At 54.3% G+C, this 55,662-nt stretch carries 60 protein-coding genes (1 of these 60 only partly in view); 39 read left to right on the top strand and 21 right to left on the bottom strand.

Annotated features, from left to right (window positions below; translation table 11 throughout):
- Positions 1-333 precede the first annotated feature (333 nt).
- From KU854_RS12330 to KU854_RS12340, 3 genes are all read left to right on the top strand, one after another.
- Entirely contained in the window at positions 334-957 is a 624-nt protein-coding gene (locus KU854_RS12330) for a lysoplasmalogenase (RefSeq protein WP_218358835.1), read from the top strand.
- A gap of 9 nt (positions 958-966) precedes the next feature.
- Positions 967-1,281: a putative signal transducing protein gene (locus KU854_RS12335; RefSeq protein ID WP_218358836.1), complete on the top strand. Its 315-nt coding sequence runs from the start codon at positions 967-969 to the stop codon at positions 1,279-1,281.
- Between the two features lie 108 nt (positions 1,282-1,389).
- Positions 1,390-1,626 carry a YecH family metal-binding protein gene (locus KU854_RS12340; protein ID WP_218358837.1) on the top strand — a complete coding sequence of 79 codons (237 nt, stop codon included), beginning with the start codon at positions 1,390-1,392 and terminating at the stop codon, positions 1,624-1,626.
- Between the two features lie 61 nt (positions 1,627-1,687).
- Here the strand turns inward: KU854_RS12340 and KU854_RS12345 are convergent, their stop codons facing one another.
- Both KU854_RS12345 and rsmD read right to left on the bottom strand, forming a co-directional pair.
- A complete protein-coding gene (locus tag KU854_RS12345; RefSeq protein WP_054780496.1) occupies positions 1,688-1,960 on the bottom strand; it encodes a DUF1145 domain-containing protein in 273 nt (90 codons plus the stop codon).
- The gene (rsmD, locus tag KU854_RS12350; protein WP_218358838.1) at positions 1,957-2,592 is read right to left on the bottom strand and encodes a 16S rRNA (guanine(966)-N(2))-methyltransferase RsmD; all 636 of its coding nucleotides are present in this window, start codon (positions 2,590-2,592) and stop codon (positions 1,957-1,959) included. Before rsmD ends, KU854_RS12345 begins: the two co-directional genes overlap by 4 nt.
- Before the next feature lie 821 nt (positions 2,593-3,413).
- On the opposite strand from rsmD, the gene ftsY reads away from it, so the two are divergent.
- The 8 genes from ftsY (at position 3,414) to glpD (ending at position 11,248) form a co-directional block, all read left to right on the top strand.
- A complete protein-coding gene (ftsY, locus tag KU854_RS12355; protein WP_255555550.1) occupies positions 3,414-4,628 on the top strand; it encodes a signal recognition particle-docking protein FtsY in 1,215 nt (404 codons plus the stop codon).
- Positions 4,629-4,633: 5 nt separating this feature from the next.
- Positions 4,634-5,299 carry a cell division ATP-binding protein FtsE gene (ftsE, locus tag KU854_RS12360; RefSeq protein ID WP_218358840.1) on the top strand — a complete coding sequence of 222 codons (666 nt, stop codon included), beginning with the start codon at positions 4,634-4,636 and terminating at the stop codon, positions 5,297-5,299.
- Complete coding sequence (gene ftsX, locus KU854_RS12365; protein ID WP_054779445.1) at positions 5,292-6,197, top strand: permease-like cell division protein FtsX; 906 nt, start codon at positions 5,292-5,294, stop codon at positions 6,195-6,197. The genes ftsE and ftsX overlap by 8 nt, the downstream gene beginning before the upstream one ends.
- 122 nt (positions 6,198-6,319) lie before the next feature.
- Positions 6,320-7,183: an RNA polymerase sigma factor RpoH gene (rpoH, locus tag KU854_RS12370; protein ID WP_218358841.1), complete on the top strand. Its 864-nt coding sequence runs from the start codon at positions 6,320-6,322 to the stop codon at positions 7,181-7,183.
- 319 nt (positions 7,184-7,502) lie between these two features.
- Positions 7,503-7,835, top strand: a complete 333-nt coding sequence (glpE, locus tag KU854_RS12375) for a thiosulfate sulfurtransferase GlpE (RefSeq protein WP_218358842.1) — start codon at positions 7,503-7,505, stop codon at positions 7,833-7,835.
- Positions 7,836-7,853: 18 nt separating this feature from the next.
- Complete coding sequence (glpG, locus tag KU854_RS12380; RefSeq protein WP_218358843.1) at positions 7,854-8,690, top strand: rhomboid family intramembrane serine protease GlpG; 837 nt, start codon at positions 7,854-7,856, stop codon at positions 8,688-8,690.
- 79 nt (positions 8,691-8,769) lie between these two features.
- A complete protein-coding gene (locus tag KU854_RS12385; protein ID WP_218358844.1) occupies positions 8,770-9,531 on the top strand; it encodes a DeoR/GlpR family transcriptional regulator in 762 nt (253 codons plus the stop codon).
- A 175-nt stretch (positions 9,532-9,706) separates the two neighbouring features.
- A complete protein-coding gene (gene glpD, locus KU854_RS12390; RefSeq protein ID WP_218358845.1) occupies positions 9,707-11,248 on the top strand; it encodes a glycerol-3-phosphate dehydrogenase in 1,542 nt (513 codons plus the stop codon).
- Positions 11,249-11,322: 74 nt separating this feature from the next.
- On the opposite strand, the gene KU854_RS12395 is transcribed toward glpD, so the two are convergent.
- On the bottom strand, positions 11,323-11,733 hold the full coding sequence (locus KU854_RS12395) for a flagellar basal body-associated protein FliL (RefSeq protein WP_218358846.1): 411 nt from the start codon (positions 11,731-11,733) through the stop codon (positions 11,323-11,325).
- 157 nt (positions 11,734-11,890) lie between these two features.
- On the opposite strand from KU854_RS12395, the gene KU854_RS12400 reads away from it, so the two are divergent.
- Positions 11,891-12,427 (top strand): chorismate--pyruvate lyase family protein, encoded by a 537-nt coding sequence (locus tag KU854_RS12400; RefSeq protein WP_218358847.1) that lies wholly within the window; start codon positions 11,891-11,893, stop codon positions 12,425-12,427.
- Positions 12,428-13,288 carry a 4-hydroxybenzoate octaprenyltransferase gene (gene ubiA / locus KU854_RS12405; RefSeq protein WP_218358848.1) on the top strand — a complete coding sequence of 287 codons (861 nt, stop codon included), beginning with the start codon at positions 12,428-12,430 and terminating at the stop codon, positions 13,286-13,288. It abuts the gene before it with no gap.
- Positions 13,289-13,346: 58 nt separating this feature from the next.
- Here the strand turns inward: ubiA and plsB are convergent, their stop codons facing one another.
- Complete coding sequence (gene plsB / locus KU854_RS12410) at positions 13,347-15,776, bottom strand: glycerol-3-phosphate 1-O-acyltransferase PlsB (RefSeq protein WP_218358849.1); 2,430 nt, start codon at positions 15,774-15,776, stop codon at positions 13,347-13,349.
- 244 nt (positions 15,777-16,020) lie between these two features.
- Between plsB and lexA the strand changes: the two genes are divergently transcribed.
- The 5 genes from lexA (at position 16,021) to KU854_RS12435 (ending at position 21,277) form a co-directional block, all read left to right on the top strand.
- Complete coding sequence (lexA, locus tag KU854_RS12415) at positions 16,021-16,644, top strand: transcriptional repressor LexA (protein WP_218358850.1); 624 nt, start codon at positions 16,021-16,023, stop codon at positions 16,642-16,644.
- Positions 16,645-17,091: 447 nt separating this feature from the next.
- Positions 17,092-18,213, top strand: coding sequence for a cytochrome c oxidase subunit II (coxB, locus tag KU854_RS12420; RefSeq protein WP_418885855.1), 1,122 nt, complete (start codon positions 17,092-17,094; stop codon positions 18,211-18,213).
- A 12-nt stretch (positions 18,214-18,225) separates the two neighbouring features.
- On the top strand, positions 18,226-19,812 hold the full coding sequence (ctaD, locus tag KU854_RS12425; protein WP_218358852.1) for a cytochrome c oxidase subunit I: 1,587 nt from the start codon (positions 18,226-18,228) through the stop codon (positions 19,810-19,812).
- 9 nt (positions 19,813-19,821) lie between these two features.
- Positions 19,822-20,367, top strand: a complete 546-nt coding sequence (locus tag KU854_RS12430; protein WP_218358853.1) for a cytochrome c oxidase assembly protein — start codon at positions 19,822-19,824, stop codon at positions 20,365-20,367.
- A gap of 16 nt (positions 20,368-20,383) precedes the next feature.
- A complete protein-coding gene (locus KU854_RS12435) occupies positions 20,384-21,277 on the top strand; it encodes a cytochrome c oxidase subunit 3 (protein WP_218358854.1) in 894 nt (297 codons plus the stop codon).
- Positions 21,278-21,280: 3 nt separating this feature from the next.
- Here KU854_RS12435 and KU854_RS12440 read toward each other — a convergent pair whose 3' ends face one another.
- The gene (locus KU854_RS12440) at positions 21,281-21,487 is read right to left on the bottom strand and encodes a DUF2909 domain-containing protein (RefSeq protein WP_218358855.1); all 207 of its coding nucleotides are present in this window, start codon (positions 21,485-21,487) and stop codon (positions 21,281-21,283) included.
- Positions 21,488-21,563: 76 nt separating this feature from the next.
- Between KU854_RS12440 and KU854_RS12445 the strand changes: the two genes are divergently transcribed.
- From KU854_RS12445 to dinF, 6 genes are read left to right on the top strand one after another with little or no spacing between them, the layout of a single operon-like run.
- Positions 21,564-22,244 carry an SURF1 family protein gene (locus tag KU854_RS12445; protein ID WP_218358856.1) on the top strand — a complete coding sequence of 227 codons (681 nt, stop codon included), beginning with the start codon at positions 21,564-21,566 and terminating at the stop codon, positions 22,242-22,244.
- Positions 22,241-22,768: a hypothetical protein gene (locus KU854_RS12450; protein ID WP_218358857.1), complete on the top strand. Its 528-nt coding sequence runs from the start codon at positions 22,241-22,243 to the stop codon at positions 22,766-22,768. The genes KU854_RS12445 and KU854_RS12450 overlap by 4 nt, the downstream gene beginning before the upstream one ends.
- 14 nt (positions 22,769-22,782) lie before the next feature.
- A complete protein-coding gene (locus KU854_RS12455; RefSeq protein ID WP_218358858.1) occupies positions 22,783-23,844 on the top strand; it encodes a COX15/CtaA family protein in 1,062 nt (353 codons plus the stop codon).
- Positions 23,837-24,754 (top strand): heme o synthase, encoded by a 918-nt coding sequence (gene cyoE / locus KU854_RS12460; protein ID WP_218358859.1) that lies wholly within the window; start codon positions 23,837-23,839, stop codon positions 24,752-24,754. Before KU854_RS12455 ends, cyoE begins: the two co-directional genes overlap by 8 nt.
- A 30-nt stretch (positions 24,755-24,784) precedes the next feature.
- A complete protein-coding gene (locus tag KU854_RS12465) occupies positions 24,785-25,300 on the top strand; it encodes a GNAT family N-acetyltransferase (RefSeq protein WP_218358860.1) in 516 nt (171 codons plus the stop codon).
- A gap of 40 nt (positions 25,301-25,340) precedes the next feature.
- Positions 25,341-26,681, top strand: a complete 1,341-nt coding sequence (gene dinF, locus KU854_RS12470) for an MATE family efflux transporter DinF (RefSeq protein WP_218358861.1) — start codon at positions 25,341-25,343, stop codon at positions 26,679-26,681.
- Positions 26,682-26,725: 44 nt separating this feature from the next.
- Here the strand turns inward: dinF and nfuA are convergent, their stop codons facing one another.
- Both nfuA and KU854_RS12480 read right to left on the bottom strand, forming a co-directional pair.
- Positions 26,726-27,310 (bottom strand): Fe-S biogenesis protein NfuA, encoded by a 585-nt coding sequence (gene nfuA / locus KU854_RS12475; RefSeq protein ID WP_218358862.1) that lies wholly within the window; start codon positions 27,308-27,310, stop codon positions 26,726-26,728.
- A gap of 97 nt (positions 27,311-27,407) precedes the next feature.
- Complete coding sequence (locus KU854_RS12480) at positions 27,408-28,097, bottom strand: ComF family protein (protein ID WP_336245245.1); 690 nt, start codon at positions 28,095-28,097, stop codon at positions 27,408-27,410.
- 31 nt (positions 28,098-28,128) lie between these two features.
- On the opposite strand from KU854_RS12480, the gene bioH reads away from it, so the two are divergent.
- The 3 genes from bioH to KU854_RS12495 all read left to right on the top strand — a co-directional run bounded on the left by bioH (position 28,129) and on the right by KU854_RS12495 (position 29,913).
- Positions 28,129-28,911, top strand: a complete 783-nt coding sequence (bioH, locus tag KU854_RS12485; protein WP_218358864.1) for a pimeloyl-ACP methyl ester esterase BioH — start codon at positions 28,129-28,131, stop codon at positions 28,909-28,911.
- A 98-nt stretch (positions 28,912-29,009) separates the two neighbouring features.
- Positions 29,010-29,342: a hypothetical protein gene (locus tag KU854_RS12490; protein ID WP_218358865.1), complete on the top strand. Its 333-nt coding sequence runs from the start codon at positions 29,010-29,012 to the stop codon at positions 29,340-29,342.
- Between the two features lie 97 nt (positions 29,343-29,439).
- Entirely contained in the window at positions 29,440-29,913 is a 474-nt protein-coding gene (locus KU854_RS12495) for a hypothetical protein (protein WP_054779455.1), read from the top strand.
- 65 nt (positions 29,914-29,978) lie between these two features.
- Here the strand turns inward: KU854_RS12495 and KU854_RS12500 are convergent, their stop codons facing one another.
- Together KU854_RS12500 and greB are read right to left on the bottom strand one after the other, a co-directional pair.
- Positions 29,979-32,312 (bottom strand): Tex family protein, encoded by a 2,334-nt coding sequence (locus tag KU854_RS12500; protein WP_218358866.1) that lies wholly within the window; start codon positions 32,310-32,312, stop codon positions 29,979-29,981.
- Positions 32,313-32,350: 38 nt separating this feature from the next.
- Positions 32,351-32,836, bottom strand: a complete 486-nt coding sequence (greB, locus tag KU854_RS12505; RefSeq protein ID WP_054779456.1) for a transcription elongation factor GreB — start codon at positions 32,834-32,836, stop codon at positions 32,351-32,353.
- Between the two features lie 240 nt (positions 32,837-33,076).
- Here greB and ompR point away from each other — a divergent pair, with 240 nt between their 5' ends.
- From ompR to KU854_RS12520, 3 genes are all read left to right on the top strand, one after another.
- The gene (gene ompR / locus KU854_RS12510) at positions 33,077-33,793 is read left to right on the top strand and encodes an osmolarity response regulator transcription factor OmpR (RefSeq protein WP_054779457.1); all 717 of its coding nucleotides are present in this window, start codon (positions 33,077-33,079) and stop codon (positions 33,791-33,793) included.
- A gap of 3 nt (positions 33,794-33,796) precedes the next feature.
- The gene (gene envZ / locus KU854_RS12515) at positions 33,797-35,140 is read left to right on the top strand and encodes a two-component system sensor histidine kinase EnvZ (RefSeq protein ID WP_218358867.1); all 1,344 of its coding nucleotides are present in this window, start codon (positions 33,797-33,799) and stop codon (positions 35,138-35,140) included.
- Positions 35,141-35,296: 156 nt separating this feature from the next.
- Positions 35,297-35,674, top strand: coding sequence for a GntR family transcriptional regulator (locus tag KU854_RS12520; RefSeq protein WP_054779458.1), 378 nt, complete (start codon positions 35,297-35,299; stop codon positions 35,672-35,674).
- A gap of 21 nt (positions 35,675-35,695) precedes the next feature.
- Here KU854_RS12520 and recG read toward each other — a convergent pair whose 3' ends face one another.
- From recG to KU854_RS12555, 7 genes are all read right to left on the bottom strand, one after another.
- Positions 35,696-37,777 (bottom strand): ATP-dependent DNA helicase RecG, encoded by a 2,082-nt coding sequence (recG, locus tag KU854_RS12525; RefSeq protein ID WP_218358868.1) that lies wholly within the window; start codon positions 37,775-37,777, stop codon positions 35,696-35,698.
- Positions 37,778-37,804: 27 nt separating this feature from the next.
- Positions 37,805-38,497 (bottom strand): tRNA (guanosine(18)-2'-O)-methyltransferase TrmH, encoded by a 693-nt coding sequence (gene trmH / locus KU854_RS12530; RefSeq protein WP_218358869.1) that lies wholly within the window; start codon positions 38,495-38,497, stop codon positions 37,805-37,807.
- 70 nt (positions 38,498-38,567) lie between these two features.
- Positions 38,568-40,673, bottom strand: a complete 2,106-nt coding sequence (gene spoT / locus KU854_RS12535; RefSeq protein ID WP_218358870.1) for a bifunctional GTP diphosphokinase/guanosine-3',5'-bis pyrophosphate 3'-pyrophosphohydrolase — start codon at positions 40,671-40,673, stop codon at positions 38,568-38,570.
- A 24-nt stretch (positions 40,674-40,697) separates the two neighbouring features.
- On the bottom strand, positions 40,698-40,973 hold the full coding sequence (gene rpoZ / locus KU854_RS12540; protein WP_054779460.1) for a DNA-directed RNA polymerase subunit omega: 276 nt from the start codon (positions 40,971-40,973) through the stop codon (positions 40,698-40,700).
- Positions 40,974-41,067: 94 nt separating this feature from the next.
- Positions 41,068-41,691: a guanylate kinase gene (gmk, locus tag KU854_RS12545; protein ID WP_054779461.1), complete on the bottom strand. Its 624-nt coding sequence runs from the start codon at positions 41,689-41,691 to the stop codon at positions 41,068-41,070.
- A 178-nt stretch (positions 41,692-41,869) separates the two neighbouring features.
- Positions 41,870-42,490 carry a bifunctional 4-hydroxy-2-oxoglutarate aldolase/2-dehydro-3-deoxy-phosphogluconate aldolase gene (locus KU854_RS12550; protein WP_218358871.1) on the bottom strand — a complete coding sequence of 207 codons (621 nt, stop codon included), beginning with the start codon at positions 42,488-42,490 and terminating at the stop codon, positions 41,870-41,872.
- 10 nt (positions 42,491-42,500) lie between these two features.
- Positions 42,501-43,877: a GntP family permease gene (locus KU854_RS12555; protein WP_218358872.1), complete on the bottom strand. Its 1,377-nt coding sequence runs from the start codon at positions 43,875-43,877 to the stop codon at positions 42,501-42,503.
- A gap of 156 nt (positions 43,878-44,033) precedes the next feature.
- Here KU854_RS12555 and KU854_RS12560 point away from each other — a divergent pair, with 156 nt between their 5' ends.
- Together KU854_RS12560 and edd are read left to right on the top strand one after the other, a co-directional pair.
- Positions 44,034-44,555, top strand: coding sequence for a gluconokinase (locus KU854_RS12560; protein WP_054779462.1), 522 nt, complete (start codon positions 44,034-44,036; stop codon positions 44,553-44,555).
- Complete coding sequence (gene edd, locus KU854_RS12565; protein ID WP_218358873.1) at positions 44,552-46,348, top strand: phosphogluconate dehydratase; 1,797 nt, start codon at positions 44,552-44,554, stop codon at positions 46,346-46,348. The genes KU854_RS12560 and edd overlap by 4 nt, the downstream gene beginning before the upstream one ends.
- 65 nt (positions 46,349-46,413) lie before the next feature.
- Here edd and KU854_RS12570 read toward each other — a convergent pair whose 3' ends face one another.
- Positions 46,414-47,418: a substrate-binding domain-containing protein gene (locus KU854_RS12570; RefSeq protein WP_218358874.1), complete on the bottom strand. Its 1,005-nt coding sequence runs from the start codon at positions 47,416-47,418 to the stop codon at positions 46,414-46,416.
- Between the two features lie 166 nt (positions 47,419-47,584).
- Positions 47,585-48,448 carry a YicC/YloC family endoribonuclease gene (locus KU854_RS12575; protein ID WP_218358875.1) on the bottom strand — a complete coding sequence of 288 codons (864 nt, stop codon included), beginning with the start codon at positions 48,446-48,448 and terminating at the stop codon, positions 47,585-47,587.
- A gap of 188 nt (positions 48,449-48,636) precedes the next feature.
- Here KU854_RS12575 and rph point away from each other — a divergent pair, with 188 nt between their 5' ends.
- Both rph and pyrE read left to right on the top strand, forming a co-directional pair.
- Positions 48,637-49,353 (top strand): ribonuclease PH, encoded by a 717-nt coding sequence (gene rph, locus KU854_RS12580; RefSeq protein WP_218358876.1) that lies wholly within the window; start codon positions 48,637-48,639, stop codon positions 49,351-49,353.
- A gap of 92 nt (positions 49,354-49,445) precedes the next feature.
- Complete coding sequence (gene pyrE, locus KU854_RS12585) at positions 49,446-50,087, top strand: orotate phosphoribosyltransferase (RefSeq protein WP_218358877.1); 642 nt, start codon at positions 49,446-49,448, stop codon at positions 50,085-50,087.
- Positions 50,088-50,153: 66 nt separating this feature from the next.
- Here pyrE and slmA read toward each other — a convergent pair whose 3' ends face one another.
- The 3 genes from slmA to coaBC all read right to left on the bottom strand — a co-directional run bounded on the left by slmA (position 50,154) and on the right by coaBC (position 52,643).
- A complete protein-coding gene (gene slmA / locus KU854_RS12590) occupies positions 50,154-50,744 on the bottom strand; it encodes a nucleoid occlusion factor SlmA (protein ID WP_054779465.1) in 591 nt (196 codons plus the stop codon).
- A gap of 201 nt (positions 50,745-50,945) precedes the next feature.
- On the bottom strand, positions 50,946-51,401 hold the full coding sequence (dut, locus tag KU854_RS12595) for a dUTP diphosphatase (RefSeq protein ID WP_218358878.1): 456 nt from the start codon (positions 51,399-51,401) through the stop codon (positions 50,946-50,948).
- An 18-nt stretch (positions 51,402-51,419) separates the two neighbouring features.
- Positions 51,420-52,643, bottom strand: coding sequence for a bifunctional phosphopantothenoylcysteine decarboxylase/phosphopantothenate--cysteine ligase CoaBC (coaBC, locus tag KU854_RS12600; RefSeq protein ID WP_218358879.1), 1,224 nt, complete (start codon positions 52,641-52,643; stop codon positions 51,420-51,422).
- Positions 52,644-52,871: 228 nt separating this feature from the next.
- On the opposite strand from coaBC, the gene radC reads away from it, so the two are divergent.
- The 5 genes from radC to mutM all read left to right on the top strand — a co-directional run.
- Complete coding sequence (gene radC / locus KU854_RS12605) at positions 52,872-53,546, top strand: RadC family protein (protein ID WP_218358880.1); 675 nt, start codon at positions 52,872-52,874, stop codon at positions 53,544-53,546.
- Between the two features lie 300 nt (positions 53,547-53,846).
- On the top strand, positions 53,847-54,083 hold the full coding sequence (gene rpmB / locus KU854_RS12610) for a 50S ribosomal protein L28 (protein ID WP_046307935.1): 237 nt from the start codon (positions 53,847-53,849) through the stop codon (positions 54,081-54,083).
- 13 nt (positions 54,084-54,096) lie between these two features.
- The gene (rpmG, locus tag KU854_RS12615) at positions 54,097-54,264 is read left to right on the top strand and encodes a 50S ribosomal protein L33 (RefSeq protein WP_002535344.1); all 168 of its coding nucleotides are present in this window, start codon (positions 54,097-54,099) and stop codon (positions 54,262-54,264) included.
- A gap of 111 nt (positions 54,265-54,375) precedes the next feature.
- On the top strand, positions 54,376-54,876 hold the full coding sequence (locus KU854_RS12620; protein WP_218358881.1) for a hypothetical protein: 501 nt from the start codon (positions 54,376-54,378) through the stop codon (positions 54,874-54,876).
- Between the two features lie 10 nt (positions 54,877-54,886).
- Positions 54,887-55,662, top strand: partial view of a bifunctional DNA-formamidopyrimidine glycosylase/DNA-(apurinic or apyrimidinic site) lyase gene (gene mutM / locus KU854_RS12625; RefSeq protein ID WP_218358882.1) — the 5' portion only. 37 nt of this gene lie beyond the right edge of the window; only the first 776 of its 813 coding nucleotides appear in the window; its start codon is at positions 54,887-54,889; its stop codon lies off the right edge, out of view.

Raw genomic sequence — 55,662 nt, forward strand, 5'->3', positions numbered from 1 at the left:
CGCGAGGGTAAGGGCTGTGGTCAATTGCAAAATAAAAGGCTCTAAGTATGGGGACTTAGAGCCTTTATAAGCCATCTGTTGGATCGTTCAACCGATCATTTATCTCTTAACTGATCGGCATTACCCGAAAGGGTGCTTTTTTATTGCTTTCTCTTCAATGTATTCGTGAAATTGAGACGGACAGAGAGGCAAAAATACATATTCTTTGTGGGGAATTTGCGGACAAAAACAGCCACGCATTTTGATGCCTTGTTCGCTTTCTGAGAGGTCAGCAGTAGACATTCCATCTCGCATCTCTAGACTTGGTTGGCTCGATTTTTAAGGGAAAAGATCATGTTGAGTTGGTTTGCCGTTTGCTTTTCTGGCCTGCTCCATATCAGCGCGGCATACAAGGGCCCCCGCTGGCAATTTTACCTGTTCAAACCGCTGACCATCGCCCTGATGATGGCTATTGCCGCAATGGGTGCAGAGCCCAGTGCCTATACCCACCTGATCCTTGCCGGGCTGCTGTTTTCCCTGGTAGGCGACATTTTTCTCATGTTGCCCAAAGACCGGTTTATCCCCGGCCTGCTCAGTTTCCTCGTCGCCCATATCCTCTACAGTGTTGCGTTCTGGCAGCAGTTTGAAGGCCCGATGGTGTGGTGGCTGCCCTCTATGATTGGCGCAGCAGGGGTGATCATATTCCTGTTGTTGCTGCCGAATCTCGGTGCCTTGCTGTTGCCGGTTGGTCTTTATATCGCCGTGATTGCCCAGATGGCCTGGGGCGCGGGAGAGTTCTGGATGAATACCCACTCACAACCAGCAGCCTATGCATTTGGCGGTGCTTTGCTCTTTATGGTGTCTGATACTGTGCTGGCGTTTGAGCGATTTAAAGGCCCGTTCCGCACTTCCGTGCTGCTGATTATGGGCACTTACTTCTGCGCGCAGGGGCTGATCACCCTGTCAGCGCTCAGTTAAAGGCAGATGATGTCCTGGGTGCAGGTGTATAGCGCAGGCAATTCACTGGAGGCGCACAGTCTGAAAGGGATGCTGGAAGCCTTGGGTATCGATGTCGTGCTGAAAGGGGAGTCATTATCCAGCGCGACCGGTGAACTGCCGGCAGATGCCATTGCGGTCACCCTTTGGGTCGATGCAAACCGCGAATCCCAGGCGCTCGGCGCACTGAGGGATTATGAAGAGCAGGCCGACACTGTCTGGCACTGCGCCGGTTGCGGGGAAGAAAACAGTGGCAGCTTCGAGATTTGCTGGCAATGTGGAACGGCGCGCAGCGAGCGGGACTGACAGTCGCTGCTTTGCGCGGTTTGTGTACAACCTTTGCGCCATATCAACGTCCCAACCCTCTGAACATGGTTCCATTGCGCGGTTATTACTACCAACGCCGGAGTCCAGATGCCTGCATCTATTCATGTCCACGAAATCCTGAACCACCTCAAGCAACAGCCGCTGTCTGAAGCCGCACTGACCGAATGGGTGGTGGCGCAGTGGGGTGAAAACGCGAGATTCCACACCTGCAGCCAGCAGGGACTTTCCTTCAGCGAAGTGCTGGAATTTTTGCGCCGCCGCAAAAAAATCTTTGATGAGATGGGTGAACTGTCCGTCAATACTGCGCGGGTGTGTAATCACTGATTCTCGCTGTAGCAAAAACACAAAAGGCCTCAAGCGAGGCCTTTTGTCATTCCGGGAAGTGTTACTTCCCGACCATATATTTGCGGCGAATATCGAGCAGGGCAAAAATCCCGAACAGCAGGATTGACCACTTTTCCCAGCGCGTCATGGAAATCTTGTCACCAAATGCGCCGATAAAAATCAGCATCTGCAGGCCATGCATACAGAACAGGAATGCGGTCATGATGTAGAGCGCCATGGCTGCCACACCCGGAAACGGATGGACGATATTGGCGATCAGAACAAACCAGACAAAACCGATGGCGGCTTTCGCTAACAGGATAAGTGCTTTCATTTTTCCTCTCTTTGATACAACCGGAAACTTACCTGTCCGGCATGTTTTTCCTTAATCATGTCCCAGTGGGTTGGCACTTCAGGCAATCCCAGTTCGCGCTCTGCCTCAATGTAGATCAGGGCGTTGTGGCTTAGCCAGCCGTTCTGCTCCAGTTTGCTGAAAACATCACTCAGCAGATCTTTACGAAATGGCGGGTCGATAAATACCACATCGAAAGGCTGGCCGGGTTTGGACAGAAACGTCAGGGCATCAGTGTTATGCACCACGGCATTATCGGCCTTCAGCGTGGCCAGGTTCTGGCTGATTTGGGTCGCCGCACCTTTATCCAGTTCCAGCAAGGTGACCTGCTCCGCCTGGCGCGACAAAGCTTCCAACCCCAAACCGCCACTGCCGGCGAATACATCCAGACAACGGGCTTCGTACAAGTCCGCAGCCAGCCAGTTAAAGACCGTTTCTTTTACGCGATCTGTGGTCGGTCGCAGACCCTCAACATTTTTGACCGGCAATTTACGTCCGCGCCATTTGCCCGCAATGATGCGGACAAAACCTGAACCACCGCCATTGTTGGCGGGTGAAGCATTGCCACGACCAGTGTTTCGGCTGGCTGGGTTTTTCGGGTTACGTCGTACCATAGATTTTTTGACCGCTAAGAAGGTGTTAGACTATACGCGTTCGGTAACGGCTCTGCATTTCCCCATTCATACAAAGTTCGCGACGTAAGGGCTTATTGGCTACTTTCGCCAAGGCTGCTGCGTCGAAAAGGAATGCATTTACCCGCCGTTACCACACTGCATGAAAAGGCGCAGTGTTCACAGTTTTAGATCAGCTCGCTGTTATCGCGCCGATTGTACCAATCAAGCTTTAGGATTTGCCAATGGCAGAAAAAAAGAAACGCGGATTTATGTCCTGGCTGGGTTTCGGCCGAAAAAATGACGAAAAAGAAGAACAGCAAAAAGCCGCAGAAGAAGCGCGTTTAAAAGCGGAGGCAGAAGCCAAAGCGCACGCTGAAGAAGAAGCCCGTTTAGCGGCGGAAGCACAAGCCAAGGCAGAAGCGGAAGAAGCGGCACGCCTGGCGGCGGAAGCACAAACCAAGGCAGAGGCAGAAGAAGCCGCACGTCTGGCGGCGGAAGCACAAGCGAAGGCAGAAGCTGAAGAAGCAGCGCGTTTGGCGGCAGAAGCACAAGCCAAGGCAGAGGCAGAAGAAGCCGCACGTCTGGCGGCGGAAGCGCAAGCCAAGGCAGAGGCAGAAGAAGCAGCGCGTCTGGCCGCGGAAGCACAAGCGAAGGCAGAAGCCGAAGAAGCCGCACGTCTGGCGGCGGAAGCGCAAGCCAAGGCAGAAGCCGAAGAAGCCGCACGTCTGGCGGCGGAAGCACAAGCGAAGGCAGATGCTGAAGAAGCAGCGCGTCTGGCCGCGGAAGCACAAGCGAAGGCAGAAGCCGAAGAAGCCGCACGTCTGGCGGCGGAAGCACAAGCGAAGGCAGAAGCTGAAGAAGCAGCGCGTTTGGCGGCAGAAGCACAAGCCAAGGCAGAGGCAGAAGAAGCCGCACGTCTGGCGGCGGAAGCAGAAGCGAAGGCAGAAGCTGAAGAAGCAGCACGTCTGGCCGCGGAAGCACAAGCGAAGGCAGAAGCCGAAGAAGCCGCACGTCTGGCGGCGGAAGCCCAAGCGAAGGCACAAGCTGAAGAAGAAGCCCGTTTAGCAGCGGAAGCACAAGCTAAAGCACAGGCTGAGCAGGAAAAACCAAAGCGCGAAGGTTTCTTCGCCCGATTGAAGCGCGGTCTTCAAAAAACCAAAGCCAACCTGGGTGCCGGTTTCTTTGGTCTGTTCAGTGGCAAGAAAATCGACGATGAGCTGTTTGAAGAACTTGAAGAGCAGCTGTTGATTGCTGATGTCGGCATGGACACCACCACCAAGATCATCAACAGCCTGACCGACAAAGCGTCGCGTAAAGAGCTGAAAGACGGTGAAGCGCTGTACGGCCTGCTCAAACAAGAGATGGCTGAAATCCTGAGCAAGGTAGAAAAACCGCTTGAAGTGGAAAAGAAAGACGGCCCGTTCGTTATTCTGATGGTTGGCGTGAATGGTGTGGGTAAAACCACCACCATCGGTAAGCTGGCCAAACAATTCCAGCAGCAGGGTAAGTCCGTCATGCTGGCGGCAGGTGATACCTTCCGTGCCGCAGCGGTTGAACAGCTGCAGGTATGGGGTGAGCGCAATAACGTGCCTGTGATCGCCCAGCACACAGGTGCAGATAGTGCATCAGTGATCTATGACGCGATTGAGGCTGCAAAAGCACGTAACGTCGACGTGGTCATTGCTGACACGGCAGGCCGTCTGCAAAACAAAGCTAACCTGATGGAAGAGCTGAAGAAAATCGTCCGCGTGATGAAAAAGCTTGATGAGAATGCGCCGCATGAAATCATGCTGACCATTGACGCAGGTACCGGCCAGAACGCGATCAGCCAGGCGCGTCTGTTCAACGACATCGCGCCGCTGTCAGGCATTACCCTGACCAAGCTTGACGGTACAGCGAAAGGTGGCGTGATCTTCGCCGTTGCTGATCAGTTTAATATCCCAATCCGTTATATCGGTGTGGGTGAAGGCATCGACGATCTGCGCCCGTTTGTGGCGGAAGACTTTATCGAAGCACTGTTTAGTCAGGAGGACTGACCGGCGTGATCCAGTTTCAGCAGGTAAGTAAAGCCTACCGCGGTGGGCAACAGGCATTACAGAAAGTGAGTTTTCACTTACCCAAAGGCGACATGGCGTTTCTTACCGGTCACTCTGGCGCGGGAAAAAGCACCCTGCTGAAATTGCTGTGTGCGATTGAACGGCCAAGTGACGGGCAAATCCTGTTTAACGGCCATGATATCGGCCAGATCAGCCGAAAAGAGATCCCTTTCCTGCGTCGTCATATCGGTGTGATTTTTCAAGATCACAAGCTTTTGATGGACCGCAGCGTTTTCGACAACGTAGCTTTGCCGCTGCGTATTGAACAGGCGAGCGAAAACGACATCAAAAAGCGTGTCTCAGCGGCGCTGGATAAAGTGGGCTTGCTGGATAAAGCCGGATGTTTGCCCATCCAGCTTTCCGGTGGTGAGCAGCAGCGCGTCGGTATTGCCCGCGCTGTGGTCAACCGGCCTATGGTGCTGGTGGCGGATGAGCCAACCGGTAACCTGGATGCAGCACTGTCGGCGCAAATCATGGAGCTGTTCCGTCAGTTCAACCAGGTGGGCGTGACGGTGCTGATGGCAACCCACGATACGTCATTGCTCAGCCGCTATGACATGCGCCGTTTTGAGCTTAACCAGGGTCATTTGTCGGAGGTGGTGCGTGGCTAACTATTTCTCGCTGCATAAGCAGCAAGGTGGTCAGGCGCTGCGCGACCTGTTGGCAAAACCGCTGGGCAATGTACTGACTGTACTGGCGCTGGCATTTGCGCTGGCGCTGCCGGCAACCCTGTTTATGCTGGCCAAAAATGTGGTGGCAGTGACCTCTGAATGGCAGGCACCAAACCAGCTGACGGTTTACCTGGAGTCGATGCCACAATCCCGTGCGCAGGATTTTGGTGATACTCTCAAAGGCTGGCCGGAAGTGGCCACAGCGGAATTTATCTCGCCGGAAGACGGCTTGACCGAGCTTCGCCAGATTCAGGGCTTTGAAGAGGCCGTGAGTTTGTTGGATGACAACCCGTTGCCCGCAGTGGTCGTGCTGACGCCGGTCAGTGACCAGGCGGAAGATGTGACGGGGCTGGCATCCAAGCTACGTACCCAGTCTGAAGTGGAAGAAGTGCGCCTCGACAGCGACTGGCTCCAGCGCCTCGCAGCCATTGAATCGCTTATTTTGACATTAACCTGGGTGTTCTCCGGTCTGATGTTACTGGCAGTGTTTTTGATTATCGGCAATACCCTGCGTTTACAGGTGTTGAACCAAAAGCAGGAAATTCAGGTCATGAAGCTGGTGGGTGCCACTGACAGCTATATCCTTCGCCCGTATTTATATACAGGCGTGTGGTTGGCACTGGCAGGCGCCGTGGTTGCCTGGTTGGTCACTGCTGTGAATAGCCTGCTGATTGATGCAGCCGTGGCAAAATTGGCTACATTATATAGCAGTGGCTTCAGGCTGATGGGTCTTGGCATCGATGAAGGTTTTATTCTTCTGATGGTGACAGGGCTGATTGGCTGGTTGGCAGCGCGTCTGGCGACGGGAAAACATTTGCGGGATATTGAACCTGTTTAATATTGGCAGGTCTGAAAAGGAATGACATCGACTCAGGGTTGCAGTTTTTTTGAACTCAAGTAGAGTATGTCGGTCGCCTTGAATGGCGTAAAAATGTTCGAATGATTCGAAAAGAGGTGAAAATGACAGCAGAGATGTATGCACTGGCCCCCATCTCCCAAGATAGCCTTGATAGCTATCTACAGCAGGTAAACAGCTATCCAATGCTGACTGCGGAAGAGGAGCGCGAGCTGGCAGAACGTCTGCACTATGAAGAAGATCTGGATGCGGCAAAAAGCCTGATCCTTTCTCATCTTCGCTTTGTTGTTCATATTGCCCGTGGTTATTCCGGTTACGGATTGCCAGTGTCTGATCTGGTTCAGGAAGGCAACATCGGTCTGATGAAGGCCGTTAAGCGTTTTAACCCAGAAGTGGGTGTGCGTCTTGTGTCGTTCGCTGTTCACTGGATCAAAGCGGAAATCCACGAATACGTCCTGCGAAACTGGCGTATCGTGAAAGTCGCGACCACCAAAGCGCAACGCAAGCTGTTCTTCAACCTGCGTAAATCGAAAAAGCGTTTGGGTTGGTTCAACGCTGAAGAAGTGAATATGGTTGCGGAGCAACTGGGCGTTGATGCGGCGGAAGTCCGTGAGATGGAATCCCGTCTTGCTGCGCAAGATGCAGGGTTTGACGCCGGCGCTGATGACGACGAGCGTGACGGTGGTGCCGTAGCGCCTGTTTTCTATCTGGAAGACAAAAGTTCAGATGTCGCGACAAATCTGGAATCCCAGAACTGGGAAGACCATGCAAACCGTCGTTTAGCCCAGGCCATGTCAGGTTTGGATGAGCGCAGCCAACACATTATCCGTTCCCGTTGGCTGGACGACGACAACAAAGCAACATTGCAGGAACTGGCTGATCACTACCAGGTATCTGCAGAACGTATTCGCCAACTGGAAAAGAACGCGATGCGTAAACTGAAAGAGGCGGTGGGCGACGCTCTGTGATCGCCCCCAGCCCGATGGTGAAAACCGGCATTTTGCCGGTTTTTTTGTGCCTGTTGATCCGCTTTCTGCCTGTGTCCGGATAAGTTGTCCACAGTTTTATTACGATCAACACTATATGTTGTGGATCCTTTCTTCTGATCCCACTTTATCAACGCAATCCACAGTCTTTTCCACAGGTGGCGAAAAAGCATACAAAGCCCGTAACTTCTTCGTGGCAAGCTTAAGAAAAAAGTCATGTACAATGGAGCATTACAGGTTCCGGGCGCATTGAATGGCTCAAACCTTTGGATACTATGACGGAGTGGAAAGGGTATAACTCATGGAACAATTTGCGCATATCTCTGTGACCGATGCTTTGGCAATGCTGGAAAGTGATGATCATCACGCTGTTATGGCGGACATCCGGGATCCTCAGTCATTTCTGCAATCTCATCCACAGGGCGCATTTCACCTGACCAACGACACGCTGGTGCAGTTTACGCAAGAGGTGGACTACGGTCAGCCCGTGCTGGTGATCTGTTACCATGGCAACAGCAGTCAGGGCGCGGCACAATATCTTGTTAACCAAGGCTTTGAGCAGGTGTACAGTGTAGATGGTGGCTTTGCTGCCTGGCTTCGACAGGCTTTACCGGTAGCAGCAGGAACTGAATAACCTTTAAGAAGGGGCACTATGGTACGGTTGATTGCACTTTCCAACCCGCGTGCGGCACAGGCTTTCATTGATTACATGGCTTCACGCAATATCGACATCAAACTGATGCCCGAGGGCGAAGGGCAGTTTGCCCTCTGGCTGGCTGACAGCCAGCTTGAGGTGGAAGCGCATGCCGAACTGGAGGCGTTTTTGCAAAACCCGATGGCGGAAAAGTATCAGGCCGCCTCCTGGGACATGGCGGAAAGCCGTACTGCCCGTTTCTACTACCCGCGCCAGGGGATAATGGCGTCCCTGAAACAAAATTCAGGGCCCTTCACCTTGTTTATCATGGTGGTTTGTATTGTTGTCTATGCCGGGTTGACCCTTGGCTTTGGCAACGATGTTTTCTCCCTGCTGCATTTCCCTGCCGGTGAATCACAGCAATGGCAGCTTTGGCGGCTGTTTACCCATGCCTTACTGCATTTTTCTGCCACCCACATCATCTTCAACCTGCTGTGGTGGTGGGTGCTTGGCGGGCGGATTGAAAAACAGTCTGGCAGTGCCAAACTGATGCAACTGTTCCTGCTGACCGCACTGTTCTCCGGCCTTGGCCAATATGTGTTTGACGGCCCTGCTTTTGGCGGGATGTCCGGTGTGGTATATGCACTGTTGGGTTACCTGTGGCTAATGGGCACACTGGCACCTGAGCGCGGTCTTTCCATCGAGCCTGCTTACGTCGGCTTTATGCTGCTGTGGCTGGTGGTGGGCTTTTTCGAGCCGTTCGGCATGGCCATTGCCAACATGGCGCATCTGTTTGGTCTGGTTTCCGGCTGTGCAATCGGGTTGTTCGATGCCAAGCTTCGCAAAGCCACATAAAGCCTGTGTGCTTCACGTTGGCATTGGCAACCTTGCAGCGTAAACTGGTGGCGATGCACATTTTTACGCAGGGGATGCAGTGAAACAGATACAACGCCATCAGGAAATTCTCGACCTTGTCCGCAGCAAGGGGTATGTCAGCACCGATGATTTGGTGGCGCATTTTGATGTCAGCCCGCAGACAATCCGCCGCGATCTCAATGAACTCGCGACAGAAAACAAAATCCGTCGCCAGCACGGCGGGGCCACCATTCCATCCAGCTCCGTCAACACGGCTTACAATGCGCGTAAAGAGATGCAGTTGCAGGCCAAAAACAGGCTGGCTCAGGCGCTGGTCGCCCATATTCCTGACGGTGCGACCCTGTTTATCGATATCGGTACCACGCCGGAAGCGGTTGCACGTGCTTTGCTGAACCATCAGGATCTGCGCATTGTGACCAACAATCTCAATGCTGCCAGCATCCTGATGGCGAAAGAGGACTTTCGCATCATCATGGCGGGCGGCGAAGTGCGCAACCGTGACGGTGGCATTATGGGGGAAGCGACGCTGGACTTCGTCTCCCAGTTTCGTCTGGATTTCGGCATTCTCGGGATCAGCGGCATTGACCTTGACGGCAGCCTGCTGGACTTTGACTACCATGAGGTGCGTGTCAAACAGGCGATCATGGAAAACAGCCGCTCTGTCCTCCTTGCTGCTGACCACACCAAGTTTGGCCGCAACGCCATGGTGAATGTGGGTAACCTGACCCAAATCGATCACCTGTTCCTGGATGCCCCCTTGCCTGAGCCCTTACAAGGGCTGCTTAAAGAAGCCGGGACACGGGTTGAAGTGATCGGCTAACCGCATGCATTCAGTACTAAACCGCCGCAAGGCGGTTTTTTTGTGCGCGCATTTCGCGGAAATTTTCGTCATTTGATCATTGGGTCTTGCGCTTTTCTGTACTAGAATGTTCGAAATCGAAAGTTAAATGCTCGAATGAGCGCTCTATGTGAGCGTAACGCAATAGGGAGATGGCATGGAAACGAAAGAGCTGCAGGGCAATAACGACATTCTCGACTTGATTGTGGTCGGCGGCGGGATTAATGGGGCGGGTATTGCAGCAGACGCCAGTGGCCGGGGTCTGCGTGTCGGACTGTATGATGCTGCCGACTTTGCTTCTGCCACGTCATCTGCCAGCTCCAAACTTATCCATGGCGGTTTGCGTTATCTTGAGCACTATGAATTCAGGCTGGTCAGCGAAGCGTTGGCTGAGCGGGAAGTGATCCTGAAAAAAGCCCCACACCTTGCTTGGCCGATGCGTTTTCGCCTGCCGCACCGTCCCCATTTGCGTCCCGCGTGGATGATCCGTATCGGCCTTTTCCTCTATGATCATCTGGGCAAGCGCACCACATTGTCGGCCAGTAAAGGTATCCGTTTCGGTGAGGACTCGGTGCTGAAGCCAAACATCACCAAAGGCTTTGAATACTCGGATTGTTGGGTGGATGATGCGCGTTTGGTGATCCTGAATGTCATGGATGCGGCGGAGCGCGGTGCGGAGGTGCGTAACCGCTGTAAAGTCACCCGTGCCGAGCGCAACAATGGCATCTGGGAAGTGACGCTTCATGATGAAATTGCCAACACTACTCTCACCCGTAAAGCTAAAGTTCTGGTTAACGCGGCGGGTCCTTGGGTCAAAGAATTTTTCGATCAGGGCACAACACTCAAATCCCCGCGTGGTATCCGTTTAATCAAGGGCAGCCATATCGTAGTGCCACGGGTACACAATGAACCGAGTGCCTATATCCTGCAAAACGAAGATGGGCGCATCGTCTTCGTGCTTCCGTATCTGGATCGCTTTTCCGTGATTGGTACCACGGATGTCGAATACAAAGGCAACCCGCGCGATGTGGCGATTGAAGACAAAGAGGTCGAGTACCTTCTGAGTGTTTACAACCAGCACTTCAAATCTCCCCTCAGCAGGAATGATGTGGTGTGGACTTACAGCGGTGTGCGCCCGCTTTGTGATGATGAGTCAGACTCACCGCAGGCGATCACCCGCGACTACACGCTGGAGCTGGAAGACAATGGCGGTGATGCACCGATCCTTTCTATTTTCGGCGGCAAACTGACCACCTATCGCAAACTGGCGCGAGCTGCAGTGAACAAGCTGTCGCCGTTCTTTGCTGATATGGGAGAGGACTGGACGGCCAACAGTGCCTTGCCGGGCGGTGAGGGGATTACCTCTGCCGCGGACGTGGAGAAAAAACTGGCCGCGACTTTCCCATGGATGGATACCTTTACTGTACAGCGTCTGGCAACCACCTATGGCAGCCGCATCTGGGTTTGGCTGGATGGCGTGAAAGATGAGTCAGAGCTGGGGCTGTCTTTTGGTCACGGATTGACTGCGCGGGAAGTGGATTATCTGGTGTCGGCAGAATATGTACAGACGGCTGAGGATTTACTGTGGCGCCGCACAAAGCTTGGACTGTACCTCTCCAAACAAGAGCAGCAGGCCGTGGCTGATTACCTGGCCAGCCATCATGCGACCATTGCTGACAGCGCGTCAATACCCGCCTGACGGCAGGGCGCAAACCACACAGGGAAGAAAACAAAAAAGGCGTACTTGGGTACGCCTTTATCGGTAAAGCCGGTTTACTGATAGAGATATTTAGTAAACAGCAAATCTGCCAGTATTTTCTGGTTGGTTTCAGCCAACAAGATTTCATTGACCTTTTCCAGACAGGCTTTGCGTATCGCTTCACGACCGGACAGCGACTTTACACGCACTTCATTTTCCTGACTCAACACCTCGATAATGGTGTCGCGGATCAGCGGCTGGTGATACTCCAGCATTTGGATCAATGACGGGTCATCCACCATGAGATCGACACGGATATTGATAAATCCGAGTTTTCGACCTTCCGTAATAAAGTTGGTGGTGATCTCAGGCTCCATCGTATAGTAGCTGAATTGCGGTGCCTCATCTTCCTCCGAAGCGACGGAAGGGACGGTAAACAGCAGCGACAAGAACAAGGCGAAAACAACGGTGATATTTTTTTTCATGGTTTTTGCCAAACCCCGGATTTAATCAATCTCTTATGGTAGTTTAGCTGCGCGCGAGCAGGCACAGCTGTGTACAATAGCGCACTTCTAATACTAAACATTATTGGCCGATTCGGCGAAAGTTTTGTGGTTTTTTTGCTCTTTGGCTCAGGATAACATGTCAGATTTCAAGCAATTACACATACAAGCTCTGGTGGAGGCAAACTGGGAGACACCAGACTGGCAGCGGCTGGAACCAACATGGGAAGGAAATTGGCTCCTGGAGCGTCACTCCATGACGGAACGCTTGAAAGCCCATTGCGACACCCTGACTGTCGACGTATTAGGACTGCATGAAATTGAGCGCGGGGCACTCTCAGAGAGTGAACGTGCCTTGTTGGGGGACGAGACCTGCATGGTGCGTGAGGTGGTGCTTTCCGGTGATGATACAGCCTGGCTGTGTGCCCGTACTCTGGTGCCCATGTCTACCCTGACTGAACAGGAAAAGGACATTGCGGAGCTGGGTGCAGTCCCGCTTGGACACCGGGTATTTAACCAGGCCAATGCTCGCCGCGATGCGATAGAAGTGGCACACCTGACCATTGATGGTGCGGTTTTGCTGGCGCGCCGTTCACGCCTGTGGGTAAATGAAAAACCGATGCTGGTATCTGAATTGTTCCTGCCGCATGCACCGATTTATCAGGAGGAAGGCTAAATGGATGCAGCCAAAGCCCGTGCTTTCTGGCAGCTGACGCGAATGGACAGGCCGATTGGCAGCCTACTGCTGCTCTGGCCAACACTCTGGGCACTGTTTCTGGCCGCCGACGGCTGGCCGTCACTGAATGTGCTGGTGGTGTTTGTGCTGGGTGTGGTGATGATGCGCGCGGCAGGCTGTGTGATTAATGATTTTGCAGACCGCAATTTCGACGGTCATGTGAAGCGCACCAAAGCACGTCCGCTGCCATCCGGTCTGGTGACAGCCAAAGAAGCGCTGGCCTTGTTCGGCCTTCTTATCCTCGGCGCCTTTTTACTGGTGCTGACCCTCGATCCCCTCACCATCAAATTGTCTGTTGTCGCCGTGCTTCTGGCCTCGGTCTATCCCTTTATGAAGCGTTACACCCATATGCCACAACTGGTACTGGGAATGGCGTTCAGCTGGGCGATCCCGATGGCGTATGCGGCGCAATCCGGTGAATTGCCGCCGGTCGCCTGGATGCTGTTTCTCGCCAACGTGGCATGGACAGTGGCCTACGACACCCTGTATGCCATGGTCGACCGTGATGATGACCTGAAAATTGGCATCAAGTCTTCAGCCATCCTGTTTGGCAGATATGACAAAATCGCCGTTGGCCTGCTGCAATTGGTGACGTTACTGCTGCTGACGCTGGTGGGCTATCTGAGCCAGCTTGCCACCGTTTATTACTGGTTCCTGCTTGCGGCTTCTGCTCTGTTTGTTTACCAGCAGTGGCTGGCACGCCAACGTGAGCGTGATGCCTGCTTTAAAGCCTTCCTGAACAACAACTATGTTGGGATGCTGATTTTTATTGGCTTCGCGCTGGCTGTCATTCTTAAGTAATACACTGGTGGCATCAGAAAAAGAAAACCCTCGCATGGCGAGGGTTTTTTGTTGGGACTTATTCTGCCGAGTGGCTCTGTATCGCTTCGATGGTGAGCTGCACTTCCGGCGAGATCAGGCCGAAGACAGATTCGCGCAGCGCTTCCACCTTGTCAGTACGGGCATGGTCATCCTCATTGAGGTAGCCTTCCTCGCGCAGTGAGTTGAGCAGGGTAGAGAACACCCCTTTATCAAAGAACTCCGGCGCGTTGATACCGTGTAGGCGGCTCAGGCGCTGTGCCATCATCTGGCTCTGCTGCTCAAGGTCGGACTTCGATGTGTCTGGCTCATGGCTGAACAGGGTCAGGGTGATTGCATAACGCTGCAGCGTTTCGGCAATAGTGCGGCCGAGCAGCTGAAGCTGGGTCAGCTTCGCCGGGTTGCGGCTGATGGTTTCACCGTCAACGATGATCAGTGACTGTCGCTCCATCTCAATCAGGGTCGCATCCAGATAGCTTTCCAGTGACGCATCATCAAAGCTCATAAACAGCTCTGCTTTCAGCAGCGGATAGAGACGGCGCACGGTGTCAAACAGCATACTGCGGTGGACACTGGTCTTGAACGTCAGCATCTGTGCCACCAGTGACGGTACGGCAAACAGATGGATGATGTTGTTGCGGTAGAAGGTCATCAGGATCGCCTGTTGGCGGTCCAGCGAAATCACTTCACCCAAAGAGTCTTTCTCTACCACGAACTTGTTCAGGCTCAGTGCATGCTCAACCAGCTCCTGCGCCGAGTCTGTCGGTACTGTACTGGTCGCTGAATACGGTACCTGACGCAGCAGTTCAAGGTAAATCGTCAGTTGCTGTTCCAGCGCTTCACGGCTTAGCGCGCGTTGGCGCGAAGCCAGCAGGGCTGTGGCACACAGGGTCAGGGCGTTGGCAGCAGCAGCATCGTTGATTTTGGTCATCATGCGGTCGGCCAGCTCGTTCACCACAGGATTGAGCCAGTTTGGACGCTGAGGCTCAATCGGGTCGATGTCCTTTTGCCACTCCGGTGCTTTCTCATTCAGGAAATGGTTCACCGGAATCGGCTCACCGAAGTTCACATAGCCTTTGCCGTAGTTTCGCAGCTTGCGCACGATACCCACTACCTGGCTGAAGTTCTCTTTTTCCTTGCGTTTGCCCTGAAGCTCCTTGGCGTAGGTGCTCACTTCCATCACGTGCTCATAGCCGATGTAGACAGGCACTAGAGTTACTGGACGCTTGAGGCCACGAAGCATGGCCTGGATGGTCATGGCCAGCATGCCGGTTTTCGCTGGCAACAGACGACCGGTGCGTGAGCGGCCGCCTTCGGAGAAGTATTCTACGGAATAACCTTTGGCAAACAGCTCGGCAAGGTATTCACGGAACACGGTCGAATAGAGACGGTTACCTTTGAAAGTACGGCGCAGGAAAAACGCACCGCCACGGCGGAAAATCGGGCCTGCCGGGAAGAAGTTCAGGTTAACACCCGCTGCAATGTGCGGTGGTACCAAGCCTTCTTTATAAAGGACGTAAGACAGCAGCAGGTAGTCCATGTGTGAGCGGTGACACGGCACATAGACAATCTCATGACCGTCTTGGGCCAGCTTACGCACGCGCTCGGCATTGTTGATATTAATGCCTTGATACAGCTTGTTCCAAAGCCAGGTCAGGACGCGATCACCATAGCGAATGAGGCTCGGTGAGAAATCCGCTGCAATCTCTTCCATCATGTCGATGGCTTCTTTGCGCACTTTTTCAACCGGTACATTGCGGCTTTCTGCCTCGTCCTGTACTGCTTTGTCGATGGCTTTGGATGCCAGCAGTCGCTTGAACAGGGCCTGACGGTTCGGCAGATTCGGGCCGGAAGCCGCCAGTTTCTGGCGTGAGAAGTGGATTTTTGCCACGCGCGCCAGTTTGTAGGCGATGGTGGTGTCAGTGCCGTGCTTGTCCGCCATATAACGCAGGGATACTGCGTTGCTCAGGCGTACCATGCTGTCACGGCCCAACGTCAAAATGGTGTAGAACTTCTGCAGGCCATTCATGGCCTGTAGGGTCGCCGCCGCAGGGCGTGATTCATTGCCTGGGTTGCGGTCCCATACCACGGAAGCGGGTACCAGCTGGATATCCAGTTCGCTGTCGCGTTTGTGCAGCTCCAGCAGCTCAGTAAAGAGTTCTATGGATTCCTGGGGTACCGGATCGCTGCTTTCAAACATGCGCTTACCTTCAGAGATAAACACATAGCGTCGCAGGGTTTTGCCGCCGAGCTCGAGCGGTTCGAGCGGATCAGGCAGGCCTAGTTGCAGGCAGCTGCTGCGCAGGGTCAGCAGGTCGGTATGAGAGCGGAATGGCAGTACATAAACCATCGGGCGGGACAGGTCGAGGTCCAGCTGGGCGATGGGGTCTGACGGAATACTGATGGTCTTCACCAGCACCGACAGCGGTAAATTCAATAATTTGTGATACATCGATTGGCGAGCAGACATCTGAGCGCAGCCTCTTATATTTTGTGCGACGCAAGTCTAGCAGAAATCGTCCCCGAACTTGCAGCGAAAAGACACGTTTCTCATGGGTATTGCAGCAGATGTGTCGCATTCGTGTTTCATCGCAACAAATGAAAACTGTGACCGTGGCACGGTGAATGAGGCCAATTGATGCAAAATGCGCCTTTTCAAGTGGTTAAACACTGGATATACTCACAGTTAACTGTATAAAAAGACAGGTCAAACTATGAAGCCGTTAACCGCTAGACAGCAGCAAGTCTTTGATTTGATCAAAGCAAAAATCGACGATACCGGTATGCCGCCAACGCGTGCTGAAATCGCGAAAGAACTGGGGTTCCGCTCAGCCAATGCCGCTGAAGAACATTTGAAAGCGCTGGCGCGTAAAGGTGTATTGGAAATCGTGCCGGGTGCGTCGCGCGGGATCCGCCTGTTGGTGGAAACCGAAGCTGCAAACGACGAGGAAGGGTTACCACTGATTGGCCGTGTGGCTGCCGGTGAACCTATCCTGGCTCAAGAGCACGTAGAAATGCACTATCAGGTTGATCCTAACCTGTTCAAGCCAAATGCAGATTTCCTGCTGCGCGTTAACGGTATGAGTATGAAAGACATCGGCATCATGGATGGCGATTTGTTGGCAGTGCACAAAACCCAGGATGTCCGCAATGGGCAGGTCGTGGTGGCGCGTGTTGAGGACGATGTCACGGTTAAACGTTTGGAGCGCAAAGGCACCCAGGTTTGGCTGCATGCCGAAAACGAAGAGTTTGCGCCAATTGTAGTTGACCTGACCCAGCAAAATCTCACCATTGAAGGCATTGCTGTCGGTGTGATCCGAAATACCGACTGGATGTGATTTTCACCGGTGCATTGTGAAGGGCGATATGGGCATGAGTGCCTGTGTCGCCTTTTGTTTTTCCAGCGAAAACCCGCTTTGCGTTCACGTCGTTCTTGATAACATCCTATAAACATTTCCAGTCTGATTCCTTGTCAGTCACTTTTGCCGTGTATGCAGGGATTTCCGCACATTACTCCCCCCTTGCAGGACGGGCACGTCCGGCCTAAAACGTCGTTTTCATTGGCGATGATACAACTGTCTTTATCTCGTAAATTCGTGGCAGATATCATGTTTTTATGTTTTCCGTTGTACATTTTTTGTTCTTTGCTTATTCCTTGCCTAGCTTTAGTTGTAAATAAAGTGTTAACCGAAGTTTCTATTTTCCTGACCCAGTTCACACTCCAACTTGTGGCATGAACGATTACGAGGAGGGACGCGGTGACGACTCGCCAATTGCTTTTCTTCATTGCTCTGCTGCCATCCTTCACGGCGCTGGCTGCAAATGAACATTCGTCTTTTAACCTGACTCCCGGCGTCACGCAGATCAGTGAGAAGGTCTATGATCTTCACATGACCATCCTCTGGATTTGTGTTGCGATTGGTGTCGTGGTCTTTGGTCTGATGTTCTGGGCCATTATCCACCACCGTAAATCCAAAGGTGCGGTGGCAGCGAACTTCCACGAAAGTACCAAGGTGGAAATCCTCTGGACACTGATCCCCTTCGTCATCCTGATCGTTATGGCAATTCCCGCCACCAAGGTGTTGCTGGCGATGGAAGACCCGTCCGATTCCGATATCACCATTCAGGTCACCGGCTCCCAGTGGAAATGGCATTACCGCTATTTCGACCAGAACGTGGAATATTTTTCCCTGCTTGCCACCTCCCCCGCGCAGATAGATGGCGAGCAGAAAAAGCGTGAAACCTACCTGCTGGAAGTTGACCGCCCTCTCGTCCTGCCTGTAGGCAAGAAGGTGCGTTTTCTTATCACGTCTGAAGACGTTATCCATTCCTGGTGGGTACCGGCATTCGCTGTGAAAAAAGACGCCAACCCCGGCTTTATCAACGAAGCGTGGACGCGCATCGATGAGCCCGGCATTTACCGTGGCCAGTGCGCGGAGCTTTGCGGCAAAGACCATGGCTTTATGCCGATTGTGGTGATTGCCAAACCGGTGGACGAGTTTGAAGCCTGGGTTCAGACCACGGCAGCCGAGCAGCAGAAGGTGCGTGATGAAGAGCAGAAACTGCTGGCGATGAACATGGATATGGATGAGCTGATGACGCTGGGCGAAGAGGTTTACAACGCCCGCTGCGCTGCCTGCCACCAAGTTAACGGTCTGGGTTTACCGGGCGTTTTCCCGGGTCTGGTGGGGTCAGAAATTGCGACCAAGCCTGAGCGTATGGTCGATCACCTCAATATCGTGATTCATGGTAAGCAGGGCACGGCAATGCAGGCCTTCGGTGCACAACTGGGTCTGAAAGAGCTGGCTGCGGTTATCACTTACGAACGTAACGCCTGGGGCAACAACACCGGCGATGCTATCCAGGCATCGCAGATCAATGCCGTTCTCAACGGCGACGATCTTTAAGGAGGCAAACCCATGACAGATATGACGCCGGATCAGGTCGGCCATGACGACCACGATCATAAACCGCGCGGGATAATGCGGTGGCTGCTGACGACCAACCACAAAGATATCGGTACCATGTACCTGGTGTTTAGCTTCACCATGTTTATGGTCGGCGGGGCAATGGCACTGGTGATCCGCGCCGAATTGTTCCAGCCGGGTTTGCAGTTGGTTGAACCGAATTTCTTCAACCAGATGACCACAGTTCACGGCCTGATCATGGTGTTTGGTGCGGTGATGCCGGCCTTTACCGGCCTCGCTAACTGGATGGTGCCGCTGATGATTGGCGCGCCGGACATGGCACTGCCGAGGATGAACAACTGGAGCTTCTGGATTTTGCCTTTCGCTTTCCTGATGCTTCTTTCCTCTCTGTTTATGGAAGGGGGCGGCCCCAATTTTGGCTGGACCTTTTACGCGCCGCTTTCCACCATTTACTCGCCTGACAGCACGGCACTGTTCGTGTTTGCTGTTCACATCATGGGGATCAGCTCCATCATGGGGGCGATCAACGTTATCGTCACCATCATGAACCTGCGTGCGCCGGGCATGACCTACATGAAAATGCCCCTGTTCGTCTGGACCTGGTTTATCACTGCATTTTTGCTGATTGCCGTGATGCCGGTTCTGGCGGGGGCGGTCACCATGGTGCTCACGGATAAGTACTTCGGCACCTCTTTCTTTGATGCCGCAGGCGGTGGCGACCCTGTGATGTTCCAGCATATTTTCTGGTTCTTTGGCCACCCCGAGGTTTACATCATGATTTTGCCAAGCTTTGGCATTATCTCGGCCATTATTCCTACCTTCTCGCGTAAGAAGCTGTTCGGTTATGCCTCTATGGTGTACGCGACGGCCTCCATTGCCGGTCTGAGCTTTTTGGTTTGGGCGCACCACATGTTCACCACCGGGATGCCGGTGTTTGCCGAGCTCTTTTTCATGTACTGCACCATGTTGATCTCGGTGCCGACCGGGGTGAAAGTGTTCAACTGGGTGGCGACCATGTGGCGGGGCTCGCTGACGTTCGAAACCCCCATGCTGTTTGCGCTGGCCTTTATTGTGCTGTTCACGATTGGCGGGTTTTCCGGCCTGATGCTGGCGATTACCCCGGTGGATTTCCAGTACCATGATACCTACTTTGTGGTTGCTCACTTCCACTATGTGTTGGTCTCCGGTGCCATCTTCTCCATCATGGCGGCGGCTTATTACTGGATGCCGAAATGGACCGGGCATATGTACAACAAGAAACTCGCCAACTGGCATTTCTGGTGCTCACTGATTTCGGTCAACATTCTGTTCTTCCCCATGCACTTCCTTGGCCTTGCCGGCATGCCGCGCCGTATCCCGGATTACGCGCTGCAGTTTGCCGACATCAACGCCATTGTCAGCGTCGGCGGTTTCCTGTTTGGCTTTTCCCAGCTGATTTTTCTGGCCGTGGTGATCAAATGTGTGCGTGGCGGTGAGCCTGCACCGGCTAAACCCTGGGAAGGTGCTGAAGGCCTTGAATGGACGATTCCATCGCCTGCGCCTTACCACACCTTCTCCACGCCGCCGAAAATTGATTGAGGATGGCCTATGAGTGAGCAGGATCAGACCCGGAAAAATGGTCGCTCGGCTTGGAAACTGGCTGGCATGGCATTCCTGATGTTTGGTTTTGCCTACGCCTTGGTGCCCTTATATGACGTCTTTTGTGAAATAACGGGGATCAATGGCAAAACGGACAACAGTGTGGCGGCTGAAAGCCAACAGGTGGACTTCTCCCGCACTGTCACGGTCGAATTTGTTGCCTATATCAACCCTGGGCTGGGGTGGGATTTTGTGCCGGAAGTGCAGAAAGTCAAAGTGCATCCCGGCGAGACCCGGACCATTGCCTATCATGCCAAAAACAATACCGCGACAAGCGCTGTGGGACAGGCGGTACCGTCTGTCACCCCGGGGCTTGCTGCCCAGTACCTGAATAAAATCGAATGTTTCTGTTTTAACCGCCAGCCACTGGATGCTGGAAAAGATGCCGAGCTTCCGCTGGTATTTTATGTCGATCCGGCGTTGCCGGAAGACATCAGCACCCTGACGCTGGCTTACACCCTGTTCAGCGCTAAACCCGAGCCTGTGACTCAATAAACGCAGTGAGGTCATCATGACAACGCCAACGCAAAACGATGTCCAACAGGAATACCAGCACTACTATGTTCCGGCGCAAAGTGCCTGGCCGATTGTCGGCGCCATCGCGCTGTTCTTTATCGCGGTCGGTGCCGGTTCAACGGTTGCTGATCTTTTTGGCGGCAACGGCCCTTACATCCTTTTCGCCGGTATCGGTGTGCTCATCATCATGCTGGTGGGGTGGTTCCGTGATGTGATACGAGAATCCCTCGGCGGGCTTTATTCAGACCAGATGGATCGCTCGTTTCGGCAGGGAATGAGCTGGTTTATCTTCTCGGAAGTGATGTTCTTTGCCGCGTTCTTTGGCGCACTGTTCTACGCACGCTTGATCGCTGTGCCCTGGCTGGGCGGCGCGAGCAACAATGCCATGACAGCCGAGTTGTTGTGGCCGGATTTCATTCCGACCTGGCCGCTGGAGAAAACGCCGGGCGGCCTGGAAACCACGGCCATGGGGGCGTGGGGTTTACCTCTGATCAACACCCTAATTCTGCTTTCCTCTTCTATCACCATTCATATTGCCCATGTCGCCCTTGAGCAGGGCAACCGCCAGCGGCTGAAAATCTTCCTGGGCCTGACTGTCCTTTTGGGCTGGATTTTCCTTGGCCTGCAGGCCGAAGAGTATGTCCATGCCTATGAAGAGCTTAACCTGCGTCTGGATTCGGGCGTCTATGGCAACACATTCTTCCTGCTCACCGGTTTCCACGGCATGCATGTTTTCTTGGGGTCAGTGATCCTGTTCATTATCTGGCTCAGGGTCATGAAGGGGCATATGACTCCAGAGCATCATTTCGCGTTTCAGGCTGGTGCCTGGTACTGGCACTTTGTGGACGTGGTATGGCTGTGCCTGTTTGTGTTTGTTTACATCCTCTAGCGGTCAGTAAGGGCGTGGATTGGGTTCAATCGCGCCCGTTGCCAGCGCAATCAGGAGAATGACAAACACTACGACGGAAAACAGCACGCGGCGGCCAAGGTAACGCGACATCGGGACGTCCGATTTCCCTTTCACCAGGATCGGCAGGGCACGGAACAGGTTGTAGATAATAAATATCAGCAGACAGACGAGGATCCCTTTGAGCAGCATATCGCCTCCAGAGAGTCAAAACGGTGATCAACGCGGTGAAAGGGCGACCTCAAAGGGCAAACCTTCACTGAGAAGAGTGGGGTTTCTCCTATTCACTGTGGCGGCAGCTGTACTGCTGGTCAAGCTGGGGTTATGGCAAATGTCCCGTGGCGCAGAAAAAGCTGCGCTCCTGGAGTCGTTGGCAGTAAAAAGCCAACAGACAGTGACATCGTTGGAGGCTGCAGACGGGAAGGGCGCCGGGGTTTCACTTAGCGGTAGTTTTGCAAAAGACCGCAGTGTGCTGTTGGACAATCAGACCCACGAAGGACGTGTCGGTTACCGCTGGTTTGCACCGTTTCAAAGCGGCGGACAATGGGTACTGGCAGAGCTGGGGTGGGTGGCGGCTCCAGCGAGCCGCGAGTCACTCCCCGAATTGCCAACCCTTTCTTCGGTTCAGGGCATCAGGGGCATTTTGGACAAGCCTTCCAAACGGATCGTGCTGGGTGGAGGCAACACCGAGACGGGCTGGCCGCGCCGGGTTCAGACCATTGAACCCTCACTGCTTGGACCGGCGATGGGGCTGACATTGTCTCCCTGGGTGGTCAGGGTCAATGCTGTGGACAGCACCGACAACACATTTTCGCTGCCTGCCATTCCTGTTTGGGAGCCGGTGGTGATGAAACCCGAAAAACATTATGCCTACGCCGCGCAGTGGTTTGGACTGGCTCTGGTGGTTGTGGTGGGCTTCGGCATCTGGTGGAGGAGGACGTCGCGATGAAGGGAAAGAAAGCGTTGCTCTTGGTTACCCTGGTGTTTGTTTTACCGGTTGCCATGGCCAAACTGGTGCTCGAAATGGGCTGGTTCCACAAAGGTGTCACCAATAACGGAGAGTTGCTGACCGAAGCTGTGCAGGCAGACTGGCTGCCTCACACCGGCCAGTGGCGGTTGGTTTATGCGCTGAACGGTGACTGCGATCGCCGCTGCGAAAGCGCCCTGTTCCAGTTGAATCAAATCCCTGTCGCGGTAGGACGTGAGCGCGACAGGGTAGCCAGTATCCTCCTCACCCCGCCGTCGGCCGGTGTAACACAGGGCGACAATGTCACCCTGCAGGAAATGGATGCGCTACAGCAGCAGGACATCGCTGCCCTTCCTTATGCGGACGCTGCTATCTACCTTGTCGACCCACTGAATAATCTGATCCTTGCCTACCCCGTTCCGGAAGAAGAAACCGCACAGATCACCCAGAGCAAAGGGCTTTTGAGCGACCTTCGCAAACTGATGAAACTGTCCAAAGTGGGTTGAGGAAGAGGGTGAATATGGAAAAAGAAAAACGCTATCTGGCTCTTATCTATGGCGCACTATTGCTTTCTGTCATCGTGGTCGGATTGGGTGCCTACACCCGATTAACCGAAGCCGGGCTGGGTTGCCCGGACTGGCCGGGATGCTATGGTTTTCTCACCGTGCCGCATTCAGAAGAAAAAATCGCAAAGGCGACAGAAGCTTTCCCCCATGCGCCAGTGGAGGTTCACAAGGCGTGGAATGAAATGATCCACCGCTATGTGGCGGGTACGCTTGGGTTGGTGATAGCAGCGATTGCTGTGCTGGCGTGGCGTGTCCCTGGGCGTTACCGCTTGTTACCCACTTTGCTGGTTGGCGTGGTTTGCTTTCAGGCCGCACTGGGGATGTGGACGGTCACCATGAACCTGATGCCGGTGGTGGTGATGGGGCACCTGTTGGGAGGCTTTACCACAGTCACCCTGCTTTTTCTGCTGGCCTTGATGGAACGAAGGCGCATCGATAGCACTATCCAGCAAGACGGTGATGCCGCTGGGCGTCCGGCAATAGGCGGAAAGCTCAAAGCCTTGAGTCTCGCGGCGCTGCTGGCGGTGGTGATGCAGATAGCACTTGGTGGCTGGACCTCCGCCAACTACGCGGCACTGGTATGTACCCAGCTTCCGGTGTGCGAAGTGGACTGGGTGGAAAAATACGACCTTGATGCCTTCCATCCGGTGAGTCCGGAAAACCACACTTACCAATATGGCGTGCTGGGGTTTGACCAGCGGGTGACTATCCATGCTACCCACCGCCTGGGTGCCATGTTGGTGACCGCGCTGGTACTGCTGCTTGCGGTCGCAGTTAAAAAGCCGCTGGGGAGCGGAGTGTCATGGATGCTCGGCGCGGCGCTGGCGCTGCAAATCACCCTCGGTGTGACCAATGTTGTGGCTTATTTACCGCTGCCGGTGGCTGTTGCCCACAACCTGGGGGGATTGTTGCTGTTACTGGTGACAGTACGCACTGTGCTCGGGGTTTTCTCATCGCAATTTGTGCCATCGGGTGCATCGTCATTTCGGGATACCGGGAGGTTAAGCCATGGCTAAATCATCATCGCCTTCGCTCACCAACAGAGTTTCCACCGCAGGAATACCTCACTGGCGGGATTACCTTGAGCTGACCAAGCCCAAAGTGGTCGCCATGCTGCTGCTGACGGCCATGGTGGGAATGTGCCTTGCCGTGCCTGCCTTGCCACCTGCCCACGTCGTTGTGCTGGGCCTGCTCGGGATTGGTATGCAATCTGCGGCGGCGGCAGTGTTTAACCATGTGATTGACAGGCGTATTGACCAGAAGATGCAGCGCACCATTCACCGTCCTGTCGCCAAAGGGCGGGTGGGTACAACGCAGGCATTGATGTTCGGCTGCCTGCTTATGGTGGTGGGCTTCGCGGTTCTCTGGACCTTGAATGCGCTTGTTGCCTGGCTGACCTTTGCTAGCCTCATTGGCTATGCGCTGGTGTACACGGTCTGGCTGAAACATGCCACGCCGCAGAATATTGTGATTGGCGGTCTGGCCGGAGCGATGCCACCGCTGCTGGGTTGGGTCGCCGTGACCGGAACGCTCGACCCCCATGCGCTGTTGCTGGTGATGCTGATTTTTACCTGGACGCCGCCACATTTCTGGGCGCTCGCTATTCACCGCGAGAAAGATTACGCCAAAGCAGGCGTGCCTATGTTGCCCGTGACCCATGGTATTGAATTTACCAAAACCATGATTTTGCTCTACACCATGCTGCTGGTTGTCGTTGGCTTGTTGCCCTGGCTTGCTGGCATGAGCGGGGTGATTTATCTCGTCGGCAGTCTGGCGCTCAACCTCGGTTTTGTCTGGTACGCCTGGCAGCTCAAATTTGCCGATCGCAAAGGGCTGGCGTGGCAAACCTTCAAATATTCTATCTGGCACGTGTTCGGGCTTTTTGTCGCCCTTCTGGCGGATCATGCGTGGTATGCTTTGACCTAGTATCACAACGCATGAAAACGGCAGGCAAGGATGTCTCACGCAACCCTTTCATTTTCCACGCCGCGGCTCGAAGCCGCGGCGTTGTTGTCAGCGACTGTTCCCCCGGCCTTTGCCGGAGAGCTTGCGGGGTTACTTACCCCGGCAGTCAAACAACATCTACCCCCTGACATTCAGGCGGTGTCAGACGCCAATGCTGCCACCCGGTGGCTGAAGGCGATACGTGAAGACGCGGATTTCCTAGCTGTGACTGAGCGCGAAAGCCACACGTTGGTGGGGTTTATCCTGCTGTATTCAGAAGTTAATACGGACCAGATGCTGGATCTGCGCCTTGGCTATGTGATTGGTGAGCCCTGGCAGGGAAGGGGCTACGCCAGTGAAATGCTGGCCGGTCTGGTTGATGCTTGCCACGCTGCAGGAAACATTGCTTCGCTGTCGGGAGGCGCTGAAGTGGAAAATGTAGCGTCTATCCGGGTGCTTGAGAAAAACGGCTTTGTCCGCGACAGCGAACCGTCGGGCGGTACCGTCTTTTTAACCCGCCACTTTTGATAAACTCCTGCTAATTAACTGATTTTCCTTGAGCCAAATTATGCTGTCTGCGCTTCGACAAAAAGCCCTCCACGTGCGGGTGTTTTCCCTCGCTTTTCCCATGGTGCTCTCCAATATCACCGTGCCTTTACTCGGCCTGGTGGATGCGGCGGTCATCGGCCATCTCGATCACGCCTGGTATCTTGGCGGGGTAGCCGTCGGTAGCACCATGATTGCCGTAACCTTCTGGTTACTCGGCTTTTTGCGCATGGCAACCACGGGGCTGACGGCGCAGGCATATGGCGCCAATGACAAAACCGGCCTTGCCAATGTTTTCCTGCAGGGGCTATCGCTGGCCTGGTTGCTGGCGCTGGCCATTATTGCCCTGCATCCGCTGATTGCAGATCTGGTGTTCAGCTACAGTGATGCCAGCACAGAGGTGAAGCGCTATGCCGAAGAATATTTCTCGGTACGGATCTGGAGCGCACCGGCGGCGCTGACCAACCTGGTGATCATGGGCTGGCTGCTCGGCGCACAGAACGCCAAAAAGCCGATGATGCTGCTTATCCTGATTAACGTTATCAATATCGTACTGGATGTGTTGTTCGTGGTGGGCTTTGGCTGGAAGGTGCAGGGCGCGGCAGCGGCAAGTGTGATTGCCGATTACAGCGGCATGGCGCTGGGGCTATATTTTGTCGCCCAGCGTTGGCAGCGCGAACTATTGCCTTCGCCATTTGAGCAATGGAAGAAGGCCTCCTCCGGCATGGGACGTCTGCTGAAACTCAACCGGGACATTTTCCTGCGAAGCCTGTGCCTGCAACTGGCGTTTACCTTTATGACGTTTCAGGGCGCGACCCTGGGTGATGACGTGGTGGCGGCCAACGCGGTGCTGATGAACTTCCTGATGCTGGTCTCGTTTGCCATGGACGGGTTTGCCTATGCCATGGAAGCCATGGTGGGCAAAGCCGTGGGCGCGAAAAGCCGTGATGAATTGCTGGATGCGCTGACAGCGACCACTTTCTGGAGTTTGATTATTTCCCTTTTGATCACTGCCGCTTTCCTCCTTGGTGGCAATGCCATTGTCGGGCTTATCTCAGACATTCCTGCTGTGCGGGAGCAGGCAATGATCTACCTGCCATGGTTGATTGCTATGCCGCTGGTTTCCATGTGGTGTTTTCTGCTGGATGGGGTGTTTATCGGGGCGACGCGGGGGCGCGAAATGCGCAATACCATGTTTGTCGCCATGGCGGGCTTTTTTGCGATTTGGTGGTCGTTAAGCGGTTTGGGTAACCATGCGCTTTGGGCGGCCATGTTGGGGTTTATGGCGCTGCGTGGGCTGACGCTGGGGACTTTGTTTGTTTACCAGTGGCGCAACCAAACCTTTCTGGCTGCAACACATTGATACAAAAAAGGCGCCACCGGCGCCTTTTCCAATTCGATCCACACTTAGTAGTAAGAGTGGTCACCGTGCGCGTGTTCAGTCACATCGCGTACGCCGTTCAGCTCACCGCTGAATTCTTCCAGCAGCTGCTTCTCGATACCGTCTTTCAGGGTAACGTCAACCATTGAACAGCCATTACAACCGCCACCGAACTGGATGACAGCAACGCCATCCTCGGTGATTTCAATCAGGTTGATGTGACCGCCGTGGCCTGCCAGCTGAGGGTTGACCTGAGTCTGGATAACGTATTCCACGCGCTCCATCAGTGGGGCATCGTCCGCCACTTTACGCATTTTTGCGTTTGGTGCTTTCAGGGTCAGTTGTGAGCCCATCTTGTCAGTGACGAAATCAATCTCTGCATCTTCCAGAAATGGAAGGCTCAGCTCATCCACATACGCGGAGAAACCGTTGAAGCTGATTTCGGTGTCGGTCGCTTCCACTGCATCCTGAGGGCAGTAAGAAACGCCACATTCTGCATTTTGCGTGCCTGGGTTAACCACGAATACGCGGATATTAGTGCCTTCTGGTTGCTGCTCTAGCAACTTCACAAAATGGCTTTGTGCATTTTCTGAAATAGTAATTTGTGACACGGTTTCTTACCTGATTTATCCGTTAACTGATGACATTGTACGCTTGTTTTCCTTCACTATCACCCCTGAAGCAGTGCGGTTTCTTGCGCTGCAGTCACTAATCCGCCGGGGGTGGGGTGCGGCAAACACAATAAACATCGATGTGTTTTACGCCGTGCCCACGCAGCAGGCGGCAGAGCTGGTTGAGTGTGGTGCCGGTAGTGACAATATCGTCGACAAGGGCAACGTGCTCAGGCATTACCCCTTTGATTGAAAAAGCGTTATTGAGATTGCTTAACCGTGATTGTCGGTTCAATCCCTGCTGCTGGCGAGTGGCACGATCGCGTTTTAAGACATTGGGCTCATATTGCACCTGCAACTGCCGCGCAAGGTGACGTGCCAGCACATTGCTGTGGTTAAAGCCGCGCCGCCAATGTCGTTGCCAGTGCATGGGAACCGGTAGCAATACTGGCGCAGGTTGGTCGATTTCTGTCGCCAGTAGTTTGGCAAGGGAAGGCGCAAGCCAGTAGTGTCCCTGATACTTAAAGCGGTGCAACAGCTTGTCGTAGGGAAAGGTGTAACTGCTGACGCAACTGAGGCGATTCCACAAAGGGGGCGATGTCAGGCAGCGGCCACAGCTCTCCATTTCATAGGGTGTCGGTAAACCGCAGTGCAAACAGCGCGGGGGACGCGGCAAATTCGCGTGGCAGCTTTTGCACCAGGGGTATTGATGCTGATCCAACCTGTGATGACAAAGCTGACAGCGTAGCGGCAGGGCACGTAAGATAGCGCTGAACATCAAGGACATGCTTGTTGATAGACGAATGTAGGCAGTGTAAATGACGACCAAACTCTACTGGCACACGGAAGGCCAAGGCTCCGATCTGATTCTCATTCATGGCTGGGGGATGAACAGTGCCGTGTGGCAAAACATCCTGCCGGCTCTCACGCCGCACTACCGCGTCCATTGTGTGGACTTGCCCGGCTACGGTTTCAGCCAACCCACTGACAGCTTCTCGCTTGAGGAAATGGCACAGTGCTTGCTTAATAATTCACCGCAGGGATCGGTATGGGCCGGTTGGTCGCTGGGGGGCATGATTGCCACTCAAGCCGCACTTCTCGCACCTGAGCGTGTGAAAGGGTTGGTGACCATTGCCAGCTCCCCCCGGTTTGCTGCAGAACACGGATGGCGAGGGATTAAACCCGAGGTATTGCAGGCGTTTACGAAACAGTTGGCTGACGACTTCACGACGACAGTTGATCGTTTTATGGCGCTTCAGGCAATGGGGAGCCCAACAGCAAGGCAAGATATTAAGTGGTTAAAGCAAGCGGTCCTCTCTCACCCGTCGCCGCAACCCGAGGCGCTTAGCGCTGGCCTTAATATTCTTGCCGATGCTGACTTGCGGCCCCGATTGCGTGAAATCTCAATGCCTTGGCTGAGAATGTACGGTCGGCTGGATGGCCTTGTGCCGGTAAAAGTGGCACAAGAGCTGGATGTTCTGGCTCCGCAGTCGCAGCGGCAAATTTTTGCCAACGCATCGCACGCACCGTTTATCTCGGATCCCGACCATTTTTCCCAGGCGTTACTGGCCTTTTGCGGAGAATGTTTGCCGTCCTGTTAATGGAAAGTGGCGAAATAAAGTGAATCGGGGCTAAATTTTATACCGAAGCTGCCGATACTTTATTCAAGTTACTTGCTATGGAATCAGGAGAGACCATAATGAATATAGGTAACGTTGGGTATTCTCAGAATCCTTACGCCAAACCCACGTCTGTGAATAGCGCAGCAAAAGCGGAGCAGGTGCAGGGGAATGAGAATGCAAAACAGTCTTACGCACAGGTCGCCAAGGAAGTGTCTGAAGGTAAGGCTGTTAACAAAGCAACGGAAGCCGAAGGCAAGACATCTTCGTCTCAAGTTGAGTCTTTCACTTATGGGGCACTGGGCATGGACCATCCCGATGAAGTGAAAAGCAACGACGATGCTGCGTATTCCGCCGGTCAGGTGCTGTCAGCACTGGGTACCATTGGTGGACTGATCGCAGTATTGGTCTAGTTTCGCTATAGAGATATAGCACGCGCATTCGCGGGGTTTCCCCGCGCTATGCTCGCTGGCGACAAGGCCTTCGGTCGATGTTTGGAGTAACATTGGCATGAACATTTCGCCCGCAAACGTCAGCATACCGGCTGTCGTACCGTCAGTGAACCCGCCAACGGAGCAAGTTGCGCGGGAAAATCGCGTGCGCGAAAAAATTGTCCCTGCACGCCAACCCAATGCCAGCGCTGAAGAAAAGCCGGTTACACAGGAAGAGAAGCAACTTCGTAAGCCTTCCTGGGATGCTTCTGAGCATCCGGATTACGCCGAGCTTTCCCGCCAGCCCCGTCAGTTTGACGGCGCACAGTTTGCCGCCCATGAAACACTCAGCCAGCTGTCATCGATGCTGTCTAGCGACGCCTATGTGCCGCAAAATGAAAACGGCTATGCGATGAAACTCAAGCTGCCCAAAGAAGTGCTGGATAAAATCGAAGCCCTGAAAGACTCCCAGCGAACGGGTGCTGTGGTAGCGATGCGCTACCAGCAATCGTCGGTGGCCAATGTGCCGTCAGAAGTGCTGATCGTTATCTAGCAAAGCCCAAATAAAAAAACAGCGCCGGTTGGCGCTGTTTTTGTTTTTACCGCTCAGTGAGCCGCTTAGTTGCGTTTGGCTTTGGCAAACGCATCGGCAAAGGCACCGCCAAACGGCGATGGGGCATTGTTGCCACCGCGCGGTTTGTCGTTGCGGTTGTTGCCACTAAAGCTGCGTTCCTGGTTGCGCGCGCGCGGTTCACGGGTCGGCTTGCTGTCGGAACCTGGCTCATCGCTCAGGCGCATCGACAGAGCAATACGCTTGCGCTGCAAGTCTACTTCCATCACTTTCACTTTCACCACGTCACCGGCTTTCACCACTTCACGCGGATCAGAGATGAATTTGTCGGAAAGGGCGGAGATGTGCACCAGACCATCCTGATGCACGCCCACATCGACGAATGCACCGAAATTGGTCACGTTGGTGATCACGCCTTCCAGTACCATGCCCGGGATCAGGTCTTTCACTTCGTTCACGCCATCGGCAAAGGTCGCGGTTTTGAACTCAGGACGCGGGTCGCGGCCCGGTTTGCCAAGTTCAGCCAGAATGTCGGTCACGGTTGGGATACCGAAGGTATCGTCCGCGTAATCCGCCGCTTTCAGGGCGCGCAGGAAGTCGAAGTTGCCAATCATGGCATCCACCGCTTTGCCGGATTTCTCCGCAATGCGTTTGACGACCGGATACGCTTCCGGGTGAACCGCTGAGCCGTCGAGCGGATTTTTGCCGTTCATCACGCGCAGGAAGCCTGCACACTGTTCGAATGCTTTTGGCCCCAGACGCGGCACTTTCAGCAGGGTTTTGCGGTCTTCAAAGCGGCCGTTTTCGTCACGGAAGGCAACGATATTGGCAGCCATGGTGGTCGATAGACCAGCCACACGGGTCAGGAGCGCGGCCGAAGCGCTGTTCACGTCCACACCGACGGCGTTTACACAGTCTTCCACCACCGCGTCCAGACGTTTTGCCAGTTGGCTTTGGCTCACGTCATGCTGGTACTGACCCACACCGATGGATTTCGGATCGATTTTCACCAGCTCTGCCAATGGGTCTTGCAGTCGGCGGGCGATAGAAACCGCGCCGCGCAGCGACACGTCCAGTCCCGGGAACTCTGCTGCCGCCAGCTCTGATGCCGAGTAAACCGACGCACCGGCTTCGCTGACCATCACAGTCTGGATTTTCTCACCGGCGTCTTTGAGCATGCCTGCGACAAAAGCGTCGGTTTCACGGGAAGCGGTGCCGTTGCCGATGGCAATCAAGTCCACGCCATGTTTTTTGATCAATGCCATCACTACGCGGGCTGACTCTGCAATCTTGTTCTGCGGCGGCGTCGGGTAGATGGTAGCGGTATCTAAAAGCTTACCTGTGTTGTCGACCACGGCCACTTTACAGCCGGTGCGAAGGCCCGGGTCAATACCCAGGGTGCAGCGCGGGCCAGCAGGCGCTGCCATCAGCAAGTCTTTCAGGTTGTCGGCAAAGACCTTGATGGCGTCGGTTTCTGCTATCTCGCGCAGGTTGCCCATCAGCTCGGTTTCCATGTGCATTAAAATCTTGATACGCCATGCAAAGCTCACCACCTGCTTGCGCCAGCGGTCTGCAGCGGCAGAGCCGATGTTTACACCGAAGTGGTCACAGATAATGGTTTCGCAGTATGAGCCGGTGGATTTTTCATCCTGACCCGGGTCGGCATTCAGTGACAGCTGCAGGATGCCTTCGTTGCGGCCACGGAACATGGCCAGCGCGCGGTGCGACGGCACTTTGCTCAGCAGTTCATCGTGGGCGAAGTAGTCTTTAAACTTCGCGCCTTCCTCTTCCTTTCCTGCCACTACGCGGGACTGGATTTCCGCATGCTGGTTCAGATGACGGCGGATTTTATCTAGCAGCGCGGCATCTTCGGCGAACTGTTCCATCAGGATGGCACGGGCGCCGTCCAGCACGGCTTTGGTATCGGCAAAGCCTGCTTCAGCGTTGAAGTATTTCGCCGCTTCCAATTCCGGATCGTGGTCAGGCTGTTCCCACAGCAGGGTCGCCAGCGGTTCGATACCCGCTTCAATGGCGATCTGGCCTTTGGTACGGCGCTTGGGTTTGTACGGCAGGTACAAGTCTTCCAGACGGTTTTTGCTGTCGGCGTCGAGGATGTCTTTTTTCAGCGCGTCGGTCAGTTTGCCCTGCTCATCAATGGATTTGAGGATCACCTGACGGCGATCTTCCAGTTCACGCAGGTAACCTAAACGTGATTCGAGATTTCGCAGCTGGGTGTCATCAAGGCCGTTGGTGACCTCTTTACGGTAACGGGCGATAAACGGAACCGTGTTGCCATCATCAAGCAGGGTAACCGCAGCAGTTACCTGCGCTTCACGGACATTCAGCTCATTGGCGATTTGTTGGTAAATGGAAGTAGTCATGCTGTTCCTTGAATGCGTTATCACGCCGGGGCGCGTTATTACTGTTCGTCCTGCTGGTAGCGGATGGTGTTGACGTACCAGACTTTCGGCCCTTCCGGGGTTTGCACCACGGCTTCTTCATCGACTTCTTTTTTAATTAAGGCGCGTGCCATTGGGCTGTCGATAGAAATGTAGTCTTTACGGCCGTAAATTTCGTCGGGGCCGACGATACGGAAAGAAAGGGTGTCGCCATCTTCGTTTTCGATGTCTACCCAGGCACCGAAGAAGACTTTTCCGTCCTGTTGCGGGTTGTAATCGACCACTCGCAGGATTTCTAGGCGTTTTCTGAGGTAACGCACGCGGCGGTCAATTTCCCGCAGCAGGCGTTTATTGTAAGTATAATCAGCGTTTTCGGAGCGGTCGCCGAGGCTGGCGGCCCAAGAGACAATCTTGGTGATCTCCGGGCGTCGCTCATTCCACAGGAAATCGAGTTCCTGTTTCAGTTTGTTATAACCTTCTCGGGTGACCAGGTCGGTTTTCTTCATTATTACGTCCGAGCGCGTTGTGGCTTTTCCGGCAAGTGTTATAACCGCTTTGGCGATACGATTAAAGCGGCGCTATGCCGGAACGTTACACGGAAGCGGGAAACGCTTTGTTATTAGCAGGCAAAATCGGTTACAACTGGTAACAGTTTTTCTTCCCATTGCACGCCGCTCTGATGTTCACTGTCCGGGTCCGGCTTTAATATTGATGCCAATTCGGTCATCCGCAAATAAAGGTAAGTCATGCAAGATAATCATAAGATCCTGGTTGTTGACGACGATATGCGTCTGCGTTCGCTGTTGGAGCGTTATTTGTCTGAGCAAGGTTTTCAGGTGCGCAGCGTGGCTAATGCTGAACAGATGGATCGTCTGTTGTCCCGTGAAAATTTTCACCTGATGGTGCTCGATCTGATGCTGCCGGGTGAAGATGGTTTGTCTATCTGCCGCCGTTTGCGCCAGGCGAACAACCAGCTGCCGATCCTGATGCTGACCGCGAAAGGCGACGAAATCGACCGTATCGTGGGCTTAGAGGTGGGCGCGGATGATTACCTGCCAAAACCGTTTAACCCGCGTGAGCTGCTGGCACGTATCCGCGCAGTGCTGCGCCGCCAGACGGTAGAAGCACCGGGCGCGCCATCAAGCGAAGAGAAGATTGTTGAGTTCGGCCAGTTCCGCCTGAACCTCGGTACCCGCGAAATGTTCCGCAACGATGTGCCGTTGACTCTGACGTCCGGCGAGTTTGCGGTGCTGAAAGCGCTGGTGACCAATGCCCGTGAGCCGATGTCGCGCGACAAGCTGATGAACATGGCCCGTGGCCGTGAATACTCGGCAATGGAGCGCTCAATTGACGTACAAATCTCGCGCCTTCGCCGCATGATTGAAGAAGATCCGAGCAAACCGCGTTATATCCAGACCGTTTGGGGACTGGGTTATGTGTTCGTGCCGGACGGGGACGCGTAATTAATGCGTTTTTCCCCACGCAGTAACTTTGCCCGCACACTGGTGGTAATGGCTGGCCTTCTGATCGCCAGCCAGATTTTCTCCTATCTCATCATCCTCAATTACGCCCTGCTGCCGAGCATCAAGCAGTTCAACAAAATCCTCGCCCACGAAATTACCGTGATGCTGGAGGACAATGTGACCCTGTCGGACGGCAAGGTGTATCACATGGATGAGCTGTTGCGCCGCCAGTTACTGGCCAAGTTGGGCGTGACCCTGCATGAGACGTCTGAGCCCAATGTCATGAATGAGTTCGACCATGCCGTGCCGGTGGAATACCTCACCGAGGACATGTCGGAAAAACTCAGTTCGCCCACCGAGGCGCGGATAAGTCTGGCCTCGAAAAACTATGTGCTCTGGCTGCAAAGTGACGCTTTTCCCGGCTATGTGATGCGCATACCGCTCTCTGAGCTGCAACCGGGGGATTTCCAGCCGCTGTTCTTTTATTCCATGACTATTGCGCTGCTGTTTATCGGCGGTGGCTGGATGTTTATCAAGGCACAGAACCGGCCTCTGGCCGCGCTTGAACACGCCGCGCAAAATGTCGGTAAAGGGAAATTCCCGCCGCCGCTGCCTGAGCGGGGGCCATCGGACATCCGTGCGGTGACCAAGGCGTTTAACCAGATGAACGAGGGGATCCGCAAACTGGAAGAGGACAGGGCGCTGTTGATGGCCGGTGTCAGTCATGACCTTCGTACCCCGTTGACCCGTATTCGTCTGGCGACGGAAATGATGTCGCCGGAGGACAGCTACCTTGCGGAAAGCATGATTAAGGACACTGAAGAGTGTAACGAGATCATCAACCAGTTTATGGATTACCTGCGCTCGGTACAGCTGCAAGATATGGAAGCGATTGACCTTAACCAGGTGGCTGAAGATGTCTCTGTCGCTGACGGGGCAACCGGGCATGAACTCGAGTTCAGCAAAGGGGAACTGGTCGGCAGGCTGGAGGCTAACGAAGTGGCTATCCGTCGCGCGGTGACCAACCTGGTGGTGAACGCAGTGCGTTACGGTGGTGGTTGGGTGAAAATCAGCACCGGCACCTCGGCAGACCGCCGTCACCAATGGATTGCGGTGGAAGACAACGGCCCCGGTATCGCGGCTGATCAAATCGAAACCGTGTTGCAGCCCTTTACCCGAGGCGATACAGCCCGAGGCAGCGAGGGAACCGGATTGGGTCTGGCGATTGTGAAACGCATCGTCGAGCAGCATCAGGGCTCGCTGAAACTGAGTGGCCGCTCCGGTGGCGGTTTGCGGGCGCAGATTGTGTTGCCGGTGGCGAAGAAAACGATCAGACCGCGACGTTAATCCCGAAGACTGAGAATTGAAAAGCGCAGCCATAGGGTCTGCGCTTTTTTTGTTTTTGACGTCACGTGAGATGAATTTTTACTGTGACTTCCTGTCTCATATTTGAGTCATCTGCTAATACTGTAATAAAGCGCCGATACAGCAGGGATGAAAATAATGAAGATAATCATCGACCCGCAGGATCCGTCCCCCAAATTCCGTCAGCTGATGACGCAAATTCAGCGCCAGATTGTGGCGGGTACACTTATTCCCGGGGAAAAACTGACCTCCGTGAGAAAGCTCGCCGCAGAGCTGAATATCAATCCGATGACCATTTCCCGCTGCTACCAGAATATGGAAAAGCAAGGGTGGCTGGAGCGCAAACGCGGTGTGGGTATGGTGGTGGCGCGGGAAGGGCTGCATGAGCGAATGGAGGACAGATTTGCCTTTATTGAACCGACCCTCAAAGCCTTGCTGGAAGACGCCCGTGAAGTGGGGTACAGCAAATCGGAAGTGATGGCGCTGGTGATGCAACACTGGGAAGAGGACGACTGAGCCGCCCCTTCCTGTTCTGGCTTATGCGTTGCTGTATCTGTCTTTGTTACCCAGCCAGCGGGCTATGATTGCCTTGGCGTTTTCCGGGTAACTCTGGTGCAGGTAAAGCGCCAGTTTCTGCACTTCGGGGATCAGTTTCTGATCCCGCACCAAATCCGCAATTTTAAACTCTGCCATCCCGGTCTGTTTGGTGCCGAGAAGCTCGCCCGGCCCCCGGATTTCCAGGTCGCGCTGGGCAATCACAAAGCCGTCGCTGCTTTCACGCAACACGCCCAAACGCTGGGTGGCGGTTTTTGACAAAGGCGCGTGATACAAAAGCACACAGTGGCTGGCTACCGAGCCACGGCCTACACGGCCGCGAAGCTGGTGAAGCTGCGCCAGACCGAGACGCTCCGGGTTTTCGATGATCATCAGGCTGGCATTGGGCACATCCACACCGACTTCAATGACGGTCGTGGCGACCAGTAGGTGCAGTTCACCGGCTTTAAACGCCTGCATGACCGCCTGCTTTTCTGCCGCTTTCATCCGGCCGTGCACCAGACCGATTTTCAAATCCGGCAGGGCGCGCGAAAGGTCATCGGCGGTTTCTGCCGCCGCCTGCGCTTCCAGCACTTCGGATTCATCAATCAGGGTACAAACCCAGTAAGCCTGTCGCCCTTCTTCAATGCAGGCGGCATGGACGCGGTTGATGATATCAATACGGCGGGTATCGGGTACCGCGACTGTCTGGATTGGCGTGCGCCCTGGCGGCAGTTCATCAATCACGGATGTGTCGAGGTCGGCATAGGCTGTCATTGCCAGGGTGCGCGGGATAGGCGTGGCTGTCATGATAAGTTGATGCGGGTGAATGCCCTGCTTCATCCCTTTCTCACGCAACTCCAGACGCTGGTGGACACCGAAACGGTGTTGCTCATCAATGATCACCAGTGCCAGCTTGTCGAACTCGACATGCTTTTGGAACAGGGCGTGGGTGCCAACCACCATCTTGGCCTCACCACTGGCAATTTTTTCCAGCTGGGCTTCTTTGGCTTTGCCGGTCAGCTTCCCCGCCAGCCAGCCGACGGAAATTCCGAGCGGCTCCAGCCAATTGGCGAAGTTAATGGAATGCTGTTCAGCAAGAAGCTCAGTCGGTGCCATCAGGGCAACCTGATAACCTTGCTCAATTGCCTGAAGTGCGGCAAGGGCGGCCACCAGGGTTTTGCCTGAACCGACATCCCCCTGAACCAAACGCATCATGGGTTTGTTGTCTCCCATGTCGCGTTCAATGTCAGCCACCACGCGCGATTGTGCGCCGGTTGGGCTAAACGGCAGTGATGCCAGCAGCTTGGGTTTTAAATCCGTTGACGGTGGCAGGGAATAGGTTGGGTCTTGCTGCAGTTTGCTGCGCACTGCCAGCATAGAGAGATTCTGCGCCAGCAACTCTTCCAAGATCAGGCGTTTTTGCGCCGGGTGTTCGCCGTTTTCCAGTTGGGTAACGGAAATATCCGGTGTTGGGCGGTGGAGGATTTTCAACGCATCGCGCAGGGTAATTTGCCGGTCGTACAGGCCTTCCGGCAAGAGTTCCTGCACTGCAGCGCCATCGAGCAGCGCCAGCGCCTGATCGGTCAGGTTTCTGAGCGTCAGTTGGCGAAGCCCTTCGGTAGTCGGGTAAACCGGGGTCAGGGTTTCTTCGAGCGCGAGCTCTGTCGGCTCGGAAAACACTTTGTATTCCGGATGGATGATTTCCAGTCCGCCCTGTCCGCGTTTGATTTCGCCGTAGGCTTTAACGCGCTTGCCCTGTTCCAGGCTGTTTTTCATTGCCGCGTTGAAATTGAAAAAGCGCAGGGTAAGCGAGCCGTTGCCGTCGGTGATTTTCACCGTCAGCATACGGCGGCGGCCAAAGACCGTGTTGTTGCTGACCACCTCGCCTTCCACGGTGGCGTGCTGACCCGGCATCAGGCTCATGATAGGCCAGATGCGGGTGCGGTCTTCGTAGCGGTAGGGGAGATGGAACAGCAGATCCTGCACGGTGAACAGTCCGAGCTTTTCCAGTTTTTCTGCCATTTTGCCGCCGACACCGGTCAGCGACGTGACGGGAACAGCATCCAACATTGACGCGCGCATGATGCTTTCATCTCTCCTGAACAAATATTACTTGGCTGCCTGCATCTGAGCCCACCACGCCTCATCAGCCACAATCTGGCCTTCGTCATCAAGCGGCGGGTAAGGCAGGCCTTTGCGTTTGGCCACTTTTGCCAGCACTGGGTGGCCGCGTTCAAACAGGATGCGGTCAACTTCGTCCTGTGGGATCAGGGTGCGGGTACGCTGGTACATGCCCGCATTCTGGCGCTGACGCTGCGCTTCATACAGGATGAGGGCGCTGGCAACCGATACATTCAGCGACTGTACCATACCTAACATGGGAATGATGATGTGTTGATCTGCCAATTCAAGCGCTTGCTTACTGATCCCGGTTTTTTCCTGACCCATAACAATCGCGGTGGGTTTGGTGTAATCCACTTCACGGAAATCGACGGCAGTGTCAGACAGGTTGGTCACCAGAATCTGCATGCCTTTGGCTTTCAGTTCGGCAAAGGCTTCCGGCGTGTTGTCGTGGGTGACCACATCCACCCAGTTGCGGGCACCGGCTGAGGTTCCGCCCAGAGTGCGCATTTTGCTGTTGCGAGGCCATACCGCGTGTACCTGATGCACGCCCACGGCGTCAGCGGTGCGGATAATGGCGGAAATGTTGTTTGGTTTATGGACTTCTTCCATACACACAGTTAGATCCGGCTGGCGGGTCGCTAGTACTTCATGGATGCGTGTAAAGCGTTCTGGTGTCATGGTGTTACTCGTTATAAAAACGCCCGCGGTGGGCGGGCGTTAAAGCTTAAACAGCGAAGCTGCCAGTGTGTCAGTTCTTCTGGCGGTTTACCTTGACCACATTCGGCATGATGCGGATGCGGCGCATGATATTGGCCAGATGGACACGGTTCTTGGTGGTCAGCTTAACGTAAATGGTATACAGGCGTCCGTCGCGTTCTTCGGTACTCAGCCCCTGGATATTGGCGCCGGTCGAAGCGATGGTATTGGTCAGGTCAGCCAGGGCACCTTGATGGTTCTGCATATCAATACGCAGGCCGGTGACAAAGTCCTGATCAATATCTTTGGCCCATTCGACAGCCATGTACTTGTCCGGCTCCTGGCGGTAACCGCGGATGTTGGCACATTCCTCACGGTGGATCACCAGGCCTTTACCCGGGCTTACGTGTGCAACGATGTGGTCACCGGGAATAGGTCGACAGCAATTAGCGTAAGTCAGCAAGATACCTTCAGCGCCACGGATTGGCAGACAGTCGCCCTGTGGTTCAAGGCTGTCAGCATCACCCAGCAGGCGTTTGGCAATCACGACGCTCATCAGCTCGCCGGTACCGATGTCGGCCAGCAGGTCGTCCACGGCTTCCAGTTTGAGATCGCTCAGCACTTTCTGCATGTTTTCCGGATCGATATCCTGCAAGCTGCGCTCACCCAGGGCATGGTTGAGCAGGCGTCGGCCAAGGATCACGGATTCTTTGCGGCGCTTGGTTTTCAGTACCTGACGGATTTTAGTCCGGGCGCGTGATGTCACCACATAGTTGAGCCACGCCGCGTTAGGACGGGCACCCGGTGCGGTGATGATTTCAATCGTCTGGCCATTTTTCAGCGGTTGGCTGAGCGGGTAGGACTGGCGGTTGACGCGCGCGCCGACACAGGAGTTACCCACATCGGTATGCACGGCATAGGCGAAGTCCACTGCGGTGGCGCCGACTGGCAATTCCACTATGCGGCCTTTCGGGGTGAAAACGAAAAGCTCGTCCGGGAAAAGGTCTGACTTCACGCTCTCAATGAATTCGAATGAGCTGCCGGCGCTCTGCTGAAGCTCCAGCAGGCTTTGCATCCAGCGCTGTGCACGCACCTGTGCGGTAGTGCCACCCGTTGGACGGTCAGCGCCGTCTTTGTACGCCCAGTGCGCTGCCACACCTTTGTCCGCCATTTGATCCATATCTTCGGTACGGATCTGCACTTCCACCGGCACGCCGTGCGGGCCAATCATGGAGGTGTGCAGGGACTGGTAGCCGTTGGCTTTCGGCACCGCGATGTAATCTTTCATCCGGCCCGGGCGTGGCTTGTACAGGTTGTGCATCTGGCCCAATACGCGGTAGCAGGTGTCCACGTCATCGACAATCACGCGGAAAGCGTAAAGATCCATGATAGTGTGGAAGCGCTGCTCCTTGTTCTTCATCTTGTTGTAGATGGAGTACAGGTTTTTCTCGCGGCCGAGCACTTTGGCATTGATCCCTGCATCTTGCAGGCGGCCTTCGATTTCCGCGTGGATTTTCTGGATCATCTCCTTGCGGTTGCCGCGCGCCTGGATCACCACTTCGCGCAATACGCGGTAGCGGGTTGGGTACAGGGCTTCAAAACCGAGCTCTTCCAGTTCCACTTTGATGTTGTGGATACCGAGACGGTGGGCAAGGGGAGAGAAAATCTCAAGGGTTTCACGGGCAATGCGGCGGCGTTTGTCCGGACGCAGTGCGCCGAGCGTGCGCATGTTATGGGTGCGGTCCGCCAGTTTAATAAGGATGACGCGGATGTCGTGGGCCATGGCCATGATCATCTTGCGGAAGTTCTCCGCCTGCGCTTCCTGACGGTCGCGGAATTTGAGTTTGTCGAGTTTGGATACCCCATCCACCAGGTCGGCGACGGTATCGCCAAAGCGCTGTTGCAAGTCTTCTTTGGTGACTTCGGTGTCTTCAATCACGTCGTGCAGCAAGGCTGCCATCAGGGTTTCGTGATCGAGGCGCATTTCCGCCAGAATGCGGGCAACGGCAATAGGGTGGATGATGTAGGGTTCCCCGCTGGAGCGGGATTGCCCCTCGTGGGCGTCTCGCGCCACCAAATACGCTTGCCGGAGCGCCTCTAAGTGCTGCTCCGGCAAGTATTGTGCGGCGACTTCTCTCAGGCTATCGAAAAGATACAATCTGCCTGTTTCCCTGAAGTTAGATTAGCGAAGTGAACCTGTGATGGTGCTTACTGCAGCCAGTTCAGCAGCTTCTTGTTCTTGCTGCTCTTGGCGCTCACGTGCATCCAGGATGTCTTTAGTGATCAGGCCTTCCTCGATTTCACGCAGAGCGATAACGGTTTGCTTATCGTTCTCTTCCTGAACCAGTGCGTCTTTACCACCAGTTTGCATTTGGCGTGCGCGACGAGCTGCTACCAATACTAGATCGAAACGGTTGCCAATTTTTTCAACAGCGTCTTGAACGGTTACGCGTGCCATGAAGAACTCCAGTAAGTAATAAAATCAAAATGACCGAAAATTATACAAAAGCGCATTGACCTAAACAACCAACATCTTTGGTCGTTGCAGTCTTTTATGGTGCCAGCAGCCTGTCGATCATGTCGTGATGGCGGCTGTATTGCTTGTCCTGTGTCATACGCTCAGCGCGGAGGATGGCTTTAATGTCCATCAGGGCCACGTCGAAATCATCATTCACAATAACGTAGTCGTACTCGTTATAGTGAGAAATTTCAGAGACGGCTTCTTCCATGCGTTTGGCGATAACCTCGTCTGAGTCCTGTCCGCGGGCATTGAGGCGACGCTCAAGCTCTTCGCGGCTCGGCGGCAGAATGAAGATGCTTTTCGCGTTCGGCATTTTCTCGCGAATTTGCTGGGCGCCTTGCCAGTCGATGTCGAGGAAAATGTCGACGCCTTTGGCCAGCATGTCTTCAATCCACAGGCGTGATGTACCGTAGAAGTTACCGAATACTTCGGCATATTCCAGGAACGCGTCTTTTTCGATCAGGGCTTTGAATTCGTCAACCGAAACAAAATGGTAGTGAACACCGTTCTCTTCGCCCGGACGTGTAGCACGGGTGGTGTGAGAAACAGACACTTTCATGTCGTAACGAGGGTTGTCTTTCAGCAACGCGGAAATCAGGCTGGATTTACCGGCACCGCTGGGCGCTGACACGATATAAAGCGTACCTTGGCTCATGGTTCAGATCACTGTGAGGTTAAAGGGCGCGCAGATTACCACGGACCACGCAAAATTTGAATTCCACTTTTAGGATAACGGATATTTGCGCCAGCCCCCTAACCGAATTCAGGCGCCGGGGAAATAAAGCGAAAAAAACCGGGCGCGATGGCCCGGCTTTTCAATCCGTGTTTAACGATCAGTGCAGGTCAGCTACCGCTTTCACCAGCGCAGCCAGACCGTTCCAGTCGCCTTTGTCCATCAGGTCGGTTGGCACCATCCAGGTACCGCCGCACGCAACCACGCTCTTGATGCTGAGGTAGTCGCCGACGTTTGCCGGGCTGATACCGCCGGTTGGCATAAAGCGAACCGGGTAAACGGCGGTCAGGGCTTTGAGCATGTTCACGCCGCCTGAAGGTTCAGCCGGGAAGAATTTCAGGGTTTTCAGACCCATTTCCATCGCCTGCTCAACCAGGCTTGGATTGTTCACGCCCGGTACGATAGCAATGTTGCGCTGCTGGCAGTATTTCACTGTGGTTGGGTTGAAGCCCGGGCTCACGATGAAATCCACGCCTGCGTCAATCGCCGTGTCGACCTGCTCAGTGGTCAGCACAGTACCCGCGCCAATCAGCAGCTCCGGGTAGGCTTCACGCATGACACGGATAGACTCGGCCGCCGCTTCGGTACGGAAGGTCACTTCAGCACATGGCAGGCCGTTTTCCACCAGGACTTTAGCCAGTGGCAGCGCGTGTGCCACGTCGTTGATGGCAATCACAGGAACGATTTTGATTTCTTGTAGACGCTGTTCAAGGGTCTTCATGGGTAACCTCTTAAAGAATAAAGCTCAATGTTGCTACGATAATGAATGCGATGCCGCCAAGCAAAGTTTCCATTACGGTCCAGGTTTTCAGTGTCGTCTTCTCGTCCATATCCAGCAGGCGTGATACCAGCCAGAAACCAGAGTCGTTGAAGTGGGACAGCACGGTCGCACCGGACGCGATAGCAATCACGATAAAGCACAGATCCAGCTCGCTCAGGCCAGTGGTTGCGGCAACCACTGGGGCAATCAGGGCAGCAGTGGTGGTCAGTGCCACGGTGGCTGAACCCTGCGCCACGCGCAAGCAGGTTGAAATAACGAAGGCGGCAAAGATAACCGGCATACCTGTGTCTGTCAGCACGCCCGCCAGCGCATCACCGATGCCACTTGCACGCAGTACGCCACCAAACATACCACCGGCACCGGTCACCAGTACCACGCCACAAATCGGTGCCAGCGAATCGCCGCACAGTTTTTCCAGTTTCGCCATGCCGTAATCTTTGGCAAATACCGCCAGACACACCATCAGGGTGATCAGCAGGGCTACCGGGGTTTTACCCAGCATGCGCAGGAATTCGACCAGTGGGGTTTTGCCGTCAATCACACCGGCAACAGACAGCGTGTGCAGGCCGGTATCCAGACAGATCAGCAGTACCGGCAGCACCAGAATGCCCATCACGGTTGCAAACTTAGGCAGCTTGTTTTCGTCAACAATGGTGTCGCTGTTAAAGAAGGCTTTCGACAGGGGAATGTCGAATTTCTTGCCCGCGTACAGGCCAAACAGGTATGCGCCGAAGTACCAGGTCGGGATCGCCACCAGGATACCGACAACCAGCAGCAAGCCAATGTTCGCGCCAAGGAATTCTGCGGCAGCGACTGGGCCAGGGTGCGGGGGAACGAAACCGTGCATGACTGCAAAGGCACCGGCAGCAGGCAGGGCGTATTTGATCGGTGAACCGCCAAAACGTGCGGCGACGCTAAGGATGATAGGCATCATCACAACCAGGCCGGCGTCGAAGAAAATCGGGAAACCAAACAGCAGTGACGCCACACCCAGTGCAAACGGGGCTTTGTCTTCGCCGAAGCGGCCAATCAAGGTGTCTGCCAGCACTTTTGCGCCGCCGGTCACTTCCAGGATTTTGCCAATCATGGCCCCCAGACCAACCAGCAGTGCTACCGATGCCAGGGTGCCGCCGAAGCCGCCCATCATGGTCGGAACCACTTTTTCAGAAGCGACACCGGTCGCGATTGCAGTGCCCAGGCTGACAATGGTCAGTGAAGCGAATGCGTGGACTTTCATTTTGATGATCAGAACCAGCAGCGCCGCGATAGCAAGAGTGGCGACTGTCAGCAGATACGTAGGGTCAGAGGCTTGAACAAACTGCTCCATATATACACCTTTCACGATTGGCTTTGTTTGTGTGTGAGTTCACATTTGTTTTAGTTACCGGTAACATGTTACCGATAACATTCGTAAGATAAACCCCAATCGCGCTGAGAATTCCAAAATTGAGAGCACGCGCAAGTTTGGTATAGAGGATTAGTCATGGCTGGAAGTAGTGTCATCGTTATGGGCGTTTGCGCCAGTGGGAAAACGACCGTGGGCGAAATGCTGGCAAAGCAGCTTAACCGCAAATTCATTGACGGGGACGACCTGCATCCCCGTGCAAATATTCAAAAAATGGCATCCGGTCAGCCGCTGAATGACGATGACCGCGCACCTTGGCTGGAGCGTATCCGCGACGCAGCTTACAGCCTTGAAAGCAAAAACGAGCATGGTGTGATTGTCTGCTCAGCCTTGAAGAAAAAATACCGCGACCAAATCCGCGAAGGGAACGAGAACGTCACCTTCCTGTTTTTGGACGGTGATATGGCCTTGATCATGGAGCGTATGCGCGCCCGCTCAGGTCACTTTATGAAAGAAAACATGGTGAAAAGCCAGTTTGAAACTCTGGAGCGCCCGGAAGGCGAACCAAAAACCCTGTTTATCGATATTGACTGCACTCTGGAAGAAGTGGTTGATCGATCTGTTACGGCCGTGCTGGCCCAGCAGGAGATGGCGCAATGATCAATGAAACCGTCAAAGCCATTACCGAGCGGCTGATTGAACGCAGCCGCGCGACCCGCGATGCCTTTTTGGCGCGTACCCGTGCCCAGCAAGAAGCAGGCAAAGGCCGCACCCAACTGACCTGTGGCAACCTGGCGCATGCTGTGGCAGCGTCTTGCTCGGCAGAAAAGAAATCCATCCTCGATTTTACCCGCGCCAACGTTGCGCTCATCAGCGCCTACAACGACATGCTGAGCGCGCACCAGCCATATCAGGATTATCCGGCGAAGATTAAAAAAACGCTGGCAGGACAGGGGCATACTGCGCAGGTGGCTGGTTGTGTACCGGCCATGTGTGATGGCGTGACGCAAGGCCAGCCCGGTATGGATATGTCGCTGTTTTCCCGCGACCTCATTGCGCAGTCCACGGCACTGTCATTGAGCCACAACACGTTTGATGCCACCTTGCTGTTGGGGATTTGCGACAAAATCGCCCCGGGGCAACTGATGGGCGCACTGACTTATGCTCACCTGCCAACGGCGTTTGTACCGGCGGGCCTGATGCCAACGGGTATCAGCAATGAAGAGAAAGTGGACGTTCGCCAGCGTTATGCGGCGGGCGAAGTGGGCAAAGAAGCGCTTTTGGATATGGAATGCCGCGCCTACCACGCACCTGGCACCTGCACTTTCTATGGCACCGCCAACACCAACCAGTTGGTGTTTGAAGCCATGGGACTGATGCTGCCGGGTTCGGCGTTTATCCACCCACATTGTGAGCTTCGCCATGCCCTGACCGATCACGCGGCACTGAAAATTGCGGCGATGACCAAAGAGTCGGCGCAATACCGTCCACTGGCCGATGTGGTCACGGAAAAGAGCCTGATCAACGGCATCATCGCCCTGCTGGCATCCGGTGGCAGTACCAACCACACCATTCACATGCTGGCGGTAGCGCGCGCGGCAGGCATCCAGTTGACCTGGCAGGACATCAGCGATCTGTCCGAGGTGGTGCCGTTGTTGGCACGTGTTTACCCGAATGGCCCGGCGGACATGAATGCGTTTCAGGAAGCGGGCGGTGTACCTGCACTGCTGCGCCGCCTGACAATTTCCGGCCTGCTGCACACGGATGTACTGCCGGTATTCGGCCAGTTTGAAGATCAGCTTTCTCTGCCTTCACTGGAAAACGGCACCCTGAGCTGGCTGCCATGCAGCGGTACCCTGGATGCCTCTGTGATTGCTGCTGATGATGAGGTGTTCCAGAGCACGGGCGGCACCCGCGTGCTGGACGGCAACCTCGGCCGTGCGGTGGTAAAAGTCTCTGCGGTAAAAGAAGAGCAGCGCGTGATTGAGGCGCCTGCGGTGGTGTTCCAGTGCCAGCATGAAGTGGAAGCCGCCTACAAACGCGGCGAGCTGAACAAAGACTGCATTGTTGTCGTGACCCACAATGGCCCTGCGGCAAATGGTATGCCGGAGCTGCACAAGCTGATGCCTATTCTCGGCAACATTCAGAAAGCGGGCTTTAAGGTGGCGCTGGTCACCGATGGCCGACTGTCCGGTGCGTCAGGCAAAATTCCATCGGCTATCCATGTGTCACCGGAGGCAATCCGCGGCGGTGCGATTGGTCTGGTACGTGATGGTGACCTGATCTCCCTAAACTGCCAGACCGGTGAGCTGAATAACCTCAGCGACATGCAGGGGCGTGAGGTGATGGCATTGGATACCGAAGCGCTGCAGCAAAGCTGGGGTCGCAACCTGTTCCGCGTCATGCGCCAGACAGTCACCAGCGCTGAAGAAGGTGCGAGCTTTATCGTGTAATGCGTTGATAAAAAAGGAAAAGGGCAGCCAGGTGGGCTGCCCTTTTTGTATGCGCTATGCAGAGGCTACAGACTTTCGCCTTCCGTGATGCGGTAGCCAAGGTCGACCACGCTTGCTTCTACCTCTTCGCCTTTCAATCGCGCCAGCAACAGTTCGGCACTTTTCTTACCAATCTCATAACGCGGCGTGTCGACGCTGGTCAGTTTCGGGCTGACCGACAGGCCGATATCCAGCGCGTTGTAACCGACAATCGAAAGTTGCTGCGGAATCTGAATGCCACGCTGCGTGGCGCTCAGTAGGGTACCGATGGCAATGTCATCGTTGGTGCAGAATACGCCGTCGAGATCTGGGTGCTCTGCCAGCGCCCGCGTCAGCAGATCATGCGCCAGGGAAAAGCTTGAGTGCTCTTCGGTCAGCACATGCAACGGTGTCAGCCCCGCTTCCAGCATGGCTTTGTCGTAGCCTTCCATCCGCAGACGGGTACGGGTATCGAGACGGGCACCGAAGTAGGCAATGCGGCGTTTTCCCGCACTAAGCATACGAGTGACGACATCATAGGAGGCGGCGACATGGTCAAGCCCCACCACCATATCAATCGGCTGGGCGGGAATTTCCATGGTTTCCACCACCGGCAGACCTGCGGTTTTGATCATCTGCAGTGTGCGCGGGGTGTGGTGGCTTTCGGTCAGGATAAGGCCATCGACCTGATAGGAGAGCAGGGAGGCAATTTTTTGCTCCTCTTCCACTTCATCATAACTAAAGTGCGCCAGCAGGGTTTCATAGCCATGGGCTTTTGTCACCGCCTCGATGCCCTGCACAAAGGAGGCAAAAATCTGGTTCGACAGGGAAGGCAGCAAGACACCAATCGCGCGGCTTGAAGATTTGGACAGCATGGCCGGCGCTTTGTTTTCGATATAGCCCAGCTCTTCAATCGCCAGGGCGATTTTGTCACGGGTTTTCGCCGCCACGGATTCCGGGTTACGAAGGTAGCGCGAGACCGTCATCTTTGTGATGCCGATTTTGTCAGCGATATCCTGCAGTGTGGTGCGGTTTTTCTTTTGATTCGACATGTCTGATAGCCACCTTCAATGTTACGGTAACATTATTGGGGAAACGTCCAGTCGACACAAGTAGATAGACCTGACATGCTCAGATTTTTGTACATTTGAAGAGAAATGCTCAGAAACAAAACAGGCTCCGCGAAGGGAGCCTGTCAAAAGCAAAGGGTGACTATGCTTATTCGATGTTCTGGATCTGCTCGCGCATTTGCTCAATCAGAACTTTCAGCTCAACGCCTGATGCGGTGATTTCGGTGCTGATTGATTTTGATGCCAGGGTGTTCGACTCGCGGTTGAACTCCTGCATCATGAAATCCAGACGACGGCCACAAGCGCCACCTTTAGCCAGGATTTTCTTGGTCTCTGACACGTGTGAGTCCAGGCGATCCAGCTCTTCTGCCACATCCGACTTTTGTGCCAGCAGGATGATTTCCTGCTCTACGCGGTTGGCATCCAGCTCAACCTTCGCTTCTTCCAGCTTGTTGATCAGGCGATCGCGTTGCCATTGCAGGATTTCCGGCATTTTGCCGCGTACTTTCACTACTTCTGCGGCAATGCCTTCCAGACGCTGTTCAATCAGCGCTTTCATGTTATCGCCTTCGCTTGCACGCGCTGCGATAAAGTCGTTCACGGTTTCGTCAAAGCCTTCCAGCAGGGCCTTGTTGATCACGTCCATGTCCTGCTCAGGGGTCGCCATGACGCCCGGCCATTGCAGTACCTGGAAAGGACCGATATTGCCTTCACCGGACACTTCTTTTACCCATTTCGCAGCGTGAATAACCTGTTTTGCCAGCTCTTCATTGATTTTCAGCTCAGTGTTGGCAGACGCATTGGCTTCAAAGCGCAGGTTACATTCCACCTTACCGCGCGCCAGACGGGTGCGGAAACGCTCGCGGATGATAGGTTCAAGGCCACGGAACTGCTCTGGCATACGGATATAAGTTTCGAGATAACGTTGGTTAACCGAGCGGATTTCCCAAACGGCGGTACCCCAGGTGCCTTTGATTTCACGTCGGGCATAGCCAGTCATACTGTGGATCATTGAAGTTCACTCATCGAAGGTAAATTTGCGTCATTATATGCCCATATGCCCGGCGATGTCAGTCAGATGCATCATGACGATACATCAGCCAGAAAAAGGACGGAAAATGGCTTTGTATTAGCGCCCAGAGCATGAAGTCGTTATACTCGCCGGTTAACGAAATTCAGCAGATTTAAACAGGTGAGTCTATGCGTCCTAGCGGCAGAGAAGTTGGTCAAATCCGTCCAGTTACCATTACCCGTCACTTTACCGCCCATGCGGAAGGTTCTGTGCTGGTGGAATTTGGCAACACAAAAGTTATCTGTACCGCGAGCGTTGAAGATGGCGTACCACGCTTTCTGAAAGGCAAGGGACAAGGCTGGGTGACTGCCGAATACGGCATGCTGCCACGCGCTACCCACACCCGTAACCGCCGTGAAGCGGCAAACGGCAAGCAGGGTGGCCGCACCATGGAAATCCAGCGCCTGATCGCACGCAGCCTGCGCGCGGCGGTTAACCTCGACAAGCTGGGTGATTTCACTATCACCGTTGACTGTGATGTTATCCAGGCTGATGGCGGCACCCGTACTGCATCTATCACTGGCGCAAGCGTGGCAATGGCCGATGCGCTGAACAAGCTGGTGAGTGAAGGCAAACTGAAAGAAAACCCAATGAAAGGCCACGTTGCGGCGGTTTCAGTAGGTATCTTTGAAGGTACGCCAATTTGCGATCTGGAATACGTGGAAGATTCCGCCGCAGATACCGACATGAACGTGGTCATGCTGGAAGATGGCCGCATGATTGAGGTGCAGGGCACGGCGGAAGCTGAGCCGTTTACCGCTGAAGAGCTGAACGCCATGTTGTCGCTGGCCACCCAGGGCATCAAGGATATCGTAGCTATTCAGAAAGCATCGTTAATTGATTGATGAGAAAGCGGCTTCTATCGGAGCCGCTTTTTTTTAACCGGATTGTAGAAGGGGCGGCGATTGCCCCGGTTTTTTGTTCGACAGGAGAGAAAATGAAAGCCTATCAGCGTCAGTTCATCGAATTTGCATTGGAAAAAGAAGTACTGAAGTTCGGTGAATTCACTTTGAAGTCTGGCCGTAAGAGCCCTTACTTCTTTAATGCCGGTCTGTTCAACACAGGCAGGGATTTGGCGCGTCTGGGCCGTTTCTACGCGGCGGCACTGGTAGATTCCGGCATCGACTACGATCTGCTGTTCGGCCCGGCTTACAAGGGCATTCCAATTGCGACCACCACCGCGGTTGCGCTGGCAGAGCACCACGATGTGGATACGCCTTACTGTTTTAACCGTAAGGAAGCCAAAGATCACGGCGAAGGCGGCAACTTGGTAGGCAGCGCGCTGGAAGGCCGCGTCATGCTGGTTGACGACGTAATCACTGCGGGTACGGCGATTCGTGAGTCGATGGAAATTATCCAGGCGAATGGCGCGGATCTGGCGGGCGTTCTGGTGGCGATTGACCGTCAGGAGAAAGGCAAGGGCGAGTTGTCGGCGATTCAGGAAGTAGAGCGCGACTTCGGCTGTAAAGTGGTGTCTATCATCAGCCTGGGCGATCTGGTGACTTACCTGGAAGAGCAAGGCAGCAACCCAGAGCAACTGGCGGCGGTAAAAGCTTACCGCGCGGAATACGGTATCTAAGCGGTTTCCGGCAAAGACAAAAAAGGCTGCATGATGCAGCCTTTTTTAATGCGATTTGCAGCGCAATCAGTTCAGTTGTGCGCTCAATAGTTGCCAGTACTGGTCAAATTCCGCGGTTGGCGCGTATTTGAAATTTGAGCGGACAAAACGGTTCAGACTGCCTTCCACCTGACCAAGCAACTGCGCAGCCAATACAGACTCTTCCACCGGAAAGCCTTTGCCTTCACGCAAACGACGTTCACGCAATACCTGACGCAACTGGCTCTCGATTTTCTCGAACAGCTGGTTGATACGCCCCTGCAGACGGTCCTGTTCAAACATCAGGGCATGACCTGTCATGATGCGGGTCAGTCCCGGGTTACGCTCACCGAATACCAACAGGAGTTGGAGAATAAGGCGAAGACGGGTCAGGGTGTCTTTTTCGTCGTTCTGGATGCGGTTTATGCGGGTGATGAGCGATTCTTCAATAAACTCAATCAATCCCTCAAACATGCGCGCTTTGCTCGGGAAATGGCGGTACAGCGCGGCTTCAGAGACGCCGACCTGTGCGGCGAGTTTGGCGGTGGTGATCCGCTGACTGCCTTGGTTGGATTCCAGCATTTGGGCCAGAGCCTGAAGAATTTCTTCTCTGCGATTCTGCTTTTTTGGGCCAGCCATGAATAGATGGTTCCTTTGTTGTTCTTGGGGTCTCAGACCCGAAATCTCGGCTGTAGAGCCGCTATCTTAGCGATCGGCTTTCTGTATTAAAAGAATAATGCACCTTGTTCGGCGCCGATGCCTAAAGGAATCTCTGAAACCGTGAATAAGGCAAAGAAAACGCCTTGTTATTGATGGCGTTTTCTTTGCGCAAAAGGCGCGTTATTTGGTGCCAGAGTGACCAAATCCGCCTTCGCCGCGCTCTGTCGCGTCAAAGTCTTCCACGATGTTGAAAGATGCCTGTACCACAGGCACAAACACCAGCTGGGCGATGCGCTCACCTGGCTCGATGGTGAAGGTGCTATTACCACGGTTCCAGCAAGACACCATCAGCTGGCCTTGGTAATCAGAATCAATCAGGCCCACCAGGTTACCCAGCACGATACCGTGCTTATGGCCAAGGCCAGAGCGAGGCAGGATAGTCGCCGCCAGTGAAGGGTCAGCGATATGAATGGCAAGGCCGGTTGGCAGCAGCTCAGTCTGACCTGGCTCCAGGGTCACTGGCGCGTCGAGGATGGCACGCAGATCAAGGCCTGCAGAGCCTTCAGTGGCATACGCTGGCAGCGGGAATTCTTTGCCCACACGTGGGTCGAGGATTTTCAAATCGATCTGTTTCATGGTCTTTTTCCGAAAGTTTTATTTGTTGCTGTAAAGCGTAAAAATCTCGCTGACGAGTTGGTTGCCGATGTCTGCTTTGCTGGCAAGTGGCAGGGCTTTGTCGCCTTGCGGCCAGTAAAGGTGCAGCGCGTTCTGGTCGCTGTTAAAGCCTTGACCTTCGCGGGACACATCGTTGGCGCAGATGAGATCCAGATTCTTGCGGGTCAGTTTGTCGCGGGCGTACTGCTCAACGTCCTGAGTTTCCGCGGCAAAACCTACGGTAAACGGGCGACCTTCAGCCAATGCGGCCACAGACGCCACGATATCCGGGTTTTTCACCAGGGTAAGGGTCATGTCGTCCTTGCCCTCTTTCTTTTTCATTTTCTGCTCAGCGACGTTGGCAGGGCGGAAATCCGCAACCGCGGCGCAGGCCACGAAAATCTGGTGCGCTTTAGCGTGTGCGTGCACGGCGTCATGCATCTGTTGAGCGCTTTCCACGTCAACGCGGGTAACACCCTGCGGCGTTGGCAGATTGACCGGGCCGCTCACCAGCGTCACGGTTGCGCCGCGTTTGGCCGCCGCCTCTGCAATCGCATAACCCATCTTGCCCGAGCTGTGGTTGGTCAGGTATCGCACTGGGTCGATGGCTTCGCGGGTTGGGCCAGCGGTGATCAGCATGGACGTGCCGGTCAGGTCACCCTCGGTGAAATACTCTTCTACCAGCGCAACTAGTTGCAAAGGCTCTAGCATACGGCCAGGCCCAACATCGCCACAGGCTTGCTCACCGCTTGCTGGTCCCCAAATTGGATAACCACGGCGTTTGAGGGTAGCCAGGTTTTCCTGGGTGGCGATTGCGCGGTACATCTGCTGGTTCATCGCCGGGGCGACGGCAATCGGCGCATCGGTGGCCAGGCACAGAGTAGAAAGCAGGTCGTTACCCATACCGGCAGAAACGCGGGCAATCAGATCGGCAGTTGCCGGTGCCAGCAGGACAAGGTCTGCCCACTTGGCAAATTCGATATGGCCCATGGAGGCTTCCGCTGCAGGGTCAAGCAGGCTGTCAGCCACCGGGTGACCGGACACTGCCTGCATGGTCAGCGGGGTAATGAACTCTTTCGCCGCGTTGGTCATCACTACACGGACTTCGGCGCCGCGCTCAATCAGGCGGCGGGTAAGGTCAGCACACTTATAGGCAGCGATACCGCCACTGATGCCGAGCACAATACGTTTTCCCGACAGGGATTGGGTAATCTTCTGAGCCATAACTCATTTCACCAAGTGAATAATGGGTGGAAAGATAACATAAAAGTGCAACCAATCCTGCTATCTCCCCGCTGATTGTGAAAGCGGAGAGATCCCAAAATGAAATGTAATTAATCAGATACTCACAGCTAAAAGCATCCGGTATTTATCGCAAGCTGCGCAGACAAAGGTTGACGCTCGTCTACATGGCTTGAAGGCTGCAAATTTTGACGGAAAAGTGAATACGCTATGTCGCTGAAAAACCTGCCGGAAGACTGCCGCCCGAGAGAGAAGCTGTTGGCAAAAGGGGCGGACTCCCTCACAGATGCCGAGTTACTGGCGATTTTTCTGCGTACCGGTGTGGCGGGTATGAATGCGATTGAGCTGGCCGGTTACCTACTAAAAGACTTCGGATCGCTGCGGGGGCTGATGCAGGCCAACCAGACGCAGTTTTGTCAGCGAAAGGGACTGGGTTCGGCCAAATATGCCCAGCTTCAGGCCGTGTTGGAGCTGAGCAAGCGCCACCTCGGGGAAACCCTTTCCCGTGATGACGGACTCACAAGCCCCTCACATACGGCGCGTTATTTGTCAGCCAAGTTACGTGACCGGCCAAGGGAGGCGTTTCTGGTGTTGTATCTTGATAACCAGCACCGGCCGATTCGGGACGAGATTTTATTTGAAGGCACCATCAATGCCGCCAATGTCTACCCAAGGGAAGTGGTGAAACGCGCACTGGATCTGGGTGCAAACGCTGTGATTCTGGCGCACAACCACCCATCTGGTATTGCAGAACCCAGCACCGCAGACCGCCATATTACCGCCAGAATTGCCGATGCATTGGCTTTGGTTGATATTCGTTTGCTCGACCATATGGTGATCGGGGACGGTGATGTGGTATCTTTCGCGGAGCGTGGTTGGATTTAGGTGCTATTTTCCAAATAGCATCGATCGTATTTATCCCTTCTCTCTGATTCGGTTGAAAGCTGCTAAGTTTCTTGAAACGGCGTTTTTTCTGGGCGCGAGTGAGGTTTGCCTCAGGTCAACGTCACCTAGGTTGCTAAAAAACGATCAAAAACTGTCAAAAGGATCTGCTCGGGACTTGAGCAATGGAAAGACAGTTAGTATAATGCGCCACCTTTGATAGCCTTGACCTAGAGCCTGACCTTGTTTGCAGGACTGGCGGACAAGGTTGATATCGAGCTGAAACGATTTGGAGAGACATTCATGTCACGAGTATGCCAAGTAACTGGCAAGCGTCCTGTAGTTGGTAACAACCGCTCTCACGCTAATAACGCCACCAAGCGTCGTTTTCTGCCGAACCTGCAAACTCATCGTTTCTGGGTAGAAAGCGAAAACCGCTTCGTTAAACTGCGCCTTACCCCTAAAGGTATGCGTATCATCGACAAGAAAGGTATTGATTCTGTTCTGGCAGACATCCGTGCCCGTGGTGAGAACGTTTAAGAGGACTTAAAGAATGGCTAAAGGCATTCGCGAGAAGATCCGCCTGGTATCATCAGCTGGTACTGGTCACTTCTACACTACTGATAAAAACAAACGTAACATGCCGGGCAAGTTCGAGATCAAGAAATTTGATCCAGTTGTTCGTCAACACGTTATGTACAAAGAAGCTAAAATCAAGTAATTGGTCTTTGCTCTTTGTAAAAAACCCGGCTTTGGCTGGGTTTTTTTATATCTGTAAAACGGGCGGTTGGGCATATACACTTACCTAAGTGCTTGGTACAGAGAGTGAATCATGGCAAGACCGTCCCGCAGAACCTTCAACAATATATTGATCCTCGGTGTATTGGTGTTCATCGCCCTGATGAACCTGCCGACTTATCTGCGAAGCCATATCGCCGGATTGGAACAATCCCAGGACACGGAGCAGGTCACTCCAGATGGCGTGATAGCGCTGATGCCTGATAATTTGCAGATAAAAGCGCTGCAATTCCCCAAGTTTACCCTGACCAAAGCATCTCCCTGGCTGAGCGATACCAAACTGACTGTGTCTGCAACTGACCTGGCCAATCGCTGGATACACCTTTCCGGTACGGAAATCGACAAAGCCACTTACGATAAACTCAAGCCTGCGCTGCGTTCACCGTCGACTCTGGTCGTGGATCTTGGCGCTGATGAAGAGCCGCTTCGCCTGACCTACTACGAATTACCTCAATTTTGGTTACTGCAAAACTGGGAAAACCGTTGGCTTGCCGTCTCGGTTGATCCAAACTATCTCTTCCCGCTCGCCAACTGACAGGAAGACAATGCCAGAATTACCGGAAGTTGAGGTCAGCCGCCTCGGTATCCAGCCGCACGCGCTGGGGCAGGTGGTGACCCGTATCGATGTCCGTCAGCCTTCACTGCGCTGGCCGGTGCCTGAAAATATCCATGATATGGAAGGACAGGAAATACGCGCGGTGAAGCGCCGTGCCAAGTACCTGATCCTTGAAACGGATGCCGGTGAGGCGCTCATTCATTTGGGTATGTCAGGCAGCCTCAGGGTGCTCGATGGCGACGTTCCGCCGGCCAAGCACGATCATGTCGATTTGCACCTCAGTAACGGCAAGATGATCCGCTACAACGATCCACGCCGTTTCGGTGCCTGGTTGTGGCAGCCCAAAGGTGGCGAGCATGCGGTGTTGGGGAAACTGGGGCCTGAGCCGCTAACCGATGATTTCACCGGTGAGTACCTGTTTGATAAAAGCCGTGGCAAACGAACCGCCATTAAGCAGTTCATTATGGATAACGCCGTGGTGGTGGGGGTTGGGAATATCTACGCCAATGAGTCGCTGTTTATCTGCAACATCCATCCTAAGCGTCCGGCTGGGCAGCTGACCCTCAACGATGCCAATCTATTGGTTGATGAAATCAAGCAGGTATTGGCAACCGCTATCAAGCAGGGCGGCACCACACTGAAAGATTTCACCCAGACTGACGGCAAGCCGGGCTATTTTGCCCAAGAGCTGTTGGTTTATGGCAAGCAGGGCAAGCCATGCCCTGTATGTGGCGAGATATTGCAGAGCGTGAAGATAGGGCAGCG

The organism is Enterovibrio paralichthyis (assembly GCF_019209835.1).
Lineage (GTDB): Bacteria > Pseudomonadota > Gammaproteobacteria > Enterobacterales > Vibrionaceae > Enterovibrio > Enterovibrio paralichthyis.

Excerpts from the sequence above, each read along its gene's own strand:
- KU854_RS12330 (WP_218358835.1), top strand. The coding sequence starts at position 334 with ATGTTGAGTTGGTTTGCCGTTTGCTTTTCTGGCCTGCTCCATATCAGC.
- KU854_RS12335 (WP_218358836.1), top strand. The coding sequence starts at position 967 with ATGTCCTGGGTGCAGGTGTATAGCGCAGGCAATTCACTGGAGGCGCAC.
- KU854_RS12340 (WP_218358837.1), top strand. The coding sequence starts at position 1,390 with ATGCCTGCATCTATTCATGTCCACGAAATCCTGAACCACCTCAAGCAA.
- KU854_RS12345 (WP_054780496.1), bottom strand. The coding sequence starts at position 1,960 with ATGAAAGCACTTATCCTGTTAGCGAAAGCCGCCATCGGTTTTGTCTGG.
- rsmD (WP_218358838.1), bottom strand. The coding sequence starts at position 2,592 with ATGGTACGACGTAACCCGAAAAACCCAGCCAGCCGAAACACTGGTCGT.
- rpoH (WP_218358841.1), top strand. The coding sequence starts at position 6,320 with ATGACAGCAGAGATGTATGCACTGGCCCCCATCTCCCAAGATAGCCTT.
- glpE (WP_218358842.1), top strand. The coding sequence starts at position 7,503 with ATGGAACAATTTGCGCATATCTCTGTGACCGATGCTTTGGCAATGCTG.
- glpG (WP_218358843.1), top strand. The coding sequence starts at position 7,854 with ATGGTACGGTTGATTGCACTTTCCAACCCGCGTGCGGCACAGGCTTTC.
- glpD (WP_218358845.1), top strand. The coding sequence starts at position 9,707 with ATGGAAACGAAAGAGCTGCAGGGCAATAACGACATTCTCGACTTGATT.
- KU854_RS12395 (WP_218358846.1), bottom strand. The coding sequence starts at position 11,733 with ATGAAAAAAAATATCACCGTTGTTTTCGCCTTGTTCTTGTCGCTGCTG.
- KU854_RS12400 (WP_218358847.1), top strand. The coding sequence starts at position 11,891 with ATGTCAGATTTCAAGCAATTACACATACAAGCTCTGGTGGAGGCAAAC.
- ubiA (WP_218358848.1), top strand. The coding sequence starts at position 12,428 with ATGGATGCAGCCAAAGCCCGTGCTTTCTGGCAGCTGACGCGAATGGAC.
- plsB (WP_218358849.1), bottom strand. The coding sequence starts at position 15,776 with ATGTCTGCTCGCCAATCGATGTATCACAAATTATTGAATTTACCGCTG.
- lexA (WP_218358850.1), top strand. The coding sequence starts at position 16,021 with ATGAAGCCGTTAACCGCTAGACAGCAGCAAGTCTTTGATTTGATCAAA.
- ctaD (WP_218358852.1), top strand. The coding sequence starts at position 18,226 with ATGACAGATATGACGCCGGATCAGGTCGGCCATGACGACCACGATCAT.
- KU854_RS12430 (WP_218358853.1), top strand. The coding sequence starts at position 19,822 with ATGAGTGAGCAGGATCAGACCCGGAAAAATGGTCGCTCGGCTTGGAAA.
- KU854_RS12435 (WP_218358854.1), top strand. The coding sequence starts at position 20,384 with ATGACAACGCCAACGCAAAACGATGTCCAACAGGAATACCAGCACTAC.
- KU854_RS12440 (WP_218358855.1), bottom strand. The coding sequence starts at position 21,487 with ATGCTGCTCAAAGGGATCCTCGTCTGTCTGCTGATATTTATTATCTAC.
- KU854_RS12450 (WP_218358857.1), top strand. The coding sequence starts at position 22,241 with ATGAAGGGAAAGAAAGCGTTGCTCTTGGTTACCCTGGTGTTTGTTTTA.
- KU854_RS12455 (WP_218358858.1), top strand. The coding sequence starts at position 22,783 with ATGGAAAAAGAAAAACGCTATCTGGCTCTTATCTATGGCGCACTATTG.
- cyoE (WP_218358859.1), top strand. The coding sequence starts at position 23,837 with ATGGCTAAATCATCATCGCCTTCGCTCACCAACAGAGTTTCCACCGCA.
- KU854_RS12465 (WP_218358860.1), top strand. The coding sequence starts at position 24,785 with ATGTCTCACGCAACCCTTTCATTTTCCACGCCGCGGCTCGAAGCCGCG.
- dinF (WP_218358861.1), top strand. The coding sequence starts at position 25,341 with ATGCTGTCTGCGCTTCGACAAAAAGCCCTCCACGTGCGGGTGTTTTCC.
- KU854_RS12480 (WP_336245245.1), bottom strand. The coding sequence starts at position 28,097 with ATGTCCTTGATGTTCAGCGCTATCTTACGTGCCCTGCCGCTACGCTGT.
- bioH (WP_218358864.1), top strand. The coding sequence starts at position 28,129 with ATGACGACCAAACTCTACTGGCACACGGAAGGCCAAGGCTCCGATCTG.
- KU854_RS12490 (WP_218358865.1), top strand. The coding sequence starts at position 29,010 with ATGAATATAGGTAACGTTGGGTATTCTCAGAATCCTTACGCCAAACCC.
- KU854_RS12495 (WP_054779455.1), top strand. The coding sequence starts at position 29,440 with ATGAACATTTCGCCCGCAAACGTCAGCATACCGGCTGTCGTACCGTCA.
- KU854_RS12500 (WP_218358866.1), bottom strand. The coding sequence starts at position 32,312 with ATGACTACTTCCATTTACCAACAAATCGCCAATGAGCTGAATGTCCGT.
- greB (WP_054779456.1), bottom strand. The coding sequence starts at position 32,836 with ATGAAGAAAACCGACCTGGTCACCCGAGAAGGTTATAACAAACTGAAA.
- ompR (WP_054779457.1), top strand. The coding sequence starts at position 33,077 with ATGCAAGATAATCATAAGATCCTGGTTGTTGACGACGATATGCGTCTG.
- envZ (WP_218358867.1), top strand. The coding sequence starts at position 33,797 with ATGCGTTTTTCCCCACGCAGTAACTTTGCCCGCACACTGGTGGTAATG.
- KU854_RS12520 (WP_054779458.1), top strand. The coding sequence starts at position 35,297 with ATGAAGATAATCATCGACCCGCAGGATCCGTCCCCCAAATTCCGTCAG.
- recG (WP_218358868.1), bottom strand. The coding sequence starts at position 37,777 with ATGCGCGCGTCAATGTTGGATGCTGTTCCCGTCACGTCGCTGACCGGT.
- trmH (WP_218358869.1), bottom strand. The coding sequence starts at position 38,497 with ATGACACCAGAACGCTTTACACGCATCCATGAAGTACTAGCGACCCGC.
- rpoZ (WP_054779460.1), bottom strand. The coding sequence starts at position 40,973 with ATGGCACGCGTAACCGTTCAAGACGCTGTTGAAAAAATTGGCAACCGT.
- gmk (WP_054779461.1), bottom strand. The coding sequence starts at position 41,691 with ATGAGCCAAGGTACGCTTTATATCGTGTCAGCGCCCAGCGGTGCCGGT.
- KU854_RS12550 (WP_218358871.1), bottom strand. The coding sequence starts at position 42,490 with ATGAAGACCCTTGAACAGCGTCTACAAGAAATCAAAATCGTTCCTGTG.
- KU854_RS12555 (WP_218358872.1), bottom strand. The coding sequence starts at position 43,877 with ATGGAGCAGTTTGTTCAAGCCTCTGACCCTACGTATCTGCTGACAGTC.
- KU854_RS12560 (WP_054779462.1), top strand. The coding sequence starts at position 44,034 with ATGGCTGGAAGTAGTGTCATCGTTATGGGCGTTTGCGCCAGTGGGAAA.
- edd (WP_218358873.1), top strand. The coding sequence starts at position 44,552 with ATGATCAATGAAACCGTCAAAGCCATTACCGAGCGGCTGATTGAACGC.
- KU854_RS12570 (WP_218358874.1), bottom strand. The coding sequence starts at position 47,418 with ATGTCGAATCAAAAGAAAAACCGCACCACACTGCAGGATATCGCTGAC.
- KU854_RS12575 (WP_218358875.1), bottom strand. The coding sequence starts at position 48,448 with ATGATCCACAGTATGACTGGCTATGCCCGACGTGAAATCAAAGGCACC.
- rph (WP_218358876.1), top strand. The coding sequence starts at position 48,637 with ATGCGTCCTAGCGGCAGAGAAGTTGGTCAAATCCGTCCAGTTACCATT.
- pyrE (WP_218358877.1), top strand. The coding sequence starts at position 49,446 with ATGAAAGCCTATCAGCGTCAGTTCATCGAATTTGCATTGGAAAAAGAA.
- slmA (WP_054779465.1), bottom strand. The coding sequence starts at position 50,744 with ATGGCTGGCCCAAAAAAGCAGAATCGCAGAGAAGAAATTCTTCAGGCT.
- dut (WP_218358878.1), bottom strand. The coding sequence starts at position 51,401 with ATGAAACAGATCGATTTGAAAATCCTCGACCCACGTGTGGGCAAAGAA.
- coaBC (WP_218358879.1), bottom strand. The coding sequence starts at position 52,643 with ATGGCTCAGAAGATTACCCAATCCCTGTCGGGAAAACGTATTGTGCTC.
- radC (WP_218358880.1), top strand. The coding sequence starts at position 52,872 with ATGTCGCTGAAAAACCTGCCGGAAGACTGCCGCCCGAGAGAGAAGCTG.
- rpmB (WP_046307935.1), top strand. The coding sequence starts at position 53,847 with ATGTCACGAGTATGCCAAGTAACTGGCAAGCGTCCTGTAGTTGGTAAC.
- rpmG (WP_002535344.1), top strand. The coding sequence starts at position 54,097 with ATGGCTAAAGGCATTCGCGAGAAGATCCGCCTGGTATCATCAGCTGGT.
- KU854_RS12620 (WP_218358881.1), top strand. The coding sequence starts at position 54,376 with ATGGCAAGACCGTCCCGCAGAACCTTCAACAATATATTGATCCTCGGT.